The following is a 48823-nucleotide window of genomic DNA, read 5'->3' as shown; positions in this document are numbered from 1 at the left end:
TCCAGCTGCGCAAGGACAGGCATTACCGTCATGTAATTAGCGGAATCTGGCGCCTTATAAGCGTTGCTTTATTGTATCTTGTCGGTCTCCTTGCGCTTGTCGTGTTCAAACGCTGGCAGAGACGATCAACCCTTCTTGTTGAACGCAATCCATGGAAGATGTTGTTAACCGGCATAATCATGAAACTTGCTATTGCTGCAGCGTTTGTTGTTCTCGTTATCACTCTCGTTGGTATTGCGCTGGTTCCCTTTGCAGTACTCTTTCTTTTTTTCATCTGGATGCTTGCAGTTCCCCAGGCCTCGCTATGGGCAGGGAAGCTCGTAAAAAAACTCTTCCGCATGAAAACGAACTCCAACGTAGGACTATATTCCATTGGATTTATTGGAGTTTACTCCGCATTTATCCTTAGCGCTTTGTTTCTCTTTCTGGGTAGATGGGCGGGCATTCCATCAAGAATATTCTACGTTCTTGGAGTATTAATGATATTCGTGGCTATGGCTATGGGAAGAGGAAGCATCATATACGCTATGCTGTTTTCCAGGGAGGCGCGTGCGCTCGAAGCAAATGCAAAGGAGAGTGTTGAGAAGCCGAAGGGCTAAAAGCGGGATATTTTCAAAGCTGGGGCGCGAGTTCGGGGATATTATGAACAAGTACAACCGGCGTAACGGTCCGCTTCTGGCAAAAGGACTGGGATTCAGCTTTCTTTTCGGGCTTCTGCCGTTGCTTTTCCTTGCTGTTTCTGTTGCCGCTTACAGCTACAGGTTCCGTCCAAATGTTCAAAGCTTCATTGCTGAGAATTTCCTTGATTTCCTGCCTCCGGATGCGCAGGGTTTTTTCTTTTCTCACCTGACTAAAGCTGCAGGCAACTGGGGAGCAATTGGCATTGCAGGTATCATCCTTTTGCTTACGGTCTCCATCGCGCTCTTCGACTCGCTCGAACGTGCTTTTGCCACTATGCTTTCGGCTCCGCGCCGCAAGTTTCATACCGGCAGACTGATCTCCCTTGCCCTTATGGTTTCAGGCGTTCTGCTATTCTTCGTCGCGGTTTCATTCTCAACCATCGCATCGTACTTCAGGCATTCATTCAAGCTCTCGCCCGCGCTCGTCTACTGGGGAGGCAAGGCTATCGGCGGATTCTTTTTTACGCTCGTTCTCCTCGGACTCTTCTACCTTTTTGCCAGACGCAGGCTCAGGTTCTGGCCTACACTTCTCATTGCCTTCATTTCCTCGGTAGTATGGCAGCTCATCGGCGTGGTGGGCTCTGCGTTTATCCAGTTTGCGGGCAGCCGAGTGCTCATATACGGCGCTTTGGCGTGGGTTACACTCGTCCTTGTCTACATGCGGGTGCTAGCTGAAATACTCCTCTTCTCAAGCCTTCTCGTAAGCAGGGCTACGCCACCCGAAGAAGAAGCGTAGTTTTACCTCCACAAAGCCGCTTCGCAACTTTTTTGGGGTCCCCTCACACAACTCGAATAATAAAATGACTTGACATAAAATGTTTTATTAATAAAATCTATTTGTACAATCAATCTTCTAACCTCAAGGATGAAGGATGTCCGTGTTTCTAAGTATAGTGCTTTGCTTACCGCTCGTAAACTCATTCGTAGGCAAACCGCTAACATTTCAGTATATGCTGGATTCAACTAATATGGTTGTCATAGCAAAAGTGGACAGCATCTGGTACTCAATGGATACGATTGAAGGAGTCGTGAACGATAAACCCTTTCGACGAGTAACCCCAGTTACACTTGTTTCTTCAAGTATTATTGCACTCTATACCAAAAATGATAGTCTGCTTCTACCTCAGGGTTCATTTAAAATTGTTTACGAAGGCGGCGAATGTCCTGACGGGTCGTTTCTGTTGAATCCTGATGGACCAAAATTTACAACGAGAGAAGTATTCTTAGCCGCCTTATTTGACAGACCACTGCAGAATTCAAAAACCGACCACCTTTACAACGTACACCCCCTTATGAAATATACTATTGCCAACGATTCAGTTTACCTTTTTACGCAAAGACCAATGCCACTTTGTGATGCGATATGTAAACTGTCTGCCAGTTTCATCCAAAAGGCTAATCAATGAAGCGGCTGATTCTCGTTTCCTTGGTTTTATTTGGTTGTGCTCAAGTCGCGTTTGCCTACAACCTTCTGGGCTACTGGCCTATTCCGCCAAAAGCACAGCCCTACGATCCTATAAATGTACATTACAAGATTAACGAGGATGGGGACCCTGGCTGCATCAACGGCGATGAGTTTGAAGCCGTGCAAAGGGCGTTTCAGACGTGGCAGAAGATATTGACAACATATGTTTTTAAATTATACTCAACCGTATATACGCAAATCTTTAACCTTAAGGAGAAAGGATGTTAGCGGTTTTACTTCAAGTTGTTATTATTTCACAAGCGCCTGATACGGTTCAACCCGTTATTATATGGGAGCCTGAGAAACCTGCATGGGGCGATACCGTGACGGTAACGTACCATCACGATGCACCTGGTGCATTGATAAAAGGGCATGTCCCTGTATACGGGTGTATTGATATGGAAAAGGTTATAGCTTTCGAGCAGGAAGGCAACAGTTCACGAATGCATTTCAGGGCGCCAGATTCTGCATCAAGTGTTCTGATTTATTTCTACTCATTAGAAGATTGGGATGCGCGAGCCACTCTTGAAATAATGCTTGAGAAGCCTTCGGGCTGGCATTCAATCGAGGAGGAGCTTTCAGAGATAAGAAACAGGCTTTTTAGGGCGAGTTCAAACCGTTACCCGAGAGATTCTGCGCTTTTACTGCTTGACAGCTTGAGGGCAAATCCTTTAGAGCACCCTTACTATTATTTTGCCTGTATTGATGGTTTCATGAGGCTTTCAAATTCTGATACTGCATGGGCTCTGCTTACTGAAATGCGAAAAAAATACTCCGGAAAGAAGGAATACTCAAATGCATTAAGCAGCGTAGATTACGTTGCATACACTGATCCTGCCTGTCTATCCGAAGCAAGGAAGGATACACTTAATCAATGGATAGATGATGAACTGAAAAGAACCGGTTTCAGCTTTCTTATTAATACTGCTACGAAAAGGTGGCTTGAGGATTCTACCAGCTTAAGCAAAAAGGAACGAGAAAAAATAATCAAGAGATTTTTATCGAAAGAACCGCTCAATCCAATGCTTCATTCCTTTCTGGCGATGTTTTACGTCCATGAAGCTGACACTGCCTCAGCAATAAGAGAGTATTCGAGGGCTGTAGAGATCATTCTTTGCGGAGAAGTCCAAAAGAATACAGGAGATCCAAGTCTTAATCCGGCAACCGTTACTAGATGGCTTGAGAATTGGACGCTTGAGCGCGGTAAGCTTTACGCAGGTTTGAAAAGGTATGATGAAGCGCTTGCGGATTTCAGCTTCGTCACTCTTTTTAAAAGAGACTATGAAGCCGATGCATATTTTGAGCAGGCAAAGGTCTGGCAACGTCTTGAACGTTATAAACGGGCTCAGGATTACTTTTTGAAAGCATACAGCCTTGGCAACCAAAATGCAAGACCTGCCCTTGAGGGATTACATCTTCTTAATACAGGCAGCCGCGCCGGATTCGAGGAATGGCTCGGAGAAGCGATGACTTCCCAGGAAGAGAATCTCAATACAACCACTGATTTCGGGTTCAAGGATCTCGAAGGTAATGCGGGCAGATGGTTCGATTACAGGGGCAAGATTGTTGTAGTTAATGTATGGGGCATTGGCTGCGGTCCATGCAAGAAAGAAATACCGGATTTGAATAAACTCGTAAGCGACTACAAGAATACTGGAGTCGTATTCCTTGCATTTACAGGCGACTCTCCTGAAGCCTTGAAAGAATATTTCAGCGAACATCCCTTTGACTATGCAAATCTTATTATCACTGAGGGACAGCCTTTTATGAAATCCTTCAGATTACCGGGGTCAATACCGTGGCACGGTATTATCGATTCTTCAGGTCGGATTCGGTACCGCAGGTTGGGTGCAAGAGAAGATAATTCCGATCTTAAGCTTGTCATCGACCAGCTTTTGCGAGAACGGACGCAAGGCAAGTAATTCTGATCGTCTGATTTGCAAAGAAGGGGCCTTGCGGCCCCTTCAATCTTTTAATCCTCAAATTACTGAACAGTTTGGAGCCCAAGCTCCTTGCGGTAGTCTTTCCAGAGTTTTTCGACCTCATCCTCGGCGCGTTTTGCCCTGCGGTAGGCGTTGAACCACGCTTCGGCTTCCCGCTCGCGGGTCTGCTCCCAAAGCGACCGGGCATGGTCGATAGCTTTTTTCAGCTTGCGTTCATCCTTCACGAAGGGCGATTTGTCGCCGCCTGTTGCGGTCGAAAGGGTCTCTAGTTCCGCTTCAATCGAGTTGAGTTCCTGGGTGAAATAGACGTACACGGGTTCGTGCATCTGGCTCAGGGTCTTCTTGAAACCCTGTATGGAGAGAAACGTGATTAAGTTAATAAAAACCGATACCAGAAGCAATCCTGCAAGAATCCACGCGAGTACTGCCGCAAAGGATGTCTTTTTAGCTTTACCTGTTTCGGTTTCTTTTGCCATTTCAGATTTCTCCGAGTATTACGAACTCAACCCTGCGGTTGAGCTCCTTGCCCGCTTCTGAAGCGTTCGATGCGACAGGCATTGATTCGCCGTAGCCTCTTGCAACAAGACGCTTGGCGTCTATCGCATGCTGCATAACGAAGTAGCTTACGACCGAAGCCGCGCGGGCCTCTGAGAGCTTCTGGTTGTACTCGTCGGAGCCGTCCGAATCCGTATGTCCCTGAATCTCCACCCTGATAGAGGGGTTTTCCTTGAGTATCTTTGCCGCTTCGTCGAGAACCGGATAGCTCTCCGGCTTGATTGTAGCCTTGTCGTAGTCGAAGTAGATGCCGCGCAGAGTGAACGTCATGCCTTTCTTTACCAGTTTGAACTCCTTTTCGGTGACCTGGTCTTCGACGATCACGAGAGGGGAGGGCTGGTCAATATATCCCTCTGCGGAGACAACTATCGCGTAGGTGCCTGCGGGAAGCTCAGCCTTGAACACTCCAGTGGCAGGGTCGGACTTGACCGGTTTTATATCCGTATCAGGGAAGGTGACCGTACCTGATACGGGCTCCTCTGTTTTGCGGTCCTTTATCTGGCCCAGAAGCTGGCCCACTACCTTCGTCGTCTTGAGCGTCAAGTCGAGCGTTGCGGTCTTATTCACTTCAATCTGAATGGTGCTTATGGTCGGCATGAATTCGGGGGCCGAAGCTTCAATAGAGGCAACGCCTGTGGGAATTGAGTCTATCCTGTAGTATCCGTTGCCGTCCGTCTTCACCGCAGGTCTTGAAAGACCCTTCAAGGTTACGGTTGCAACAACGGGCCTGCCCGTTTTTGCATCCTTGACAACACCGGTGACTGAACCGTAAGTCTGCTTAGGCATAAGGGTTATATCCTGCGTGGAGGTCTCATTCTCCTTTACGACCACCGGAATGCTCGTCTCGCGGTAGCCTTCTGCTTGAATCTTAATCGTTACGACGCCCACGGGAACATCCTTGAACTCGTAGACGCCGGTGGCAGCGTCGGTTATTACGGCCGGTATCTTTATCATGGTATCAACGAACGAAACCCTTGCGGCAATCGGATTACCAGAGATATCATCCCTGACAGAACCCGCTATCACGCCGACAGGGGGAGGGGACGGTCTTAAGAAGGGTGATACGAAATTGATGCCGAAGATGCCCTGGAAGGTAGGTATAGGATTGCCGAAATTATCCGAACCGAATGCAATGTCTAGTCCAAGGTCAAGACCGACGCCGAACGGGAAGGTGAACTTGATGCCGGGCGTTATCCTGATGGAGTTCGAGTCCAGGTTGAAGAGCGAACTCATGCCCTGGGTTGTGGTTGCCTCGAGCGTTACGGCGTAAGTCTTTGCAGGAAGTTCCAGACCCAGGCACATGGCGAGCGAGTCTCCGACGCCTGCGCCCGTATTGCCGAGATAACCAAGGTTCAGAACCAGGTTGAAGGGAGCGGCTATCGAGACATCCTTGAAGTCGAAGCCCAGAAGAAGTCCGCCGCCGAAACCGAAGCCCGGCGTGACGCCTGCCGGCGTCAAGCCGAACTGGTCGTTAAGGGTGCTGAAAGAGCCGACACCCATTGCCCCGAACTTGAAGACCGGTATTCCGATTACGCTAGCTTTAAGGCCGAACTTCGTGTCATAGAAACCCGTTCTCATGTTTCCGAATCCAAAATCCTCCGTCCACACTCCGTATGTAGGCGATACCCAGAACTCCATCCAGTCCAGCGGAGCATATGTAACGCCGCCGCGGAGTCCGAGCTGGTAAAAATCGGTGCCGCCGACGTTCATGCGCTGGAAGGTGTTGTGCAGGGATAGTGAAAGCATTCCATAACCGTCCGACTTGGTGTCCGTCACCCTGTAAAAACCCCTGCTGCCTCCAATGGCCGGAAATCCCATTGCCACCACCGCCGCGAGTAATACTACTGCGGAAATACGCTTAAGCATTAAGCCTCCTTGGTCATTGATGTTTGTTTTATAGAAAGGATTGTAAGAAAAACAGCGTCCGTGTCAAGGAGTATATACACCCGACAAAATCGTGAAACGATTTCGTGCGGACCCCGTTTTTTTGCACCAGACGTCTGAATCGCGTCGTTCGCGTATGCCCTGGACTCCAACCCTCCTCAGAAGACCCTCACGGAGTCGCCCCACCCTACCTTCCTGCCAAGAGAGAGGTCCTCCCTTACCTGAGGGGAGGGAAAAAATGGAGGGTAATGCCTCTCTTTAAAAATGGAAAGAGATAAAATAATCAGGTAAGATTGAGCTTACCCATGCCTTTGTTGACAAATTAACCCTCAATCATATAATGAGTTAATCAATAAAAATTAACCCAAGGAGGGAGTATGTTTAATTTGTTGCTTTTAATTGTATCGCAATCATCCCCGATAACATATGTAGATCCAGTCGATGTTGTTGTTGCTGGTTTAGTTGAATATCGGCCAAAGCTTCTTTCGTCCTTCGAGATACCGGCGCGGCTTTCAGTGGATTCCATGTTTGCAGATGCAGATACTTCCGACTCAATGCTTTCGCTCGGAATCGAGGTCTTAAGGCTTGCTAACAAGGAGTTCGAGAGGGGCAAGTATGATGCCGCCCTCAATTACTACGAGGAGATAGTCGAGGAGCCAAGCACCGCTTCGACGCCTGCAATGAGTCTATTGTACGAGTATGCATTGTCCATGACGCTTCTTAGCCTCAACCGCAGTGACCAGCTATCAACCTATAATGCGGCTATGTCTCTTTCGAAAAACTATCTCGAATCGACAGAAGATGATTCCTTATCGGTTCCGCACGGCGCAGACTTGCGGGCGTTCATCCTTTTCAACCAGGCGGATGCAACCTACTACGCTTCCTACAACAGGGGCGAGATTCGGAACGTAAAGAGAAGGGAGCAGGCAAGACAGGAATATCAAAGCATCCTTAAAAAGTACCCCAAATCCTTTGTAAGCGACATCGCCCGGGTCTCTCTCGCGTGGTACGATCTGGAGGCTAAGCGGTTCGACTCAGCGCTTTCGGAGTTTGACTCCATCATCGCCTCGACCCGAAACAAGGACGCATTGGTTCTTGCAAGGTATGGTCAGGGACTTGCTCAATACTTTAAGGGCGATTTCCTGAATGCGGCGAAATGTTTCTTTGACGAGAAAAACTGCGAAGAAGAGATGAAGTTAACGTTGAATCGTGAACAAGAGACAAAGAAGCTCACCTACAATGCCCTGGCAGACAGCCTTGTTGACCGCTCGCTATTCTGGCGTGGTAAGAGCTTTGAGCAGTTAAATTTCTTTGGCGATGCCCTTCTTGTTTACGAGCATATCGCGGATACCTACCCCCAACGAAGGACGGCAGGCGACGCCTGCCAGAAGATGATAGAATTTTATATGCGAGCTAAGCAGGTGGATAATGCAGAAAAGAGGGTGGAGGTGGTCGGTGGAAGGATGAAGACTAACCGCTCTATCTATCGCGACGCTTACGGATTCGGGCTTGCGTCTCTATTCGATTACTACCTGAGCATAGGCGACGAGAAAACGGCCGAGGTTTACGCAAAGCGACTCACGAAGGAACTCGGAACTACAGAAAAAAATGTGACAACCCCTCATCCAATCTATAATCCAACTGTTTATGACATTCCGGATTTGAGAAAAAAGATACGGAAGATAAGTGAACGTAATCCGCAAAGCCAGTACCTTCCTGATCCGCTTTTTCTTTTGAGCTACCTTTTGATGGAATCAAAGAACTACGATGAAGCCAAAGACATTCTTATGAAGCTCAAAAGCTGGCCTGTTCCGGATGCAGTTAAGGACAGGATGCCTGAGATATCCGTTCAGCTCGGACGATGCTACTACAACTTAGAGCAGTATGCTCAGGCAATTACCGAGTTCGAGGAATGGCTCACTTGCTATACCACGGGCGATGATGCCAGACTTGACCTTGCACCTTCGGTGCACTACTATCTCGTCTTATCCTGCATCGGGGCGGAGAAACTCGAAAAATCGGAATCGAGAAGCGTGGAATTACTGCAAAAAGCGCTCGTAAACCTCGAAACTATCAAGAAGGATTACTCGGATTCGGATTTCTACAAGAGGCAGGGCGTAAAGGAAGACATAGAAAAGCTCATCGGCGACTGCAAAAAGGAAATCGGGCGGTAAAAGTACTCGAAACATTTACCTTGACAAACGCCCCATTTATCAATAAACTTTATAAATTGTAAACTGAAAAAGGAGGCGAGATGGGCAAGAAGATAGCGCTCGTCCTTTTTGGGACAGCCCTTTCGCTCTTTGCCGAATTTAATCGTTCTTCGCTACTTATAGATATACCTACGGCCTATGTTCTGAGACACAAGGTCATTCAGGGCACGGCTGTTGGAGCGTTTTCTTTGGCAGTTGCCGACCCAAGGTCTCCTTATGACCTGGATGTTTGCGTGGGAGCGGGCATTGGAGATTTTCTCGAACTATCTCTTTCTGCTTATTCGTTTGAGAACTATGCGCTCGGCGTAACTGCCCTTTTGGTTCGTGAAGGGAAATATTACCCTTCACTTGCCATCGGAATGCACGAGATTACGTGGGTTCCTTATATAGGCTCGTTCGGCGGCGGCACAGACCCTGCCGCAGGCAACAATGACCCCGAGGACCGTCTTATCACAGGTAAACCGGGCTTTTCGTACTGGGAGCAGCAGGAATGGTTCAGTGCCTTCGCAGTCGCTTCCAAACAGTTCGGAAAGTACTTCAGGACCCATCTCGGTCTGGGCAGGGGCCGCTACACAGGCTATTACGGTTTCGAAAGATACCTGAATACCGATATTTTCAACAACACGGGCGTATCCAACTTTGCGTTCGGTCTCTTTGGCGCGTTCGAATTCAACTACGAGGAATGGCTCTCCATTGCTGCCGAGTACGACGGCCGGGACATCAACCTCGGAACAAAGGTCGGATTCAGCAACTGGGAGGTTTACTTCGCCGCCACGCGGCTCGAAAACCTAATGTACCCCTCGTCCGGATACTACCCCTGGCTTACTGCGGGATTGAACTTCTATACATCCCCCCACTCAGCCTTAAAAGGTTCAACCTTATCCGGCAGGGTCCTTTACCCTTCAGGAGAGGCGGCTCCCGGCGCCAACGTCGAAATAATCGGCGACGATTATGACCAGAGCGCCGTTTCCACAGAGAACGGCGCCTACCGCCTCCGCGCCTTGCCTCAAGGGTCTTACAAGGTGGCGGCATCGCTTGAGGGCTTCCGCAGCAAGACGGTGACTGTCAAGACGAACTCCTCATCAAACACCAAGCTTGACTTGCTTCTTGAGGATATATCTAACAAAGGAACCATTCAGGGCAAGGTGCTTGACGGAGATGACGGCACAGGCATTATCGCAAACGTCTATATTATCGAGGCGAACGACGTTGTACGGGCCGGTCCACGCAACGGCGAATACAGAATAGTGGGTCTCGATGCCGGCAAGTACAGCCTTCGCGCCGAGTCTAAAGGGTACTTCGACCGCGAGATTACATGCCAGGCGGAGGCAAGCCGCACTACCGAGATGAACATAGTGCTCAGCAAAAGCTGGACTATTTTCCATTTCAAGCCAGGCGAGAAGATGATTGAACCGCGATACATTCCAGTTCTCGAAGACGTTGTCAAGTTTCTAAAGGACAGGCCGAACATGGTTGTCGAGATACAAGGACATACGGACAGCATAGGCGACGCAAAGGAGAACAGGGAGCTTTCTCGTTCCAGAGCGGAGGCAGTGCGCGATTACCTGGTCAAGCGCGGCATAGGTGAAAAACGCCTTATCGTAAAAGGGTACGGTGAACTTTCGCCCATCGGGGACAACAGAACCGTTCTCGGCAGGGATATGAACAGGCGTGTAGAGCTGAAGGTCATAAGCGAGTGACAAGGTCCTTCGGACTCTAAGATACTGGAGTGCAGGAAGGGGATAACGGAGAGAGGAGACGCGGGACATCAAACTAAAGGAGAAACTAAAATTTTAAAAACCCTAATGTCTAAAACCTCAATTTAGGAGGATAACTAATGAGCGAAGAGCTGAACCCCTTTAAAATAGCACAAGCTCAATTTGACGAAGCGGCAGAGATACTCGGCTTAGAGCCCGCCATGCGCGAGATACTGCGCTGGCCCCGCCGGGAATACGTATTCACCGTCCCCGTTAAGATGGATGACGGAACCACGAAAGTCTTTCACGCCTACAGAGTTCAATACAACGACTCCCGTGGACCCACAAAGGGTGGGATTCGCTGGCATCCTGACGAGACCATAGACACCGTGCGTGCGCTTGCCGCATGGATGACGTGGAAAACCTCCGTCGTCGATATCCCATTGGGCGGCGGCAAGGGCGGCGTAACATGCGATCCCAAGAAGCTTTCCGAGAGGGAAAAAGAGCGTCTTGCACGCGGATGGATGAAGGTTATTGCCCACGAACTGGGCGGCGACCGCGACTGTCCTGCTCCTGACGTCTACACCACCCCCCAGATAATGGCGTGGATGATGGACGAGTATGAAGCCATTAAGGGCTACAACCATCCTTCGGTAATAACAGGCAAGCCTATTCCAATAGGCGGCTCCCAGGGTCGCGGCGACGCTACCGCGCGCGGCGGCGTATACACCGTCCGTGAGGCAGCGAAAACCCTCAAGATTGACCCCAAGGGAACATATGCGATTCAGGGATTCGGCAACGCCGGACAGTTCGCCGCGCTCCTGCACCCCGAGATTCTCGGCGGCGGGAAGCTTATCGCAGTCTCCGACTCCTCAGGCGGCATCATAAAGAAGGACGGAATGGATCCCAAGGCCATCGTCGATCACAAGCTCAAGACAGGCAGCGTGCAGGGCTTTGCCGGCTCCTCCAAGATAACTAACGAGGAGTTGCTGGAACTGGATGTAGATATCCTGTATCCTTCCGCCCTTGAGAACGTCATCACGAAGGATAACGCCAAGAACGTCAAGGCAAAGATAAGCTGCGAACTCGCCAATGGACCTACCACGCCGGAAGCGGACGTCATTCTCCACAAGAACGGCGTGCACGTCATTCCGGACTTCCTCGCGAATGCGGGCGGCGTAACCGTCAGTTATTTCGAGCAGGTACAGGGCACGTACAACTACTACTGGCCTCTTGAAGAGGTGCAGAAGCAGCTTGACGCCAAGATGACCAAGGCATATCACGCAGTTTACGATATGCACAAGGACAAGAAGGTGCACATGCGCCTTGCCGCATACCTTGTGGCCGTAAAGCGCGTGGCCGAAGCCGTCAAACTGCGCGGCTGGGTATAAAATCACCCCAACCGAATACTACGTATTCGGCCGGGGACCCCGGCAAACAATCCCACCCGATTGCTTCGCAATCGTGCGAGGACCCCATCCTCTAAGATTTGTAGGGCTGGCGAAAGCCAGCCCTCTCTTTTTTTGAATCTCAGATAGGGGGGAGGGGGATTCCACCCCACAAGCCTGCTTAGCATGCTCGCGGGGACACCGAATAGATATTTTAGGCTGACCTTCTTCACGCTTACACATTAAAACTCCAGTCGTTTCTTTCCCCACTCCTTTTCAATCGAAAAAGCCAGGAAGCTTTTTATCCAATTCTGAAGCAGGCTTACTCAATATCTCAGTTCAAATCCGATTCGTTTTTAGAAAATAAGAGAGTTAAAATCTTATGATCCAGGTATTGATCCTGCAGTTTTTTCAAACAGGGTCGGTTTAAGGGGATTACGCTCGTTAGTTATCAAAAAAAACCGCTTTGATTTTGTTATTAACCTTGACAATTCATGAGAATTACCTATGCTTATATAAACATCGGTCAACCGGAGGAGATGTTTATGAAAAAAATCTTTGTGATGTCTTTAAGTATTGTTCTGTTTGCGGGTTGCGTGTCGACAACGCCTGCTGTAAAGGACGATAAACCCGAACAAAAAAGCGGGTATCCAGGAAGATGGGAACAGGCCGTGCTGACCCAGGACGATTTTGGTTCGGAGCTTTGGGTAGTCCGCGAGAACGAAGAGGTTTGGGTTATTGCATCTAAAACCAACTGTTTCTGGGCTCGACAGTACGTGGGCAAATCCGTATGGTTCAGATGGGGACCTATCGAGTCTCAGCTGATGAGCGATAATGGGGATATATGCGAATTCTGGACAAAGAAGAGGATTCAGTAGCTTAAGATATCGAAAAGCATTGACATAAGTTGATATTTAATTATAATCTTAAACACAAGAGGATGTATGCAGGACAGGATTGATTTAATCATTGAGACCCAGCCAAAAATAACGATGGTAGTTGCCAAATCTTTATCCAACTCTCCGGGTATTGCGGCTGAGCTATTCTCCGCCCTGGGAACAAAGGGTTTCAACATCGAGATGATTACCCAAAGCATTATTAATGACAATACCGCCGATATTTCTTTCGCCATAATGTCGGATGATGCCCAGAATGCAGTCGAGCATCTTAAGACTTTGAGCGATTTAAGTATTAAGGAATTTATTCTCTATCCCGGGATGGGCATACTTACCGTTTATGCAAAGGGGCTTTCAGGCATTCCTGGTATTGCTGGAAAGGTTTTTTCAATTCTCGCAAAGGAGGGCGTCAATATAGAAATGATATCGACGTCTTTAAGCTCTATAAGCGTTTTGATATTAGAAGAGTATCTTGCGCCGTCGAAGAATATACTCGATAAGGAGTTAAAGCTCAATGCTTGAGGGAAAAATAGAGCGCCAGGGCTTTCTTGATATAATCCAGCTTCTGACCATGAGTCGCAAGACGGGTAGGCTTGAGGTAACCGGTGAGGTCGAGGGTCAGCTTTTCTTTTCCAACGGCGATCTCCTGGATTGCCAAACAAACAAACTAGTCGGTGATGAGGCTTTTATAGAACTCTTCATCCTCGTTTCCGGCGCCTTCAAATTTCATGAGGAGGGGGTCAATCTCTCCCGCCGCATATCAAAGTCGCTCACTGACATATTGATGATAGCCTCCAAGCAGGCGACCGAATGGGACTCTGCGCGTCAGGAATTGCCGTTCGACGAGGCCGCTCTCGTTCTCGCGCCGGTAGACCCCGAAGCCGCCAAGGATTTTCAATTCGGCGCCCTCGGCTGGGCGATTATCTCTCAAATAAACGGCAGACGTTCATTTCCGGAGATTGCAAGAATCCTCGGGAAACCAAAAACCAAGGTCGCCATAACCATCGCTGAGTTAAAGAAGCAAGGGCTTGTTACGACCGAGGATTCCGAATCCGCCCTGCTGCGGACCGTATTCCGCAAGACATCGGACGTCATATACAGGTTGATAATCAACAGGGTAAAGCCTCGCATAAGGGACCGCATCTTTACTGACTTCAACAAGTGGACCTACTCAAAGGGTTTCGATATCAGGATGCTGGAGAACGAAGGAGTGACGAACAATATCCCTTACGATATGCCTATAGATGACAAGCATCTTGCCTACAGACAAACCCTTGAGCAGATGAACGAAGCCGCCCAGACGGGCATCACAAGAGCCGAACTCTCCGATCATCTGTCCGAGCTCTACGAAAGATTAACCGCTGAGGAAAGAAGAATCGTGGTTGACGCGGGACTCAGCAAATTCCTGCCTACTGAATCGGGCAAGAAGAACAAAGGCACCGATTTCTGGGAGACTGCCGCTGATTCTATCGGAACAGACGGGATTCTGCCCAGATAATCTCCCCCCCCAAAAGCCCAAAACACAGGACAAATTGTAATCGCTTCGGTGAAAAAGGAGTTATTTCTAGCTTACGCTCCGGGTAATGGAAGAGACGAACGGAGTTTGTCTGAATATACTTTGCTTACGTAGCGGACCGCACCAAGATTGGCGCCGCGGGGTACGCCAATCGCCAGAAACACCTTGCCTTCATTGTCAATCGGCTTGGTTAGGAAATGCGCGTCGCTTGTAGAAAGCAGATTATCTACAAGATTCCCCTTGCGTATCTCCCTCACTATCTTCGATATATTTCTCATCACTTCAGTAAGCACCGCGCTCGTAAAATCTGCATTTTCTCCGCCGTCTCTGGTTTTTGATGCAAGTATAAGGCCGTCCTCGCCCACTATACACACCGAAAAAGCCTCTTGAAGCCACTCAGCCATTTCTTCCAGGTACTTGTTCACTTCACGCATCAGGAATCTCCTTTTTTTGATTTAAGCTCTAATCCTAAGCGCAGTTTTGTCCATGTCAAGATAATGACTTCGAAACCGCACCATCTTTAGATGTTGTGTACGACTATCCAGTCGTTAATAACAAATAAGATATCGCATCCTGGACTACTTAGGACTACTGAATCATCTCCTGGCATCCTGGGTTTCCAGGTCCTTAAGTTATGAGTTTAATCGCCTGTTTTTTTGTTTTATCAACCATTACTGGGCAATCGTGACAAAAAAAGGCTTTGTGTTTAATGTGTTGACAATGTCCGCAGTATGGCGTAAAATCGATTATTTCGGAGGCTAAATGCAAAAATATTTCGAAGTTCGCTGGCACGGCCGCGGAGGTCAGGGCGCTAAAACTGCTGCCCTTCTCTTCGGCGAGGCAGCAATGGAGACGGGTAAATATATACAGGCTTTTCCCGAATATGGTCCGGAACGTACCGGCGCGCCGGTAAAGGCTTTCAATCGTCTTTCAGACGGACCCATACGCATACACACTCAAGTTACGAATCCTGATGTTGTTGTGGTGCTTGATGCGAGCCTGCTTGATTCCGTAAACGTAACGGAAGGGCTTGCATCGGGCGGCGCACTCATTATTAATACGCAGGAAAGCGCTTCCAAGATGCGCGAGAAAATAAAGGTGCAAGGTATCAAGATCGCGACAGTTGATGCCACAAAGATTGCTGTAGAGATACTCAAAAAAAATGTTCCCAACACGGTTATGCTGGGTGCAATGGTAAAGGTAACGGGCGCTCTAGAATGGAACTCGATGCTTGAATCAATAAAGGCAAAAATGTCCGAAAAGTTCCGCGGCCGCAAAGAACTGGTGGAAGGAAACGTCAATGCAATCAAACGCGCCTATGATGAAGTGGAGATAGCATGAGCATGAAGTTTGATAAGCAGATGAACTGGAAGGAATTGCCGGAAGGGTGTTTAATAGATGAACCCGCTACATCTCTTCATTTCAAGACAGGTGACTGGCGCAGCATGAGGCCTTTATGGTCCGAAGAAAAATGCATTCAGTGTCTTGCCTGCTGGATAAACTGTCCGGACACAGCCATTGTAGTCGAGGACGGCAAGATGAAGGGAATGAACTATGACTACTGCAAGGGCTGCGGCATATGCGCGTGGGTCTGCCCTCCAAAGGCTTCGGCCATAGAAATGGTAAGGGAGGAGAAATGAAGACTCTTGCCAAGACAGGAAATGAGGCGATGGCTTACGCCATGAAGCAGATAAATCCCGATGTTGTAGCCGCCTATCCAATTACGCCTGCAACTGAGATTGTGCAGATATTCTCGAACTATGTGGCGGACGGAGAGGTAGATACCGAGTTCGTCGCCGTCGAAAGCGAGCACTCCGCGCTTTCGGCATGCTTCGGCGCCTCAGTAGCCGGAGCAAGGGTTATGACTTCTACCTCCTCCCAGGGGCTGGCGCTCATGCATGAGATCCTCTACATCGTCGCAGGCAACAGGCTTCCTATCGTAATCGCCCTTGTAAACCGCACTCTCTCCGCGCCAATCAACATTCACTGCGATCACTCGGACACCATGGGTTCGCGCGAGGCGGGCTGGATTCAGCTTTACTGCGCCAACTCTCAGGAAGCCTACGACTCCATCATAATCGCTCTCAGACTCGCGGAGATGACGAGTGTTCCGGCAATAGCCTCCACCGATGCGTTCATCATCTCTCACGCAATGGAGAGGCTTGAGGTTCTTGATGATGCGGATGTTCAGAAATTCATCGGCGAATTCAAACCCAAGCTTCGGGCTCTGGATACCGATCATCCCATGACATTCGGTCCTTTGGATTTGCAGGATTACTACTTCGAGCACAAGCGCGGCCAGCTCGATGCAATGAGCAAGGTTCTTGAAGCTTACGAAAAAGTGGCGCGCGACTACGAAAAGATTTCGGGCCGTTACTACCCGACGGTTGAGGAATACCGGACTGACGACGCCGATGTGGCTATCTTCACGGCTGGTTCGACAGCCGATACCGCCAAGGAAGTGGTCGACGACCTTCGCGAGAAAGGCCGCAAGGTCGGGCTGGTTCGGATGCGCATGTGGCGTCCGCTGCCAGTCGAGGCGCTCAAGAAGGCGCTCGGTAAGTTCAAAGCCGTTGCTGTGATGGACCGCTCCGACACAATGGCCGACTTTGGCGGCCCTGTATTCGTGGAGACGCGTGCGGCGCTCTACGACATGCCGAAAAAACCGTTGATGACCGATTACGTCTACGGACTCGGCGGCAGGAACATAGAGATATCAGATATAGTTCATGTTTACGATGAAATCGAGAAAGTCGCAAAAAATGGAAAGGTCGAGAAGATGATTCAATACCTCGGCGTAAGAGGGGAGGCGTAATGGCTACACTTAAGGATCTTGCAGCGCGCAGTGAAGGACTTGTCGGCGGACACAGGGCATGCGCAGGCTGTGGAGCGTCGGCTACGCTGAGGCAGATACTTCTTGCCGCTTCTGACAAGCCTGTGGTTGCCGGCATCGCGACAGGATGCATGGAAGTGGTCACGACCATATTCCCGTATACCGCCTGGAATATAAATCTCGTTCACGACGCCTTCGAGAACTCAGCCGCGACCGTTTCAGGAATCGAAGCAGCTTACAACGTTCTCAAGCGCAAGGGCAAGATAAGCAAGGATATCCGCTTCATCGCTTTCGGCGGCGACGGCGGCACGTACGACATAGGCATTCAGGCGCTCTCGGGCGCGCTCGAACGCGGACACAAGATGCTCTACGTCTGCTACGACAACGGCGCGTACATGAACACCGGCTATCAGCGTTCTTCGGCGACCCCGTTCTGCGCCAACACAACCACCTCGCCTGTAGGCTCCAAGGTTCCCGGCAAGAAACAGGTACGCAAGAATCTCACCGAGATCGTCATCGCGCACGAGCCCGCATACGCAGCGCAAGCGACGCCCGGCTACTACATGGATCTTATAAAGAAAGTCGAGAAGGCTCTTGCGGCTGATGGCCCCTCGTTCATCAACGTTCTTTCTCCTTGCGTTCCCGGATGGGGATATCCTACCGACCAGACGATGAATATTTCGAAACTTGCAGTGGACACCCTTTTCTGGCCCCTTTACGAATGGGAAGCCGGGAAATACAAGATAAACATGAAGCCTCGAGAGCCGAAACCTCTTGAGGATTTTCTTAAACCTCAGGGACGTTTCAGCCACCTCTTTAAGCCTGGTAACGAGCGCCTTATAGAACAGTTCAAGGCTCAGGTTCAGGAGCAGTGGGAGAGACTCCTCCGCAGGGAACAAGCGAGCGGATAGTCATGTTGATAGATCGCATCAAGCTGTTCGAATCGGGTTTCCAGTCGATAAAGGAAAACATAGAGAAGCTTCTGCAGCAGTCTGACGCTAAGGCAGTGATGCTGGTTGACCGCGACGGGAACTTGATAACGAACGCGGGTGAAACGGATAAGATTGACCTTGAGGCGTTCGCAACGCTAGCCGCAGCCGATTTTGCAGCCACTTCGCAGCTTGCGGAGATTATAGGAGAGGCTCAGTTCCGAACGCTCTACCACCAGGGTGAACGCGATCATCTCTACTTTCAGGTCATAGCGCGCAACATCATCGTTGCCGTGATTTTCGACCAGCGGACCACACTCGGTCTTGTCCGGGTGAGAGTGAAACACGCATCCGAAACGCTTTCGAAGATCCTTGAAGAGATATTTGGCGGTCAGCAGACGAGCGGACCTGAAGATGCAAGCATCGAGGACATTTCGAAGGACATCGAAGACGAACTTGACAGACTTTTCGGCTGATTCAAAATGGCACTGATAAACTACGCAACCAAAGAGATCAACGTCAAGATAGTATACTACGGGCCCGGCCTCGGCGGCAAGACATCAAACCTGCGCTGGATATACAGCAAGCTAGACCAGAGCACAAAGGGCAAGATGATTACGCTTGCTACCGAGATGGACCGCACCCTCTTCTTCGACTTTCTCCCTGTAGACCTCGGAAGCGTGCGCGGGTTCCAGACGCGGTTTCATCTGTATACCGTTCCCGGTCAGGTCTTCTACAACGCATCCAGACGCATAATACTGCGAGGCGCAGACGGTATCATATTCGTTGCGGATTCCCAGCGTGAGCGCAAGGAAGACAATATCGAAAGCCTGCAGAACCTCAAGGAAAACCTCGCGTCCTTCAATCTCAAGCTTTCGGACAGCCCCTATGTGATGCAGTACAACAAGCGCGACCTTCCGAACATTATGACCGTCCCCGAGATGGAGGAGTTCCTGAATTCCGAGAAGGTGCCGTACTTCGAAGCGGTGGCGACGCAGGGCATCGGCGTATTCGAGACCCTCAAGGAAATCGCCAAGATGGTGATACGGAAATTTTAGAACCCCGCGAAATTACTCTGCTCTGTAATTTCGCGGGGAACCCCCCATCCAATTCCTTGAATATGAGTGCGTGATTATAAGGGGCTCCCTCTTTGCACCAAAATAGCGCTTTGTGCTTTTCCCGGGAACCAAGTCGTCCACCTCTAAAGGTTTGTTCCTACGTTCGGTCTGCGGATATTCGCACTCCCTTGGGGTTCTACCCTGACCTGATGCAGAATAGAAAAAATTGAAAAGCAGCTAGAGGCTGCCTTTCTAATTCGTCTCTATCTATGCTCAGGAATAGCCTTTAGTCGACAGCCTTCCGTCTATCTCTGAAACTTCCGCTTCCCTTTGTACCCACAGCCTGCATCCTGGTTCTTCCGCATTTGGGGCATATCCACTTGCGCTTCTTGTGGAACGAACGGCGCTCCTCCCTCATCCCTACCTTGCAGCGGGGGCAGAGCATCAGAGATTCAAGGAATCTATCTCTTGAGCGGTGCCTATAGAGCTGCAGGCGGCTCCTGCAATCCCGCGCTTCGCGAGTCCGCAAAGAACCTTGCCCGGGCCGAGCTCGTATGCCTCGGTTACATCAAGCGACGCGAGAGTCTGCATCGTTTTTGTCCAGCGCACCGGGGAGGTAAGCTGTTCTCCGAGCAACTTCCTGATCTCTTGGGGATCACGTGTAGGTTCGCCTGTAACGTTAGGAATCACCTTGCCTTGGGGCGCTTTGAACTCGAAGCCCTCCATGAAGGTCCTGAACTCTGCGGCAGCCTTCTGCATGAACGGCGTATGGAAGGCGCCCGATACGGCAAGCGGTAGCGCTCTTTTTGCGCCTTTTTCCCTGGCAAGAGCCGTAGCTTTTGCTATGCCTTCAGGCGAACCCGATATAACAACCTGTCCTTCGGAGTTGAAGTTGGCGGGCCAGACGTCGTCAATACCTTTGCAGAGCGTGATAACGTCCTCATCCGCAAGCCCGAGTATGGCCGCCATTGCGCCCTCTCTGGCCTCCGACATTAACGCTCCGCGCTTGGAGACGAGTTTAAGCCCGTCCTCATAGGAAAAGACGCCGGCTGCAGCGAGCGCCGAAAACTCACCAAGACTGTGGCCTGCAAAGAAATCAGCCTCTATGCCTTTGTTTCTGAGCATCTTGAAAACGGCCAGCGAATGAACGTACAATGCAGGCTGAGTTATCTGAGTTTGTTTGAGCTGCTCCTCTGGTCCTTCGAACATCGCCTTAAGGACTTCTAGGCCGCTCACCGAGTCTGCATTCTCGAAATGGTTTTTCAATTCTAGGTAAGCGTCGAATAAACTTTTAGCCATTCCCACTTCCTGCGAACCCTGTCCTGGAAAAAGAAACGCTCGAGCCATCAAGCCTCCGCTGTTAATTGTTTCTGGCTATTTCGTCAAGTTGTTCAGATATCTCGCGCCTTTTCTTGGGCGGAATCCTGTCTATAATAAGCACGCCGTTAAGGTGATCAACCTCGTGCTGAACGATACGGGCATGATAACCTTCAAGTTCAAGATCTACCTCTTTGCCGTCAGGATACTGCGCGCGCAATCTTATGCGTTCGAACCTTTCAACCTCAACCCATACTCCGGGAACGGAAAGACACCCCTCCTCGTCTTTATTCTTTTCCATTGAGAGCGGGACAATCACCGGGTTGACGAAAGCATAAACCTCTTCTCCAAGCTTTGCAACGAAAAGGGCTAAATCGAGGCCCACCTGGGTTGCCGCAAGACCGACTCCGTTGGCTTCAAACATCTTAGCCTTCATCTGTTCTATCGTCTTCCTGAGCCGGTCATCAAAATCAACCACCGGCTTTGTCTTGTTTCTGAGTACGGCTTCTCCATATTTAACAATACTCATATCTTGCTGATTATAGATGATTGGAAGGTTGTGTCAAGAAGCATTAGTTCGTCTAATCTTTTTTAAGAACCTAATAAAATATTCAGAACATTTAACATAAATATCCGCTTGATTTGACTCCATTCCAAAAAAAAATATAATACCACATAAACCGGGTTATCCCCGAATACCAAGGAGGAAACAAGATGCATTTGCTGTTTGTCCTGACTATTTTTGCCGCAGACGCTGAAATACCGAAAGGCAGTTTTTCAGGGAAGATAACGGACGCAGCTTCCGGAAAGCCCCTTCCTGGAGTCAACGTGATACTCGCAGGAACCGAATACGGAGCCGCAACAGACGAACTGGGGTACTATATTATCAAGGACGTCCCGGTCGCTGAGTATTCCGTTGAAGCTTCGATGATAGGCTACAAGCCCCAGGTCGTGACAAGAGTTCAGACGCTTCCGTCAAGGACCGTCTTTCTTGATTTTCGTTTGAGGCAGGAGCCTTTGGCTATGCCTGGCGTGACGGTGAGACCCGATTATTTCGCTAAGGACGAGTCCGTCAACTCCGGCGACAACGCAATTAATTACCACGAGATAAGGCTTAACCCGGAGGGATACAACGTTGCGCGAACGGTCGCAGCCCTGCCCGGAGTCGCAACCGGCTTCGACTTCTCCTCTGACATAATCGTGCGCGGCGGTGACCCGGATGAAAACCTGACCGTAATCGACAACCTTCCCGTTCCTTATCCGGTTCATTTCCCTGCAATCGGCGGCGGTTTCGGTCAGGCAAGCATCGTGAGCGTTGAGGGCGTCGAAGAGGTGGAGTTCTCGCCTGGCGGATACGGAGCAAGAAACGGCGAAAAGATTTCATCGCTCATGAATATAACCTTAAGGGACGGCAACAAAGAGAGGTTCGAGGCGCTCGTGGATTTGAACATGTCGGCAGTCGAGGCGATGGTGGAGGGACCTCTGGGCAGGAAATTCAACTATATTGCAGGCTACAGACGCTCGTTCCTCGAACTCGTCGATCTCATATCCAATATAGGTAACGTAACGCCTTCGTTCGACGATTTCTATTTGAGGTGCGCATACTCGCCTAATCCAGGGAACAAGATATGGCTGTTCGGCATCCAGACCCTTGACAGGATGAGCGTGCCGGGCGGCTCCAACGGCGCCACCGAGGACATGAAGTGGAATGGGTACCAGACCATCTCGGGCTTGAACTGGCGGGCTCTTCTCGGCGAGGTAGGATATTCGGTTCTCACATTCGGAGGAACCAACCTCGTGAACGATCTTATCTCTCAGGATACGGCGCTCGACAGTCTCGCGTTCCAGTTCAGACCGCATGAACTGCACCTTTATCTCAGGGAGGCGCTCTCAATGTCGCCTTTCAAGGGTCACGAACTGCAGACCGGAGTCTTCACCGGCTTTACGGATGCAGACTATGCCTACTACTCCCGCGATTACGCTAACGGCGGAGAGGTTAGAGATACCACCGAGGGCTCATGACTCAATGCAGGCGCCTACCTCCAGTACTCATTCTCGCCGTGGCAGTGGCTTAAGCTCATGCCCGGAGTGCGGGTATCTTACAACACGCTTACGGATGAGATTCTTGCCGAACCGAGGGCGGGCTTGTCCCTAAAACCGTTCGCGAAGACCGCGGTCAACATGAGCTTCGGCGTCTATCACCAGCTCAATGACTACAGGGTGCACATAAACAACGAAGGCCTCTCTTCAAAGCGGGCGTGGCACGCAATCGCGGGTGTTGAGCAGCTGATAAGGGACGATCTCAAGCTCTCTCTCGAGTATTACTACAAACACCTTGACAATCTTCTCTATTACGACACCGCCGACTCCCAGTATACTAACCTCGAGTACGGCAAGGCTCAAGGCGTCGAGCTCTTCGTGCAGAAGAAGATGGGCAGGCACTTCTACGGCCAGGCCGCTTACTCGCTCTGCTTTTCGGAAAGAACCAATCCCTCTGACGGTACGTATGCTGCAGACTGGGACACGAGGCACATAGTGACCCTCATAACGGGCGTGAAGTTTTTAAAAAACTTTGAGGCGAGCGTTAAATATCGCTTCTCCTCCGGCAGACCGTATACCCCTTTCGATACGGCAAACGCCTACTTCAACCCTCTGGACAGCCTGTGGTACGCTGACAGGGTCGCGGAGCGCAACAGCGACCGTCTGCCTTTTTACTCGCGCCTTGACTTCCAGCTCTCGCACACGAGCTACACCAGGAGCGGGATTGCAATAACCGGATTCGTCAACCTGCAGAACGTTTTGAACCAGTCTAACGTCGTAGATTACCAGTGGGATTCCAAGGAGGGCAAGGTTGTTCCGTGGGAGCAGTTCCGCTTCATGCCTGTGGGAGGGGTTACCGTTAAGTTCTGAAAAGATCCGGCTAGTCTCTTCTCAGAACTCCTTCATCTTTAAGGACTGCTTGAGTCTTTCCAGGCTTTCGAGCATTCCCTGTATGCTCGTCCACGCCGTGTTGTTCGTGAGTAGAGGGTCGTCCATGAAGAACAGACCGCTGCGTTCGTACTCTTGAGTGCCTGGCACGGGAGAGAATTCAGCCAGGTGGGGCTTTACACCCAAGCGAAGGGCCAGCTCCACAGTCCTTTTGACCGAGTCCTCGCTCTGGTTTCTGAGTCCGAAAAGGATGTAGGAGTGGAGTTCGTCCGCACCGAAACCCGCATCCTTGAGGTGCTCTACGGCTTTAACAAAAGCGCCGACTGTAAGCTTAGCGCCTGTCGAATCAAGGAGGCTCTCATCCACGCTCTCAAGACTCAGATATAGAGAACGGAACCCCGCCCTTCTCATTGCTTGAGCTTTTGCGGCATTCATCATTGTTACGTGAAGACCGTTGGGTGTATGAAGCTCTAAACCCATACCAGCCAACCTCTTCATCAAATCGTCGAATTCCGGATTAAAGAGCAGGGCGTCGTCGTAGAATACAATCCTGCGCACGCCAAGTCCTGCTAAATAATCGATTTCCTCGCACACGGCCTCTGGGTCCCTTGCAGAAAATCCCTTTTTAAGAAGCTGCGAGCCGCAGTATGTGCATCGCATTGGGCAGCCCTCTGTTGTTGTCATTACGGCATAGTCGAGAGTTGCATAAAGCTCCCACAGCGGCGGCAAATCCTTCCACTTTAAATCCACGTCCAGCGCTTTCCCCAGCGCCTCGCAAATCCCAGGCATCGCGCCGGGGATTACATGGTCTACGCCGGCGTTCGCCTTTGAATGTTCGGGCATGAGTGATGCGTAAATGCCGCCTAAGAGAAAATTGGTTTCCGGATACCTCTCTTTTAAAACCTCTACGGTCTCACGCACGCCTGTGTACCAGTAGGTCATCCCCGACGTCAGCAATACGGCGTCGGCGTCCGGCATCTCGGCAAGCCTTTCTCTCACGGCCGGCTTCGGTATGCCGTAGCGCTTGAATCTGCGGGGAACGCGCTCGAGAACGCATGGTTTTTCAATCTCCTCGGAGTGGAACTTTCCTCTTCCCCACGAATCCGTCTTCGAATGCACACGCAGCCAGGGATGGTTGCGGTCCAGCATATCAAGGAGAACAACCTCGTGTCCGGCCTCTCTGAGCAGGGCGGCAATCCTCATGAGCCCAAGCGGTTTGAGCCAGAAATCGAAAGCCGCAAAATCGTGTATCCATGGATTGACGAGAAGAAATGTCTTCATCCGGACTTGCACCGGTTGTCTTGACTCAGGATGTTTTTGAGTCCGGATTGCTCTTTCTGAACTCCTGACCCCCTCGCCCTCCTCGCCCTCCTCGCCCTCCACCTCCCTGGCCGCCTCGTTCCTCACGCCTTTCCCCTCCTGCTTGATTTGGATTTCTTCGTAAATCCCTGCTTCTTTTATCGCCGAAATCCCTCCTCTGTCCTGAAGAGCCGCGTCTTTCAGAATATCCTCTGTCGTTGCTTCTTCTGCGGTCTCTTCCTTCCCTGAATCTATCCTGGTTATCCCTTGCCTGCCCTTCTTGCCGTCTCATCATAGAGGGTGTCCAGACTCCCTCGACATCGAGAAGATGAATCACCTCGGCCCCTTCCTTTGCGAGTTCTGCGGCTATTGGTCTGCGGTTGCATCTTTCAGGAGTCCTTTCTGTGCAGAGAATCAGGAGACCGCGCGTTCGGGCAAGGGTCTTCAATATGCCTATCCCTCTTGCGGCAAGATCAGGATCGAGATCCGAAAGAATGCCCTGTTCCCTGTCCGAGCCGAGTTCATTGCCCAGGTAAAGGTATTCGGCCCTGTTTTCCTTGCAGAGTCTCTGGATGTTTTCCCTTCGGTGATGCTCATGTTTCGGAGCTGTAGAGCGTCTTATGTCGGCGAGGACCTGAATCTGGTACTTGGAGATTACCTTTGATATAAGAGCTTCGGAATGGTCGTCCGTGCCGAGGGTGAATATTCTCACTGGAATTAATTCTCTGTCTGCTTAGGTTCGTCCGACTGCCTGGGCCATCCTAACTCGTCGCGCTTTGACTGAAGCCATCCGGGAAGATCGGTCTTCTCCTGAGGTTCCTCCTTCTTTGGTTCCGCGGAAGCGGGGGAGGAGAACGGAGAAGCCGGAGGAGAGGTTTCCGTTTTAGGTTGAGTCAGCGTTTCTTCCTTTGCGAACGAATAAGGTTTTTCCGTAGTCTCTTGCGGCAGGCCGGGCGTTTTATCGAGTCCTGCAACAAGAGCGTGCAGCTCCTTGAGAAGGCTTGCGTTCTGCTCCAGAGTCTGGACCGTCTTCTCCTCCAGTTCGGCTATTTTTTCAATCGTCTTTCCGAGCGACTCCTGGTAGGCCTTTATTGCGTCCTGCAGGTACTGGAAGCTTGTCGAGATTACCATCGAGAGCATCTCAGCCTTCTGGAAGGTGTTCTTGTCGGCGTCGTCCTGAATCCTGTCCGGCAGCTCCTTGGAGACTATCTCTATGAGTCTTTGCATGTCCGCCGTCGGAGCCGAACCCTGACCCCCGGCAGCTTCCCGTAGCTCCATTCCTATCCTTGTCGGCAGGGTGGAAGTCAATATGCCCAGAAGCTGGTCGAGTTTGTCGTTGATTGCCAGTATCGCGCCCTCTCTATCCTTGTCGCGCGTCTGGGCGACTATCTTCTTTCCAGATGAGTCATAGCGCACTTCTAAAGGTTCGTCGAGCGATGTTTTCTTTTCCTCGTCCATACAAATTCCTCCTAAAATCTGCGGATAAGCGCGAGTATTGCCTTAAGCCGCTGATCGGTTTCGCGCAAACGCTGGGATAGTTTCTTGGCAAGGCCCCACAAAATCCAGTAGGCCGCCGGGTTGTTCTTGTCGACCAGGTCGTCGAACTCCTTCTTCTGCATTATAAGCAGTTCTGTCGGAGTGTGAGCGATTGCGGCAGCAGCGCGAGGGGCGTCGTCTATAAGCGCCATCTCGCCGAAAAAATCGCCCTGGTAAAGAATTGAAAGCGACTCTTCGCCCACTTCCGGGATAACAGTCGATATTCTTATTGAGCCTGAAAGGATTATGCAAAAGTAGTCGCCCCTGTCTCCTTCGTGGAAAATAATCTCGTCAGCCTGGTACTCCTTGACTTTGCCCGAGTTGTAAAGGGTCTTGAGCTCGCTGTCGTTAAGACGGTCAAACGGAAAATAATTCTTTAGCGTTTTTGTTTCCGCCGACGTTTCTTCTTTCATTTCGCCTCCTCGACGGGTTTTCTGGCGATTTCAAGGTACTTCATCCTCAACTGATGAAGCGTTTCTTCAAGAAACCTTTCCTCTTGATTCTCAAGATTTCCCTTCGTCTTCTCTTTGAGAAGCTCCAGCATGTCTATCGAATACTTGGCAAGATCCATGTTGAAGTTCTTCTCGTCCTTGTTCTCGAACACAAGGACCTGAAGCGCCCCGGCTCCCACCGATATCACAAGGTCTAAAAACTGCGGCGGCTTGTACTCCGCGCTCCCGGCAGTCGGTTTTTTTTCTTCTTCGTTCATATCAAGGCATTGGCGTCGATCCAAGCAGCGTTCGAGAGCCCAGGATCTTTTTTGTGGTTTTGTAGATTCTTGTTACCCTTGGACTTATCCGGGTCGTAATCTCGTATGGAATGGTTGCGGCCCATTCTGCAACCTCCTCTGCGCCCAGTACAGCGTCCGCGTCCCTGCCGATAAGGGTAACCTCATCGCCTATCGCGGGCGTGGAGGGCGAAGGTGCGGGTGTTACGGGTGTTGCGGCGTCGGTCAGATCGACCATGGTCAAGTCCATGCACACGGTTCCGAGTATTGGAAATCTTCTGCCCTTATAAAGGACCTGGCCCTTGTTCGAGAGCGAGCGCGGGTAGCCGTCGCCGTAGCCTACTGAAAGCGTCGCGACAAGACTATCCCTTTCCAGAATGCACGTCCGTCCGTAGCTGACGCTTGAGCCTTTGGCAAGCCTCCTTAAGTTCACTATCCTCGTCCGCAAGGTCATCACCGGATGCAGGTCGAGCTTGTTCTCAAACCCTTCGGGCTCTATGCCGTAGAGCGCTATACCCGGTCTCACTATATCAAACTGAGAGGTCGGATATTTGAAGAGCGCGGCCGAGTTTGCCGAGTGCAGGAGCGGAATCTTGAAGCCCTCCGAAACGAGCTTATCCACCATCTGACTAAAAAGTCTCAACTGCTCCTCTGTGAACCCCGGGTCGTGCTCTGCCGAGGGAAAGTGCGTGAAAAGAGCCTCAAGACGCAGTCCGGGCTTGTTGACGATGAGCGAGATGAGCGCGGGCGCCTCAGCAAGGCTTGCACCGCTGCGGCCCATGCCTGTATCTACCTCAACGTGCACTCCAAGCGTCTTCGAACGCCGGTTCGCCTCCTGGCTGAGCTCCTTTGCAAAGCCCTGCTCGGTGACGTTCGGCGTAAGGTTGTAGTCGAATATGAGCGGTATCTCCCTGTACGGAACCGGCGAAAGCAGCACTATTGGCTTGCGTATCTGCCCGTTGGTCCTTAAGTCAATACCCTCCTCGACGCTTGCGACGCCGAAGTACTCGACGCCCTGATGTTCAAGTATCCTTGCCACCTCTCTGCCTCCATGACCGTACGCCTCTGCTTTTACCGCAGCCAGTATCATGGCTCCTGCCGCCGCCTCACGAATCTTGCGGTAATTGTGAACCAGGCCGTCAACATCTATCTCGGCCCATACGCGACCTCTCTGCGGCATATAATCTATTCTATACGACGCTTGGAAAGTGTCAAGTGTTTCCAAAGATACCCCACGCCGCTGCGAAACATCGCCGCGGGGACCCCGGGGGGTTCCTTCAATCAATCTCCTCCCCCTTGATGGGGGAGGCTGGGAGGAGGTGAGACCCTGTTTATGACGTATCTTGTGTTCTTTAAGTCTCACCTTACCCCCAACCCCTTCCCATCGAGGGAAGGGGAATTACTGCAGATCCCACCGGTCTTCGACCACCTCCCTTCATAAGGGAGGTATGGCAAGAGAGCTGTATTTTTAATTAGTGAGATAAGTTAATGACCCCCCTTTCTATAAGGGGAGTAGGGGGGATTAATACTTCGGGGACGCCCTCTTTCGCCCCAAAGGTCTGCTCCGCATCCCTTTGGGGACCCCGCTCTCTCGCCCCAAAGGTCTGCTCCGCATCCCTTTGGGGACCCCGTGGGGAAGTTTGAAGGGGGAGAGGGCTTAAGCTGTTCCTCTATTGTGAGTAGCGATTGAAACGATATTAAAGATATCCTCACCTTCTCTAAGCGCTGTAAGTAATTTTTTAAACATGTATGCTGTTTCTAAATTGGTTTTCTCTTGCATCATCAAGAGTTTGGCAATAAGGATAAGAAATTTGATGCTATATTCCCCTTTCTTTCCGAGATCATCGTATTTGTCGATCTCCTCCTTGTTCGCACCTAAGAGAATTTCTATACTCAAAAGACGTTTTCGGTCTTCCTCGTTCTTGAACCCTTTAGTATTATTCCAAATATGTATCAGAAAATCAAGGAATTCTTGAGTCTTTTGCTTATCAGAGTGCATCTTAAGAAGAATATCTACAGCCCAGTGAATATGTTTAGGTGTTCTGATTCTTGACCATTTACCTTTATCTTTTTGTCTATACTTGATTAGTATGTCATATGGACTTAAGCCGGGCCTGAACCCACCTTGATAAGCAGCGACAATGAATTTGTCATTAACAAAGGACGAAAACAAAGGTACATGTTTTTGTCCTTCTTTGTTGAATGACATGTATTTGATTAATTCATCTTGATTCATTTTGTGTCTCATAAATCAATAAGTACTTGTGGTTAATTGCTAGATGGTCTTTTAGGGTTATACCGTTCTTGTTTGCTCCATTAGACGTAACAACAACAATCTCCTTAAGCCGGAGATCAAGAGATTTTAGGGCATCTATTAATCTTTTAGCCAAAGGTTCCACGTATTCGCCGATTCTAATATCCTGTGTTTGAATTACCACAAAAGTCCCTTGGGACATAGAAGGCAAAGCTTTAACAATATGGTTTTCAATTTGCATCAAATAATCTTCTAGCATTAATGGTGATGAGATTTCGTCGAGTGCTGTTGACTTGAGGTAAAGCAAATCCTTTTCTTTACCTTGGGAATACCTTCCGATTACATTATCGTCAAGTTGCTTTTCAAAGTTGTCCTCAGGGAAAATCCATACGGTAGTTGTTTCTAGATTCGATGAGTTTTTTCCTGATGCCGTAATTTCAATCGGTGTTATTTCTTTTGGTTTCAAGTCGGATCTAGTATCCTTTGTTTGTTCTTTTGCTTGAGGTTTCTCAAATATCTGCAAATACTCATGAGCCAATAGGAGGAAGTTGTACTTAATACTGTTATTGTACCAGAAACCAGTTGTTTTACAGTTATGCTGTCGTTTTATTACAAGTTCTCTTAGTCTAAAACCAGCATCTAGGTAAACATTAATTAATGCAAACCCCAAAGGTACAACATACTTTTGCTTGCGGGTATCACCAATTAGAATTGCACATTGCCTGCCGGGCTTTAAGACTCGGAAACTTTCAGATGCAACTTTTTTCATCTCGTTTAAAAAGCTATCAATTTCGAAGAAGGAAAGATCCCCATTTCCAGAATCGGTATAGTGAATGATATTAGCATATGGTGGGTGAGCGCAGATCAAGTCTATTGAGTTATCATTCAGAAAAGACAAGTTCCTTGCATCTCCAATTCGTAACTCGGGGTCATAAATCTCTAAGTGATCCGTTTCCTTTAGGAAGTTTAATTGTTGAATATCCATACTGAAATCAATATTCTGCTTGGCTAACGCAATGGCATTTTCATTTATATCAAGAGCAAGACATCTTCGTCCTAATAATTTGGCTTCGACTGCTGTTGTACCAGCACCACAAAAGTAATCTAAGACAAGTTCACCTGGTTTTGAATATTTCAAAATCACGTTTCGCGGAATGTACGGTGACCAATTCCCTCTATAATGCCCACTATGGGTTGCCCAATTCCCTCTCTTTTTAAAACTCCATACAGTGTTCTGTTCTTCTTTAAATTCATTTGGTGCCAGGGATGTAATTTTTTTTTCTTTTTTTAGGGTACTGATGTTCACCCCGTGTAAGCGTGTGATGACGCGTTCAATCTCCCTATAAGTTACACCGTATTTCTTCCCGATTTCAATATCCGGGATTCCTTTTTCTTTATCCTTTAGGATAGCTTGTTGCAGTTCTTTTGTAGTCATAGGAAATTACTCGCAAACCTTCATCGACTCAGTTTACTTGGTTACAAGTTTTTGTCAAGTTAACCGGGCGAGGAAGACCCTTACCACTCTTCTTCAACCCGGACCACAAACCTTCAATTCTGACAACAGCCCCAAAAAAATACTTAGTATTTTTCCTGGGACCCCGAACATTGACGAATATTATTAAGCGTGACAGCATATCTTTAAATCTGGCCAAAATAAGTGTTCCAGTTTGTCCCTCTTTTGACCGTCTTTTGACCACCTTTTGACCAACTTTTGACCAGCTTTTGACCTACTTATTTTCCTGAATTTTGTCCCGCTTTTTCTGCGCGCTATTTGCTTGACAACTGTTGTTCCAGGCGTATTGTTTTGTTTAATATGTCACGGGAAAGCGGTTCCGAAACAACCCTTTCGGAACTATCATTGAAAGACCTTGCAAGCGCCGCAAAAGCGGCGGTTATGAATTCGTACTCGCCCTACTCGAAATTTCCTGTAGGAGCTGCAGCGCTTGCATCATCGAAGAAAACATATTCTGGAACTAACGTTGAAAACGCATCTTATGGACTTTCGGTGTGCGCCGAACGAGTCGCTATCCTAAAGGCGGTTGCAGAAGGCGAGCGCAAGATACTGGCTCTTGCCGTTTTTGCTCCTACGGAAAAGCCTGTAAGTCCATGTGGTGCGTGCCTTGCAGTTCTGGGTGAGTTCGCGGATGGAGGCGCTCGAATCCTTATGTTGAACGAAAAAGAAGAAATCCGGTCAACGCTCGATAAGTTACTGCCGGAGAGATTTAATCTCAAGAGATTTAACCTAAATCCAAAGGAGAGATAATGGATCCAAAAGACGTAGAAAAACTACTTGCGAAGGCGCAAAAGCCTGGCAAGGATGCAATGGTTATGCATCCCCATTACAAGGGGAAGATACAGATTACTGCAAAGTGCGCAGTGCGGACACTTGCGGATTTTGCTATCTGGTACACGCCCGGCGTTGCAAAACCCTGCCTTGACATCAGGGATAATCCGGAAAAGGTATTCGAGCACACCAACAAGGGCAATATGGTCGCGGTTGTATCTGACGGAACACGTGTACTTGGGCTAGGCGACATAGGTCCGGAAGCCGGTCTTCCCGTGATGGAAGGCAAGGGGCTTCTGTTCAAGTACCTTGGCGGAGTCGACGCTTTCCCGATATGCCTCGATACAAAAGATCCAGACAAGATAATCGAAACCGTCCTTCTCATGCAGCCTTCATTCGGCGGCGTAAACCTCGAGGATATCTCGCAGCCAAAGTGTTTTTACGTACTCGACGAACTCCGCAAGCGCGCGCGAATTCCAGTCTGGCATGACGACCAGCAGGGTACAGCAGCAATAATCTACGCCGGTCTCATCAACGCTCTCAAGTTTGTGGGTAAGAAAATCAAGGATACCAAGCTCGTATTTATCGGCGCAGGCGCTTCAAACATACGCGCCGCGAATGTCTGCATTGCGGGCGGATTCGAACCTGGAAACATCATCCTTGTTGATTCGAAAGATACAATACACAAAGGTCGTACCGAACTCGCGGAGAAATACAAGCAAAAGTGGGAGCTTGCTCAGATCACGAACAAGGATCAGGTCAAGGGCGGACCGCTTGAGGCGATGCGCGGTGCAGATGCCGTTGTCGGTGCATCCACGCCCGGCCCTGGAACCATTCTTCCCGACTGGATTAAGGGCATGGCAAAAGATCCTGTGGTTTTCCCTTGCGCCAATCCCGTACCGGAGATTTGGCCCTGGGAAGCAAAAGAAGCGGGCGCTGTCGTAGTCGCTACGGGCCGCTCGGACTTCCCGAACCAGGTCAACAATTCGCTCGGATTCCCCGGCATCTTCCGCGGCACTCTTGACGTTCGCGCCAAAACCATCACTGACGGCATGTGCATCGCGGCTGCGAAGGAACTTGCCAAGGTTGCAGAGGACAAAGGTCTTCGCGAGGACTACATCATCCCCTCCATGGACGAGTGGGAAGTCTTCCCGCGCGAGGCCGCTGCCGTGGGCATGCAGGCAATCAAGGAAGGCGTTGCCGGAATAACCAACGTCAAGTATGAAGATATTATGAAGAACGCGGAAAGAATAATAAAAGAAGCTCGCGAATCCGTGCAGATGCTCATGAAGGAAGGCTTCATTTCCAAAGTGCCAGAAGGAGTCTGAAAATGCTCCTTTTCTCCTTCCGGAGAAAAGGTTGCGGTTGAAGATGTAAAAGACCGGCTTCAAGCCGGTCTTTTTTTATGTTCGAGAAGCGCGATTTATTTCTTCCTCTTTGGGCGGCGGTCAAAGAATGAGGCCGAATAGCTACGATAGTCATACTTTTGGGTTAAATACCCGTCCTTAACGTACACCAAATTGAGGCGTTTCATAAGCAGGAGGCGGCTAACGCTTCACTCATTTCTAAGGGCTATTACCGGGCCCTTAATCTCTCGATTCCGACATTCGAATAACTCTAGGTGTCGAAAAAATGTGTATGCGACACAGTTGCCATAAAATCAATATCCCAGGCATTGAAATATCTGAGTGAAAAATTGGTCTTTAGATAAAAAACCGACGCTCTTTCTACAGCCGTCTACTGCCATGACAAACCGCATACCCTTAATCTAGCAGGCGGATGTTGGTGATGCCGATGCTGCGCAACCTTCGCCGATGTTGAGCCTAAGGTTGGACGCATCCGGATATTGTGCAATGACTACCCGCAGGGAAGATTTGCAGGAATGGCTTCTACAAGGGTCAAAGCAGGAACTTTTAAGGCATCTTTATTCTGTCCGATATACCTCGATGCGTGTACTTCCTGCGGCTCGATAAAAGAGGGAAATCAAACTCCCTGAAGACAGTAAGGATTATTTGAATCGTAAAACAGCCTCAAGCGTTGACAATAACGGCTCAGAGGTTAAACTTCTCGCAAATCTTAAACGTTAAAAAAAGGATGATATCTATGTATTTGGTACTTTCTTTGATATTTGGTCTTTCTGAAGTCAATCAGTCGTTTCCAAGCTTCCAGCAGCGCATGCTGCTTCACAAAGAGGAGCAGTATTCGAATCGCCTGTTGGTGTCTGGCGACTACTGGGATGGGGGTCATGACTTTGACGTACTTGACTACGACATCAAGATGACGGTCGATATACCTAATGATTCGGTATGGGCGGCTGTCATCATCAAGTTGAAGACGCTCTCGGATGCGCTTGACACCCTGCGGTTGAACTTTCACTGGTGCTTCATGATAGATTCAGTAAAGGAAGGAGCAAGGTCGCTTTCTTGGAAGCCTGTATCTATGGGAAACTTCAAGATAGCTTTAGGCCGTGATGTCAATGAAAACGAGACTCTCTTAGTGGCTGTATACTACCATGGCAGACCAAATACAAGTCAAGGAGGGCTATACGTTGTCTCTGAAGATTCTCCGTCATCGGTTACTTATACTAATTGCGAGCCCATGGGTGCGCGCAACTGGATACCGTGCTATGACTTGCCTTCGGACAAGGCGACGTTCACGCAGCGCATAACGGTTCCATCGGGCAACCAGGTTGTCGCCAACGGAGTTCTTGAATCCTCGCAGACTTCAGGTCCCTGGTGGACATATACGTGGCGTGAGCAAAATCCTCAGGCAACCTATCTTATAGCGTTTGCCGCGAGCAGGAATTTTCTCACAAGAGATACTTTTGCCGACGTCAACGGAACCCATGTCCCCATGAGAACGTGGGTGCTCGCCGTAAATGACATGCGGGACAAGTTCAATGTTACGCCGGGTATAGTCGAATACTTCTCGGAGATTTTTCCTCCCTATCCCTTTTCGGACCAGAAGTACGACCAGGTCCACGCGCCGATAGGCGGCGCCATGGAGAACACTACCTGTACGTTCATTAATACATATGCAGGCTGGGGTGAAATCTGGGATTGGGTAATTGCCCACGAACTATCGCATGACTGGTGGGGCGACTGGCTGACGTGCGCAACATGGGCCGATATATGGCTTAACGAAGGATTCGCGACTTACTGTGAAGTCCTCTGGTGGGAAGAGCTTTATGGTGATTATGGGGGGGAAGAGTACGCTCGCTATGTCATGAACACCTACCTGCAGTATGGAACCTCTCATCCAGTATACGATCCAGACGAGCTTTTTGGAGTGAACTCATACGAAAAGGGCGGAAGCGTTTTACACATGCTGCGCTGGGTTCTTGGAGACTCCCTGTTTTTTGCAGGTCTAAACAAGTATGCCCTGGATAATGCCGATGAGAGTGTTATAACCGATGATTTTCAGAACGTAATGGAAGAAGTCTCGAAAAAGGATCTAGACTGGTTCTTTGACGAGTGGATTTACGGTTCAGGACATCCCTACTATAGAATAGGCTGGAGACCCGCAAAAGGGTCCGGCGGAAAGTACAATGTGGAGTTTGCAATAGCCCAGACCCAGGATCAGAAGATGCATTTTTTCCCCTTCGTAATGCCGCTAGAGGTCGCCGTCTACTCGGCAGGGCATGAGTACATCTTTCCATTTACTGACAGCATAGGTTATCAGAAGTTCACGGTCGAGGTTCCTTCAAAACCCGATTCCTTCAGGCTTGATCCTCACTCCAAGGCCCTTTTTCAGTCCACTCAGTACGACGATATAGACTCCGTTCCGTACATACCCACCCATATTTCCGAAAATCATCAAGGAAACATACCGGTTTCCCTTGACGCGGACGGTATGTTCTCAGGTCTGCTTTGCGTGAGTTTTTCGCAGCCTCGTGAGGCATCCGTATCCCTCAGCCTTTTTGACGCGGCTGGCAGGAAAGTCAGGCCGCTTTACAGCGGCAGTTCGAAAACATATAAAAGGTTTTTTCCCTTATCGGACCTTCCGAACGGAGTGTATTTCATAAGGCTTGAGAACTCCCAAGGAGAATCGGTCACGACCAAGACCATAAAGGTGAGATAGCGATGATTGGTCTCAAGCTCTTACTGCCTCTTCTTTTCTTGTGGTCTCCGAAGGAAAAGAGCGGATTCGAGGAGCATCCTTTTTTTGGCTACGAGGATTTTGCTGCGGGTGACAGCATCCTTTATTTCGAGGTTGAGCATTACGATTTGAACCTCGACATCGATATTCCTGCAGAATCGATCTCCGCGACCGCGACAGTAGCTTTAAAAATGCTTGCGTCCTCGGATTCCATAAGACTCGATTTCGTGGGACTGGAGATATCGGACGTCAAAGAGGGCGCTGTATCGAGAAGCTACGAGCGCCACGATTCGGCATTGGTGATTTCGCTTGGCAGCACCGTGCCTGCCGGAACTGAGCTCGCTTTGACCATATCGTATCACGGAAAGCCGACCATGGCCACCGGCGGTTTCGGAAGGGGCATGTACATAGACTCCTCTTCGAGCAATTCGGCGGTTACATACACATGCAGTGCGCCGTGGGGAGCCAAGTACTGGTTTCCGTGCCAGGACTGTCCCCAGGATAAAGCAACCATGGAGATGTTCGTTACTGTCCCGGAAGGATACGAGGTCATATCGAACGGATTGCTCGCTTACTCATCCCTTGCCGGAGCCGACTGGTCATTCCACTGGGTTGAAGCGCATCCCATTGCCACCTATCTCATTGCCTTTGCCGCATCAAGGAACTATGCCCTTACAACCGACACCGTCCAGGTAGGCTCGGATAAGGTTCCCATCCATCACTGGGTGCTAAAAGCCGATTCAGCCGAGGTTACGCCGAAGCTCGCTGTGGTCTCCGATATCATGGAGTACTTCTCGGAGCTATTCTACCCCTATCCCTTCAAGGACGAAAAGTACGCCCACGTTTACGCGCCTGTGTCCGGAGCGATGGAGAACCAGACATGCACTCACATCAATACGAGTATCGCCTGGGACTGGGACGCCATAGTAGCTCATGAGTTTTCGCATTCGTGGTGGGGGAACTCAACCACCTGCCGCTACCTCAAACATATGTGGCTCAACGAGGGTTTTGCAACATATTGCTCCGCTTTGTGGATTGAGCACGCCGAAGGACCCCAGGCATACCAGGACTACTACGAGGAGCAGATAGCATCAGTCTATCTTCAGGCGTCTTCAATTCATCCGTATTCGATAATCGATCCTCCATGGCCTCAAATATACTCGGCACTGACATACGAGAAGCCTGCCGCGGTTCTGCACATGCTCAGGCGTATCGTCGGAGATGAAGACTTCTTCAGAGTCCTCAAGACTTACGGCGAGCGCTTTCAGGACTCCACTGCGGCATCGCAGGATTTCGAGAGTGTCGTTACCGAAGTAACCGGCAAGAACTACTCCTGGTTTTTTAATGAATGGCTCAGAGCGCCCGGGCATCCCCGTTACATGACAACATGGTCATCTCAACCGGACGCCGATTCATTTTTTGTCTCAATCCATCTTGCTCAGACGCAGAACTGGCCTGCGGACGTAGGAATCTTCACTATGCCGGTCGAGTTCGCCGTTATTCGCGGAAACGATACGTCTTACTTGTCCTTTGTCGACAGCCTGAAGGAACAAACCTTTGTATTCAGGACCGATGCCCAGCCATCCTCAATAGTCTTCGACCCTCGCGGCAACATACTCAAAAAGACCCAGGCGGGTATCGAGGATGGTTCGGAGCCCGCAGAGGTATACTTCGATTGTTCCCTGATCTCGCAAGGCGGCCTTACGTACTCGACGAACTTGCGCGAACCCTTCGACATCCTGCTTTACGACGCCTCAGGCAGAAAACTCCTCGCGAAGCATCTCAATGAATCCGCAGGCAAAATCGACTTAAAGGATTTCCCGAACGGCGTCTATTTCGTGAGGTTCGAATCGGAGTCGCATTCCGAGAATCTTAAGACAGTTCTCCTATCGAGGTGATTGAATCCAAAAATCACAAAGCTTGACTTGCTTTACAAGTTAGAGTTAAAAATAAATCACAAAAAGAGAAGAGCCAGTCCGTCCAAGTATGACCTAATCGACCTTATTGCCTTCAGAACCGAAGCATAATGTCTTGGGTTAAATGCTCGACTTTCTATACGCCCGCCAGCGTTCCCTGATTACGTCGTTTGCCGAGCCCTGACCGTCCATAATAAACGCGACGGATAAGATAATCCCGCGATAAAAATCTTTGAGAAGAGGGATTTCATGTTATCCTCCTTCTCGTTTTTTTACCGCCCTTTTTCATTTCCCTGCCTTTTTCAAACAGATAATAGAGTACGGGTATGAATATGAGAGTAAGCAGAGTTGCCACAAGAAGGCCTCCGAGTACGGGTCTTGCGAGCGGCGTGGTCAGTTCAGTTCCTTCGCCTATTCCAATAGCCATAGGCAGAAGTCCGAATATGGTAGTAAGCGCGGTCATTAAAACCGGCCTCATGCGTACGCGCCCTGCTTCCTTTATCGCTTCTTCAAGCGCCATGCCCTTGCCGCGGCGCAGCTGGTTCGTGTAGTCTATAAGCACGATGCCGTTGTTAACCACTACGCCGACCAGAACAATAAAGCCGAGCATGCTGAATGTATTAAGGCTCGTTCCCGTTGCGATAAGCATGGCAATACCGCCCACAAGGGCCAGAGGAAGCGTGAACATTATGATAAACGGGAAACGGAATGAGCCGAATTGAGCCATCATGATGAGGTAAACCAGAACGACTGCAAGCAGCATTACCCACCAGAGATCGCCGAAGGATTCCTTCATCTGCGAAAAACCGCCGGAAAGCCTCAGCTTAATTCCCGCCGGCGGGTCTATCCTGTTCAGGAAAGCCTGGACCTCATTCGAAGCCGAACCAAGGTCCCTGCCCTTGAGATTTGCGCCTACGGTGCGGATACGGTTTGTTCCCTTGTGGTGTATGGCGCTTGGGGTGGGCGCTCGCTCGATAGTGACCATATTGGAGAGGGGAACCTGGCCGACAGGCGTCGTGATTTCAATCGTTTCAATCTTAGATAGGATTGAGCGGTCCTGGGCGGAAAGCCTGATGCGTACATCGTATTCATCGCCTTCCACGCGGTAAGAAGTGGCTGAAGCGCCCGCCAGCTCGGCGCGCAGGATAGCTCCGAGCTCGTAAGGCGTCATTCCGAATCTCGAGGAGAGGTCGCGACGTATCTTGAAGATGATGCCGGGTCTACGGTCTTGCGCGCTCGTTCTTACATCAACAAGTCCGGGCATCATCCTCAGGGAATCCGCAATCATGACGCCCAGACTATCCGCCGTCTCAAGGTTATAGCCTTCTATTTCGACCACGATAGGTGTTGTTCCGCCGAGCGCTATGTCCTCGGCGCCGAAGGCCAGACTGCCAAGAGTCTGAGCGGCAGGCGTAATCTCAAGACCGGGCATATTCCTGGCCTTTTCGCGAAGCCAGGCCTCGATATCCTCCGAACTGCGCCTGCGCTTTCTCTTTTCAACAAGATGGATCATTATTTGCGCCTTCATACCTGCGACTCCTCGAACGGTTGAAACAAGACCCTCGCCGCTGCCTATAGTCGACTGCATTACGTCAAGCTCAGGAATGCTATCAAGAACCAGTTTCTCCATCACTCCCACGCGGCTTTTCATCTGTTCGAGCGAGGTCCCCGCTTCAGCGGTAATATCAACCGTTATCTCGCCCCTGTCCATGTTGGGAAAAAAGTCCTTCTGATGGAAGAATGTCGCCCCAATAGATAGGACAAACAGGGCCAGTCCCAGAAACACCGTATAAGCCTTGTGATTCAACGCCCAGGCGAGCATCTTGGAGTATGTGTTTTCCAGCCAGGAGTAGAATCTTTCAGAGAATTTCTGGAATTTATTCTCCTTCGTTTCCTTCTTCATGAAGCGCGAGGTGGCAAGAGGTATGAACGTAAGAGCGACGAGAAGCGAAGCGGAGAGCGTAATAATCATTACCCATGAAAACTCCTTGAAGAGGACGCTTACAAAGCCGCGAAGAAAGAGCAGAGGAACGAATACCGCTATGGTGGTTATGGTCGAAGACGCGATTGCAGCCCCGACCTCCTTCGCTCCGGTTTCAGCTGCATCGACTGGACTCAGCCCTGACTGATTATGCCTGAATATAGCCTCGAACACTACAATCGAGGCGTCTACCACCATGCCAATGGCCACTGTCATACCCGCAAGGGAAAGTATGTCTATCTTGAATCCCGCCACGTCGATTCCGATTATTCCTATAAAGACCGAAAGAGGTATCGAAATCCCTACGAAAGCGGTCTGGCGCATCCTTCCCAGGAACAAGAACAGGACGAATGCCGCGAGGATGGCACCCGTTATAAGATTCCAGAACGTGCTGTTAAGCGAGGTTTTGACGAATTTCGCCGAATCGTAAAGGATGGTTACTTTGATCTCCTTAGGCAGTTCCTTCTTTATCGCTTCTATCTCATTAATGAGGGCTTTTGAGAGATTGATGGTGTTAGCGCCTGATGACTTGTGAATCATGATGGATACGCCTGGAATAGCATTGATATTGAAGGCGGATTTGGACTCGGTACGCGACCAGTCGGCGCTTGCGACATCGGCGAGATATACGGGCAGCCCTCCCTTTTCGCCGACAACGGTGCGCTTTATCTCATCCAGGCTTTCATACTCGGCGACCAGTCTCAAATCGAGTTCGCGGCCTTGCTCGGTGATGCTTCCGAGCGGGTAATTCAGGTTGTGAGCCTTGAGCAGTCCTTCTATGTGCAGAGGGCTGATATTGTACGTAGTGAGCTTCCTTCTGTCCATGGAGACAAGAACTTCCCTTTTTTCGCCTCCCAGTACGTCGGCCGCCGCAACATCACGCACCCTCTGCAGCCTGTCCGAGATTTTTGCCGCAATCTCCCGAGTGTGCACTGGGTTCTGGCCTCCGGATACGCCGACCATCATTTGGGGAAGAAGGGAAACGTCGGTTTCAATAATCAGGGGATCATGAACCTCAGCGGGCGCTTCGCCCAGAGCTATATCGAGATTGTCCCTTATCTTGGGCATAATCTCCCTCATGTCCGTTCCCCATTTGAAGGTTAATTGTATGTAGGCCAGGTTATCGGTAGCGTTCGATTCAATCTTGTCAAGGCCCGATATGGTTCCAAGCCAGCGTTCGGCTTCATCGATGACGGTTTTTTCAACCTCCTGGGGACCTGCTCCGGGATAAGGTATCATAACCATGACCGTCGGCATCGTAAATTCTGGAAAGAGATCGACCGGAAGCCTGCCGAGGGAAATAACCCCGAAGCCTATTACCGCCACAAGAATAGCGAATACCACGTAAGGGTACTTTATTGAAAACTTCGAGAGGTTCACTTTTCCACTGTCCTTATCTTCTGTCCGGAAACGAGATTCTTACCTCCAAAGGTTATTATCCTTTCGCCCCTGCTCAAGCCGCTCAATATCTCGGTATTTTCGGCGCCAGTGATTCCCGTAACGACCTTTCTTTCCACCACGCTGTCGCCTGAGGCTGCAAAAATCTTTGAGTCATCAAGCGCAGAGTTAGGCACCGCAAGAACCCCTTTCTTTTCCTCAAGAATCAGTCTGACGTTGACTGAAAGTCCTGAAACGAGGTGCGATGACTCCTCAATAGGAGTGAGTTTTATCGAGAATGTCCGGGTTACGGGATCGACCAGCGGGGTCTTTGAATTTATTCTTGCGGATACTGTATCCGAGTTGACCATGACTAGAGCCTTATCATCAATCTCTATACTGGCATAGTATTCTCCGGCAACGGGCACCTCTATCTCCGTCTTGGAAGGATCTATAATCGCTGCCACTGGTGTTGAGGCAGCGACAGGCTCGCCTTCCTTGACCATCAACCGGGCTACAAGACCGGATATCGGCGCTTTTACTGGTTGAGTCTGAAACTCCAGTCCCACCTCCTCGGGCTGGAGAACCATGATGACCTGATCCTTGTAGACCCTTGAACCCTCCTTGACGTTTATGTGCAAGACCTTTCCGTAAGCCCTTGATAAGGCAGCCGTCTGCCTCACGGGTGCAACGTATCCGACCAGGTCGATTGTTTGGGCGACCGTTTGCGTATCGACCTCTGTAACCTCCACCAGGGGCGGAAGGGTTTCTTCCACCTTGCCTTTTTTAGGCAGAAATACAACAATCAAAACGCCTGCTGCAACTACTGCGATTCCAGTAATTATCCACTTCTTCAATTTCTTCCTCCTGTTGCTTTAGTCAAACGCTCGCGCGCTATAAGTATATTCTTTTCTAGAGACAGCCTGTCCACCCTTGCTTTCCTCAAGCCAAGCTGGGCGTCGATGAGGTCGATGTCCGATGCAAGACCTTCCCTGTATCGTTTGCTCACAATAGAGACGAGCTCCTCCGCCTCCTTCTCCCTGGCTTTTGCCGCTTCGAATCTTGCAAGGGATGTCTCATACAAACCTTGAGCTTCCCTGAGCTCCGACTTTATCTGCATAATCAGAGCTTCCTTCTGAATCGCTATCTTTTCCTTCTCCTTCTCGAGCCTTTTTACCTCCGCATAGTTGACGAAACCTGAAGATATTGGCGCCTGTGCGGCTATTGAGTACGACCATCCTGACCCCCAGTCTCCTCCCGTAAGCGGAGACCGCTGGACCGTGTAGTTAGCGCCTATTCCTATTGCCGGCAGCGCCTCCCTCTGTTTGAGTTTTATCTGACGGTCAAGCATTTTTAATCCAAGTTCAAGCTGCAAGAAGGCAGGTCTTTTGGACAACAGGGAATCCAGATTGTATTCGGCGCTCGTTTTTTCATCCGCTTCCGCATTGCTTTTCTCCAGCGCCAGCAGCGTGTCCTCCCCGAGGTTAAGGAGTATCGCGAGCTGGGAAAGCAGTTTATCCCTCTGGTTTGTAAGATCGACAAGCTCAGGCGTCAATTCTTTTTCCTTAGTTCTAACCTTAAGGAGATCGTACTGCGACACCAGACCCTGATTATACTTGTCCTCTATCTCCTTCGAATGAGTCTTGGAGTTATCCAGGGCGGACTGTGTGAGTTCCATTGCTTCGTCAATATAAAGAATATTGTAGAATATTTCCGCAATATCCATCCTTAACGCCCTGGCCTGCTCAAGGGAATCGAGCCTTGAAAGCTCTACCGCTTCCCCTGCAAGGGCATATCCATGGAGCCTGCGTCCGAATGTCCATACCGGCAGCTGGACCCCTGCCTGGAGCAGCTCAATTCTTTCATCGCCCAGGGTGAACTCTATCGGTATGCCCGAAATGTCGGTCTTGAAGGATGGAATCTCATCCATACGCATGTGCTGAGCCTGTGCCGTGAATTTGGGAAAGAACTCCGAGAGAACTTTTTCCTGTTCTATGGCTTTTTGTTCTATAGTGACGCCTGCAATTCTTGCGTTCGGCGCGCATCTGTATGCTCTTTCGAGCGCCTGGTCGAATGAAAGCGCAAGTGTATCCTGATAGGATAACAGAAAAATTAAAATCAAGGGATTCAAGCCATTATTCCTTTGAAAAGAATGTCTTTGACAAAAGCCATTTCGAGCGAGGGGTCAGAGGGAGTGTCCGATATGAGAAGCGAGTGGACGTAGCAGTACTCCAGAAGATGAAGGAACAGTCCCGCAAGCTTCATGGGATCGAGTTTTCTGAATTCACGGGAATCAATACCCGATTTGAATATAGAGGAAAGATTAACCTTCAACTCCTCTACGAGCGGGAAAAAATGGCGGTTGAGATCATCCTCGATTTCATCGGGGGTAACACCGGCCAGGGCGAAGATGGGAATCTCTTTGGAGCGCGGTTTCTCAGCAAAAGCGCTAAGGCTCGCTTTCAGAACCTCTTCCAGAGCTTCCTTTGCGCTCCGCCATTTCTTTGCCTTTACCTCCCTGACTACCTCTGAGAAGGAGGTAACCTTTTCAATAAGCAGGGAAAGATATATCTCGCCCTTGCTTCTGAAATAAAGGTAGAGGGTTCCTTTTGCCACTTTTGCCTCTGCCGCCAGTTCATCCATGGATATTTCCTTAAAGCTCTTGTGACGCATCAGGCGGGCTGCCGCTTCGAGTATGCGTTCACCCTTGTTAGAATCTGAATCTTGCTGCAAGATATACCTCCATGAAACGTTCATCTACGTCATCCTTGCCGAATTTATCTACGTCCATCGAAAAGATGTGGCGATGGTTAATGCCCAAATCCAGTAGAAGAAACTTCCACGGCCTGAACATGACAGAGCCGCCCAGAAGGACCCCGACGTTTTGCGCCCGCATGAATACGGTGTCTGAAAGGGTATCCTTGGGCGGAATCGCTACGACCTTGCCGTCTTCAAGCATCCGCCACGGAGTAAAAAAGCCGCCTGTCCTGAGCTTTATTCCGATAGGCCCAGCTAGATAAGGCCATGATTCAAAAACGGCTGATGCATCAAAGAAATAGCCTTCCCATCTCTGTAGCTTCTCAAGCGTATCCTCAGCAATCGTCCTCTCGACGCCGAAACGACGGAACCCTAAATCTACGCCGATTCCGGGCAAAATATCCCGGACCCCTAATTCCGCACAAAATGATAACCTGGGGTCGTAATCCTCGATATCGTTTCCGAGCCCCTTCTCAAGGGCGGCGCCTGCGCCCGCCTCTAAACCTAGAGAAAAAAGGGATAATGCAAGCAATAATCCTGTCACTTTTCATCCTTGTTGATAATTACATTGACTGACCATTCAGTCAATGACTGACCATTCAGTCAATGACTGACCGGTCAGTATAATGCTCATTGAGGTGTTGTCAACCGGGGTCAGCATCTAAAAGACTTCCTTAAGACATTCTTCTTCAAGATAGCAGTGTGATTCATCCGGGGAATGCGTGTTGTAGTAAGCCTGAGCGAGGAACGGGTTCTTCCGGGCAATCCTCGCGTAGTCCCAGGGTGGCGGAGAGCATTCCGGACACCAGTGCCCGGCAAGAAGGACGAGCGCCACGCTCGCCTCGAACTCATGCCCGAATGCGCACCGCCACGAAAGTTTTTCGCTTCTGTCGCCGCAATACTCAGATGAAAGGCACTCTCCGCCCCTGAAGACAGCTGCCTTCCTCAGCTCTTCAATGCTTAAATCATCCACGGATTTGCTTTCGTCGTATCCGTGATCGAGAATCCTTAAATTGCTGCACGAGTCTGCATCGACTGATGACCAGTCTCCCATCCTGCTCCATTCATCCGCCGAAGAATAAAACGCCTTAATCCTGTTCGGCATCTGGTCCGGATGGGTTATCCAGTAAAGCGGACCGTCCTTGCGGGAGGCCATTGGCCTCATCACTAATTTCTTTATCAGGGATTTAGGCACTATCTTGCCCAGTTTAATGTATCCGGGCAGCGCATCCTCAACCTGCCTGAGATGGTCCTCGTAGGAGTCGCGCTGATGTCCGAGGTAGCCGTTCAGGATATGAGAGTCCGCATACCATGCGCAGTGGAAATTTCTCAATGTGAACCAGTTGCGGTCCATCAACTTGCGGTAATCGCCGAGCCCGAGAATCTTCATCATGCGTTCAAGATAGTCCATGTACACGAATCTTGCAGACGGGCCGCCGGTCTGGTTGTATACCCTTCTCCAGAAATCGGAGTCAAGCGGCTGGTCGAGCGTACGCACGAGTCCGTAGCCTGCGTCCCTTGCCGTACACATCTCTATGCGCTGTTCAAGAGGCTGATGGAACATTATCGGGTCCATTAGTGAGCGCACGTCCGGAATCGCTATATACGTCTGCCTCATCGAGACCCAGCGCCTGATGCCCGATTCGACGACCTCGCGCTCAGCCGCAATCTTTGATATGGCGTAAAAATCGAAGACCGAAGGCATCAAGGGATCGCCAGCGCGTATGAGAGCGATAGGGGGTAGGCGGTCTCCGTAGAACGCTACAGAACCTATGCTCACGAGCGTTATGCGCTCAGCGCCTTGAGGCTCCGCCTTTATGGCCTTGATGAGATTCTCGGCCCCTCCGTAATTGACCCTTCGGGCAAGCGCCGGGTTGTGATCGGCTGCAGGCGAGATGAGCGCCGCAGGATGAAGCACATGGTCAACACCGCGCACCGCTTCCCGCACGTCCTCATACTCGGTCAGATCGCCCCAGACTATCTTCAAGCCCCCCTCAGCCGACTGCACGACGCCATTCCCGGAGATGCTCCTGATCCCGACATCCTTCTCATACGGTCTGAAAAGCCTCTTTTCGAGCTTATTCGGGAGCAAAAGCAGAACAATATCGCAGCGATCCCTGCGTTTCCACAGCTCCTTGAACGCCTCGAATCCCATTGAACCCGAAGCTCCTGTGAGGAGCACTTTCCTCTTCCTTTGCGTCATCTTTTTTGCACCTTTATATTTATAAATTCCAAAGACGTCATCGTCACATTAGACGACTGACTGGTTAGTATAGTTAACTTTTGAGGTTTGTCAAGTATATTAACTATTAACTCGATAAACCATATTAAAACGACATTTGGAGGCTGCTCAAAATACACCCTTACTCTGCCCCCCCCACCTTTATCCTCCCCCACCGGGGGGAGGGTGTAAGCAAGGAAGCTTCCTCCCCTGGCGGGGAGGGCTGCGTTCTGGAAGAGCGCTGAAGGGAGGGGGTATGATAAATCAATTGGCAGTCACCCTGAGGTCTAATGCCGAAGGCGTTGGACCGTGAGGGTCTCACTAACTCGACACTTTGATATTGCTCACTCCGCTAGCCATTGAGATTCTCACGTCGCTTCGCTCCTCAGAATGACATAGCAGGGAGGATGGGTGAAACCCCTAACCTGTCGCTTTTTTTACGCCTTAACTCGTTGATAAGAAGGGGCTTGACAAGGTAAAAGTCGAGCGTATATTTCAAATATGCTGTTGAGTCATAAGATAGCTTTGGCTCCTACAGCCGAGCAGGAGGCGTACTTCCGCAGGGCTTGCGGAACCGCAAGGTTCGTCTACAACTGGGGGCTTGATAGATGGAAAAAGTGGTACGAGGGTTGGAAGGAGTTATCAGAAGATCAAAAAAAGACAACATCAAAACCTAGTAAAGAGGCTTTAGGAAAAATTCTTCGACGTGCCGTCATGTTTAATCCAGGATGGTTTTGGTTAAGAGAAGTAGACTCACACATTCCAACAGGTGCTCTCAGAAACCTTGGTGCTGCGTTTGCAAATACTTTCAGGCGGCTCAAACAAGGCCAGAAGCCCGGCTTTCCTAACTTCAAAAAGAAGGGGATTCACGATTCGTTTTACGTTCACAACAGATGCATGGAATTCAATGGCAAACGCCTGCTTCTTCGCAGGGGCAAGATAACGGGACCGACGACAATCAAGATGAGGGAGGTTCTTAGATTCGAGGGTAAGATTCAGGGCGGGGCTATAAGCCGCGAGGCTGACAGGTGGTTTATTGCCGTGCAGGTGGAGGTCAAGGATTACGCGAAGCCTAGAACGGCGGATAAAAAAGTCGGGATAGACCTTGGAGTGCTGCGCGCCGTAACCACGTCGGAGCAGGGCATTGTTTACGATTCGCCGAAGCCTTTGAAGACAATGCTCTACAGACTCAAGCGAAAGTCGCGCCAGCTTACGAAAAAGAAGAAAGGTTCGGCGAACAGAGAGCGGGCAAGAAACCAGCTTGCCAGATTGCATCGAGATATTCGCAATATCCGGCAGGATTTCCTTCACAAGACGACGACTCAATTGTGCAGCGAAAACCAAGCGATAATGATTGAGGATTTGAACGTGAAGGGTATGCTTGCAAACCGCAGGGTTGCGCGGGCGATAGGCGATATAGGCATGTTCGAGTTCCGCAGGCAGTTGGATTATAAAACCAAGATATACGGCTCGGAACTCGTTGTTGCCGACCGCTGGTTCGCGTCGTCGAGGACGTGCAGCAAATGCGGTTCAAAGAAGGATGAGTTAAAGTTATCTGAAAGGGTTTTTCGCTGCTCCAGCTGCGGCCTTGAGATTGACCGCGACCTGAATGCGGCCATAAACCTGTTGAACTACCCTGAGGCACAGGGAAAGTAACGCTTGTGGACAAGGCGGCTCTGTTTTTTGGGAGTAATTCCGGAAAGCAACCAGCTTGGTTGAAACAAGAATTCTGCCATAGCATGAAAGTGGTGCAGTCGAACCCCCGGGGATTTTGCGCTACCGGACATCGACTGCAAAATTTGAATTTGGTACTCTGCAACTCGAACGGATTCGGAACTTGGATTTGCGTCTGAAATGGACTATGGTAGAAATGTCGGCAGCGATCCGATGCGGATTGATTATTTGCTCTTGAGTGTCTGAAATGGACTATGGTAGAAATGTCGGTTAAGGTCTTTGATGAGACGCGGGATATCGAACCACGTCTGAAATGGACTATGGTAGAAATGTCGGACCCATACGCGCTCGCGCGAATCATCGGGACGGTTGTCTGAAATGGACTATGGTAGAAATGTCGGTCCTTGATAGAAGGGTAATAACCTGGGAGGTCTTTGATGTCTGAAATGGACTATGGTAGAAATGTCGGCACAATCGAATGGCTGTGCGCTCAGGCTCTCATGGGCGTCTGAAATGGACTATGGTAGAAATGTCGGAGCTCCTCTCGACCGGAAAGATCACCTATTCCGGCGGTCTGAAATGGACTATGGTAGAAATGTCGGCTGACCGACGAGGAAAACGAAGCCAATATGTTCACGTCTGAAATGGACTATGGTAGAAATGTCGGTGCCAATCATCCTTTCGGGCACTCGAAATGGAGCGGTCTGAAATGGACTATGGTAGAAATGTCGGTGAATATTGCGTTAAACACCTTGGTCAAGGCGTTCTGGAGTCTGAAATGGACTATGGTAGAAATGTCGGTCCCCCAGGACGAGACAAAAGATTCGTCATCGGCAACAGTCTGAAATGGACTATGGTAGAAATGTCGGCATTTTTCTTCAAGTCTTTTTATTTCAGCTTCGGATGTCTGAAATGGACTATGGTAGAAATGTCGGTTCGGAAGGGTTCTTGGCTGGGTCGCCATCGGTGAGTCTGAAATGGACTATGGTAGAAATGTCGGTTTTAAGATTCTTTCTGCAATAATCGTGGAGCTGCGCGTCTGAAATGGACTATGGTAGAAATGTCGGTCCCGATAAAGTAAAGATGTATGAATTGTGGAGAAAGTCTGAAATGGACTATGGTAGAAATGTCGGATATATCCGCGCACGCGAGGCTCGACGAAAGGCATTGGTCTGAAATGGACTATGGTAGAAATGTCGGCCTTTTGCGCCGTCGAACGTTCCTATGGGAATGCTTGTCTGAAATGGACTATGGTAGAAATGTCGGTCTGAAAATTCGGAAACATTATGTAAATTCGGGTAGTCTGAAATGGACTATGGTAGAAATGTCGGATTAGATGGGCGTATAATTGAGATGCGGCAAGCGTTGTCTGAAATGGACTATGGTAGAAATGTCGG

Annotated in this window: 43 protein-coding genes and 1 CRISPR repeat array; of the genes, 23 read left to right on the top strand and 20 right to left on the bottom strand. The window is 49.9% G+C overall.

What is annotated here, in order from left to right:
* The 4 genes from GX441_01750 to GX441_01735 all read left to right on the top strand — a co-directional run.
* On the top strand, positions 1 to 599 hold a 599-nt coding region (locus tag GX441_01750), incomplete at its 5' end, for a hypothetical protein (protein ID NLI97365.1).
* On the top strand, positions 580 to 1416 hold the full coding sequence (locus tag GX441_01745) for a YihY/virulence factor BrkB family protein (GenBank protein ID NLI97364.1): 837 nt from the start codon (positions 580 to 582) through the stop codon (positions 1414 to 1416). The genes GX441_01750 and GX441_01745, both read left to right, overlap by 20 nt.
* A gap of 666 nt (positions 1417 to 2082) precedes the next feature.
* Entirely contained in the window at positions 2083 to 2373 is a 291-nt protein-coding gene (locus GX441_01740) for a hypothetical protein (protein NLI97363.1), read from the top strand.
* Positions 2367 to 4067 (top strand): redoxin domain-containing protein, encoded by a 1701-nt coding sequence (locus GX441_01735; protein ID NLI97362.1) that lies wholly within the window; start codon positions 2367 to 2369, stop codon positions 4065 to 4067. Before GX441_01740 ends, GX441_01735 begins: the two co-directional genes overlap by 7 nt.
* A 62-nt stretch (positions 4068 to 4129) precedes the next feature.
* On the opposite strand, the gene GX441_01730 is transcribed toward GX441_01735, so the two are convergent.
* Both GX441_01730 and GX441_01725 read right to left on the bottom strand, forming a co-directional pair.
* Positions 4130 to 4564: a hypothetical protein gene (locus GX441_01730; GenBank protein NLI97361.1), complete on the bottom strand. Its 435-nt coding sequence runs from the start codon at positions 4562 to 4564 to the stop codon at positions 4130 to 4132.
* A 1-nt stretch (position 4565) separates the two neighbouring features.
* Positions 4566 to 6509: an OmpA family protein gene (locus GX441_01725; protein ID NLI97360.1), complete on the bottom strand. Its 1944-nt coding sequence runs from the start codon at positions 6507 to 6509 to the stop codon at positions 4566 to 4568.
* A gap of 395 nt (positions 6510 to 6904) precedes the next feature.
* Between GX441_01725 and GX441_01720 the strand changes: the two genes are divergently transcribed.
* The 6 genes from GX441_01720 (at position 6905) to GX441_01695 (ending at position 14219) form a co-directional block, all read left to right on the top strand.
* Entirely contained in the window at positions 6905 to 8701 is a 1797-nt protein-coding gene (locus GX441_01720) for a tetratricopeptide repeat protein (GenBank protein NLI97359.1), read from the top strand.
* An 80-nt stretch (positions 8702 to 8781) separates the two neighbouring features.
* The gene (locus tag GX441_01715; GenBank protein NLI97358.1) at positions 8782 to 10440 is read left to right on the top strand and encodes an OmpA family protein; all 1659 of its coding nucleotides are present in this window, start codon (positions 8782 to 8784) and stop codon (positions 10438 to 10440) included.
* Between the two features lie 137 nt (positions 10441 to 10577).
* Positions 10578 to 11828 (top strand): Glu/Leu/Phe/Val dehydrogenase, encoded by a 1251-nt coding sequence (locus GX441_01710; GenBank protein NLI97357.1) that lies wholly within the window; start codon positions 10578 to 10580, stop codon positions 11826 to 11828.
* Between the two features lie 542 nt (positions 11829 to 12370).
* Positions 12371 to 12703, top strand: coding sequence for a hypothetical protein (locus tag GX441_01705; protein ID NLI97356.1), 333 nt, complete (start codon positions 12371 to 12373; stop codon positions 12701 to 12703).
* A gap of 66 nt (positions 12704 to 12769) precedes the next feature.
* On the top strand, positions 12770 to 13243 hold the full coding sequence (locus tag GX441_01700) for an ACT domain-containing protein (protein ID NLI97355.1): 474 nt from the start codon (positions 12770 to 12772) through the stop codon (positions 13241 to 13243).
* On the top strand, positions 13236 to 14219 hold the full coding sequence (locus tag GX441_01695; protein ID NLI97354.1) for a DUF4388 domain-containing protein: 984 nt from the start codon (positions 13236 to 13238) through the stop codon (positions 14217 to 14219). The genes GX441_01700 and GX441_01695 overlap by 8 nt, the downstream gene beginning before the upstream one ends.
* A 71-nt stretch (positions 14220 to 14290) precedes the next feature.
* Here the strand turns inward: GX441_01695 and GX441_01690 are convergent, their stop codons facing one another.
* Positions 14291 to 14671: a hypothetical protein gene (locus tag GX441_01690; GenBank protein NLI97353.1), complete on the bottom strand. Its 381-nt coding sequence runs from the start codon at positions 14669 to 14671 to the stop codon at positions 14291 to 14293.
* 328 nt (positions 14672 to 14999) lie between these two features.
* On the opposite strand from GX441_01690, the gene GX441_01685 reads away from it, so the two are divergent.
* Genes GX441_01685 through GX441_01660 form a run of 6 tightly spaced genes read left to right on the top strand, consistent with a single transcriptional unit; the run spans position 15000 to position 19057 of the window.
* Entirely contained in the window at positions 15000 to 15578 is a 579-nt protein-coding gene (locus GX441_01685) for a pyruvate synthase (protein NLI97352.1), read from the top strand.
* Positions 15575 to 15877: a 4Fe-4S binding protein gene (locus GX441_01680; GenBank protein ID NLI97351.1), complete on the top strand. Its 303-nt coding sequence runs from the start codon at positions 15575 to 15577 to the stop codon at positions 15875 to 15877. The genes GX441_01685 and GX441_01680 overlap by 4 nt, the downstream gene beginning before the upstream one ends.
* Entirely contained in the window at positions 15874 to 17052 is a 1179-nt protein-coding gene (porA, locus tag GX441_01675; protein NLI97350.1) for a pyruvate ferredoxin oxidoreductase, read from the top strand. The genes GX441_01680 and porA overlap by 4 nt, the downstream gene beginning before the upstream one ends.
* Positions 17052 to 17981 (top strand): pyruvate ferredoxin oxidoreductase, encoded by a 930-nt coding sequence (locus GX441_01670; GenBank protein ID NLI97349.1) that lies wholly within the window; start codon positions 17052 to 17054, stop codon positions 17979 to 17981. The genes porA and GX441_01670 overlap by 1 nt, the downstream gene beginning before the upstream one ends.
* Positions 17942 to 18475 (top strand): roadblock/LC7 domain-containing protein, encoded by a 534-nt coding sequence (locus tag GX441_01665; protein ID NLI97348.1) that lies wholly within the window; start codon positions 17942 to 17944, stop codon positions 18473 to 18475. Before GX441_01670 ends, GX441_01665 begins: the two co-directional genes overlap by 40 nt.
* A 6-nt stretch (positions 18476 to 18481) precedes the next feature.
* Positions 18482 to 19057: a GTPase domain-containing protein gene (locus GX441_01660; protein NLI97347.1), complete on the top strand. Its 576-nt coding sequence runs from the start codon at positions 18482 to 18484 to the stop codon at positions 19055 to 19057.
* 286 nt (positions 19058 to 19343) lie between these two features.
* Here the strand turns inward: GX441_01660 and GX441_01655 are convergent, their stop codons facing one another.
* Genes GX441_01655 through def form a run of 3 tightly spaced genes read right to left on the bottom strand, consistent with a single transcriptional unit; the run spans position 19344 to position 20903 of the window.
* Positions 19344 to 19502: a hypothetical protein gene (locus GX441_01655; GenBank protein NLI97346.1), complete on the bottom strand. Its 159-nt coding sequence runs from the start codon at positions 19500 to 19502 to the stop codon at positions 19344 to 19346.
* Complete coding sequence (gene fabD / locus GX441_01650) at positions 19502 to 20404, bottom strand: ACP S-malonyltransferase (GenBank protein ID NLI97345.1); 903 nt, start codon at positions 20402 to 20404, stop codon at positions 19502 to 19504. The genes GX441_01655 and fabD overlap by 1 nt, the downstream gene beginning before the upstream one ends.
* Positions 20405 to 20417: 13 nt before the next feature.
* Positions 20418 to 20903, bottom strand: a complete 486-nt coding sequence (gene def, locus GX441_01645) for a peptide deformylase (protein NLI97344.1) — start codon at positions 20901 to 20903, stop codon at positions 20418 to 20420.
* A 185-nt stretch (positions 20904 to 21088) separates the two neighbouring features.
* Here def and GX441_01640 point away from each other — a divergent pair, with 185 nt between their 5' ends.
* The gene (locus GX441_01640) at positions 21089 to 22396 is read left to right on the top strand and encodes a carboxypeptidase-like regulatory domain-containing protein (GenBank protein ID NLI97343.1); all 1308 of its coding nucleotides are present in this window, start codon (positions 21089 to 21091) and stop codon (positions 22394 to 22396) included.
* A gap of 66 nt (positions 22397 to 22462) precedes the next feature.
* A complete protein-coding gene (locus GX441_01635; GenBank protein NLI97342.1) occupies positions 22463 to 23284 on the top strand; it encodes a hypothetical protein in 822 nt (273 codons plus the stop codon).
* A 21-nt stretch (positions 23285 to 23305) separates the two neighbouring features.
* Here GX441_01635 and GX441_01630 read toward each other — a convergent pair whose 3' ends face one another.
* From GX441_01630 to GX441_01595, 8 genes are all read right to left on the bottom strand, one after another.
* On the bottom strand, positions 23306 to 24709 hold the full coding sequence (locus GX441_01630) for a radical SAM protein (GenBank protein ID NLI97341.1): 1404 nt from the start codon (positions 24707 to 24709) through the stop codon (positions 23306 to 23308).
* A complete protein-coding gene (locus tag GX441_01625) occupies positions 24609 to 25313 on the bottom strand; it encodes a DUF488 domain-containing protein (GenBank protein ID NLI97340.1) in 705 nt (234 codons plus the stop codon). The genes GX441_01630 and GX441_01625 overlap by 101 nt, the downstream gene beginning before the upstream one ends.
* 5 nt (positions 25314 to 25318) lie before the next feature.
* A complete protein-coding gene (locus tag GX441_01620) occupies positions 25319 to 26059 on the bottom strand; it encodes a hypothetical protein (protein ID NLI97339.1) in 741 nt (246 codons plus the stop codon).
* An 11-nt stretch (positions 26060 to 26070) separates the two neighbouring features.
* Entirely contained in the window at positions 26071 to 26550 is a 480-nt protein-coding gene (locus tag GX441_01615) for a Crp/Fnr family transcriptional regulator (GenBank protein NLI97338.1), read from the bottom strand.
* On the bottom strand, positions 26547 to 26846 hold the full coding sequence (locus GX441_01610; protein NLI97337.1) for a DUF1844 domain-containing protein: 300 nt from the start codon (positions 26844 to 26846) through the stop codon (positions 26547 to 26549). The genes GX441_01615 and GX441_01610 overlap by 4 nt, the downstream gene beginning before the upstream one ends.
* A gap of 1 nt (position 26847) precedes the next feature.
* On the bottom strand, positions 26848 to 28044 hold the full coding sequence (gene alr, locus GX441_01605; protein ID NLI97336.1) for an alanine racemase: 1197 nt from the start codon (positions 28042 to 28044) through the stop codon (positions 26848 to 26850).
* 477 nt (positions 28045 to 28521) lie between these two features.
* On the bottom strand, positions 28522 to 29100 hold the full coding sequence (locus tag GX441_01600) for a hypothetical protein (GenBank protein NLI97335.1): 579 nt from the start codon (positions 29098 to 29100) through the stop codon (positions 28522 to 28524).
* Entirely contained in the window at positions 29087 to 30553 is a 1467-nt protein-coding gene (locus GX441_01595; protein NLI97334.1) for a methyltransferase domain-containing protein, read from the bottom strand. The genes GX441_01600 and GX441_01595 overlap by 14 nt, the downstream gene beginning before the upstream one ends.
* 378 nt (positions 30554 to 30931) lie before the next feature.
* On the opposite strand from GX441_01595, the gene GX441_01590 reads away from it, so the two are divergent.
* From GX441_01590 to GX441_01575, 4 genes are all read left to right on the top strand, one after another.
* Complete coding sequence (locus tag GX441_01590; protein ID NLI97333.1) at positions 30932 to 31381, top strand: cytidine deaminase; 450 nt, start codon at positions 30932 to 30934, stop codon at positions 31379 to 31381.
* Complete coding sequence (locus GX441_01585; protein ID NLI97332.1) at positions 31381 to 32730, top strand: NADP-dependent malic enzyme; 1350 nt, start codon at positions 31381 to 31383, stop codon at positions 32728 to 32730. The genes GX441_01590 and GX441_01585 overlap by 1 nt, the downstream gene beginning before the upstream one ends.
* Positions 32731 to 33505: 775 nt before the next feature.
* Positions 33506 to 35482 carry a T9SS type A sorting domain-containing protein gene (locus GX441_01580; protein ID NLI97331.1) on the top strand — a complete coding sequence of 659 codons (1977 nt, stop codon included), beginning with the start codon at positions 33506 to 33508 and terminating at the stop codon, positions 35480 to 35482.
* Between the two features lie 2 nt (positions 35483 to 35484).
* On the top strand, positions 35485 to 37398 hold the full coding sequence (locus tag GX441_01575; GenBank protein NLI97330.1) for a T9SS type A sorting domain-containing protein: 1914 nt from the start codon (positions 35485 to 35487) through the stop codon (positions 37396 to 37398).
* Between the two features lie 265 nt (positions 37399 to 37663).
* Here GX441_01575 and GX441_01570 read toward each other — a convergent pair whose 3' ends face one another.
* The 6 genes from GX441_01570 to GX441_01545 form a co-directional block, all read right to left on the bottom strand.
* Positions 37664 to 40777, bottom strand: coding sequence for an efflux RND transporter permease subunit (locus GX441_01570; protein ID NLI97329.1), 3114 nt, complete (start codon positions 40775 to 40777; stop codon positions 37664 to 37666).
* Positions 40774 to 41631 (bottom strand): efflux RND transporter periplasmic adaptor subunit, encoded by an 858-nt coding sequence (locus tag GX441_01565; GenBank protein NLI97328.1) that lies wholly within the window; start codon positions 41629 to 41631, stop codon positions 40774 to 40776. Before GX441_01565 ends, GX441_01570 begins: the two co-directional genes overlap by 4 nt.
* Positions 41628 to 42905 (bottom strand): TolC family protein, encoded by a 1278-nt coding sequence (locus GX441_01560; protein NLI97327.1) that lies wholly within the window; start codon positions 42903 to 42905, stop codon positions 41628 to 41630. The genes GX441_01565 and GX441_01560 overlap by 4 nt, the downstream gene beginning before the upstream one ends.
* Positions 42902 to 43531, bottom strand: coding sequence for a TetR/AcrR family transcriptional regulator (locus tag GX441_01555; GenBank protein NLI97326.1), 630 nt, complete (start codon positions 43529 to 43531; stop codon positions 42902 to 42904). Before GX441_01555 ends, GX441_01560 begins: the two co-directional genes overlap by 4 nt.
* On the bottom strand, positions 43485 to 44075 hold the full coding sequence (locus tag GX441_01550; protein ID NLI97325.1) for a hypothetical protein: 591 nt from the start codon (positions 44073 to 44075) through the stop codon (positions 43485 to 43487). The genes GX441_01555 and GX441_01550 overlap by 47 nt, the downstream gene beginning before the upstream one ends.
* A 117-nt stretch (positions 44076 to 44192) precedes the next feature.
* The gene (locus GX441_01545; GenBank protein ID NLI97324.1) at positions 44193 to 45713 is read right to left on the bottom strand and encodes an NAD-dependent epimerase/dehydratase family protein; all 1521 of its coding nucleotides are present in this window, start codon (positions 45711 to 45713) and stop codon (positions 44193 to 44195) included.
* Positions 45714 to 46253: 540 nt separating this feature from the next.
* Between GX441_01545 and tnpB the strand changes: the two genes are divergently transcribed.
* Positions 46254 to 47408 (top strand): IS200/IS605 family element transposase accessory protein TnpB, encoded by a 1155-nt coding sequence (tnpB, locus tag GX441_01540; GenBank protein ID NLI97323.1) that lies wholly within the window; start codon positions 46254 to 46256, stop codon positions 47406 to 47408.
* A gap of 191 nt (positions 47409 to 47599) precedes the next feature.
* A CRISPR array of direct repeats spans positions 47600 to 48823; the repeat unit is 30 nt; unit sequence GTCTGAAATGGACTATGGTAGAAATGTCGG.

The sequence above is a fragment of the bacterium genome, from assembly GCA_012517375.1.
GTDB lineage: Bacteria > Hydrothermota > Tepidihabitantia > B3-TA06 > B3-TA06 > JAAYVC01.
The sequence above is the reverse complement of the archived record's forward strand: the minus strand, read 5'-3'. Positions and strand labels throughout refer to the sequence as shown.

Coding starts and splice junctions, on each gene's coding strand:
- GX441_01615 (NLI97338.1), bottom strand. CDS start 26,550: ATGAAAGAAGAAACGTCGGCGGAAACAAAAACGCTAAAGAATTATTTT.
- GX441_01600 (NLI97335.1), bottom strand. CDS start 29,100: ATGAATCAAGATGAATTAATCAAATACATGTCATTCAACAAAGAAGGA.
- GX441_01720 (NLI97359.1), top strand. CDS start 6,905: ATGTTTAATTTGTTGCTTTTAATTGTATCGCAATCATCCCCGATAACA.
- GX441_01715 (NLI97358.1), top strand. CDS start 8,782: ATGGGCAAGAAGATAGCGCTCGTCCTTTTTGGGACAGCCCTTTCGCTC.
- GX441_01740 (NLI97363.1), top strand. CDS start 2,083: ATGAAGCGGCTGATTCTCGTTTCCTTGGTTTTATTTGGTTGTGCTCAA.
- GX441_01575 (NLI97330.1), top strand. CDS start 35,485: ATGATTGGTCTCAAGCTCTTACTGCCTCTTCTTTTCTTGTGGTCTCCG.
- GX441_01725 (NLI97360.1), bottom strand. CDS start 6,509: ATGCTTAAGCGTATTTCCGCAGTAGTATTACTCGCGGCGGTGGTGGCA.
- GX441_01710 (NLI97357.1), top strand. CDS start 10,578: ATGAGCGAAGAGCTGAACCCCTTTAAAATAGCACAAGCTCAATTTGAC.
- alr (NLI97336.1), bottom strand. CDS start 28,044: ATGCCGCAGAGAGGTCGCGTATGGGCCGAGATAGATGTTGACGGCCTG.
- GX441_01640 (NLI97343.1), top strand. CDS start 21,089: ATGCATTTGCTGTTTGTCCTGACTATTTTTGCCGCAGACGCTGAAATA.
- GX441_01670 (NLI97349.1), top strand. CDS start 17,052: ATGGCTACACTTAAGGATCTTGCAGCGCGCAGTGAAGGACTTGTCGGC.
- GX441_01660 (NLI97347.1), top strand. CDS start 18,482: ATGGCACTGATAAACTACGCAACCAAAGAGATCAACGTCAAGATAGTA.
- GX441_01705 (NLI97356.1), top strand. CDS start 12,371: ATGAAAAAAATCTTTGTGATGTCTTTAAGTATTGTTCTGTTTGCGGGT.
- fabD (NLI97345.1), bottom strand. CDS start 20,404: ATGGCTCGAGCGTTTCTTTTTCCAGGACAGGGTTCGCAGGAAGTGGGA.
- GX441_01735 (NLI97362.1), top strand. CDS start 2,367: ATGTTAGCGGTTTTACTTCAAGTTGTTATTATTTCACAAGCGCCTGAT.
- GX441_01695 (NLI97354.1), top strand. CDS start 13,236: ATGCTTGAGGGAAAAATAGAGCGCCAGGGCTTTCTTGATATAATCCAG.
- porA (NLI97350.1), top strand. CDS start 15,874: ATGAAGACTCTTGCCAAGACAGGAAATGAGGCGATGGCTTACGCCATG.
- GX441_01585 (NLI97332.1), top strand. CDS start 31,381: ATGGATCCAAAAGACGTAGAAAAACTACTTGCGAAGGCGCAAAAGCCT.
- GX441_01590 (NLI97333.1), top strand. CDS start 30,932: ATGTCACGGGAAAGCGGTTCCGAAACAACCCTTTCGGAACTATCATTG.
- GX441_01680 (NLI97351.1), top strand. CDS start 15,575: ATGAGCATGAAGTTTGATAAGCAGATGAACTGGAAGGAATTGCCGGAA.
- GX441_01595 (NLI97334.1), bottom strand. CDS start 30,553: ATGACTACAAAAGAACTGCAACAAGCTATCCTAAAGGATAAAGAAAAA.
- GX441_01700 (NLI97355.1), top strand. CDS start 12,770: ATGCAGGACAGGATTGATTTAATCATTGAGACCCAGCCAAAAATAACG.
- GX441_01620 (NLI97339.1), bottom strand. CDS start 26,059: ATGGACGAGGAAAAGAAAACATCGCTCGACGAACCTTTAGAAGTGCGC.
- GX441_01580 (NLI97331.1), top strand. CDS start 33,506: ATGTATTTGGTACTTTCTTTGATATTTGGTCTTTCTGAAGTCAATCAG.
- GX441_01555 (NLI97326.1), bottom strand. CDS start 43,531: ATGAACGTTTCATGGAGGTATATCTTGCAGCAAGATTCAGATTCTAAC.
- def (NLI97344.1), bottom strand. CDS start 20,903: ATGAGTATTGTTAAATATGGAGAAGCCGTACTCAGAAACAAGACAAAG.
- GX441_01610 (NLI97337.1), bottom strand. CDS start 26,846: ATGAACGAAGAAGAAAAAAAACCGACTGCCGGGAGCGCGGAGTACAAG.
- GX441_01685 (NLI97352.1), top strand. CDS start 15,000: ATGCAAAAATATTTCGAAGTTCGCTGGCACGGCCGCGGAGGTCAGGGC.
- GX441_01655 (NLI97346.1), bottom strand. CDS start 19,502: ATGCTCTGCCCCCGCTGCAAGGTAGGGATGAGGGAGGAGCGCCGTTCG.
- GX441_01690 (NLI97353.1), bottom strand. CDS start 14,671: ATGCGTGAAGTGAACAAGTACCTGGAAGAAATGGCTGAGTGGCTTCAA.
- GX441_01730 (NLI97361.1), bottom strand. CDS start 4,564: ATGGCAAAAGAAACCGAAACAGGTAAAGCTAAAAAGACATCCTTTGCG.
- tnpB (NLI97323.1), top strand. CDS start 46,254: ATGCTGTTGAGTCATAAGATAGCTTTGGCTCCTACAGCCGAGCAGGAG.